Origin of the sequence: Mesorhizobium sp. M0522, from assembly GCF_040321085.1 — a bacterium.
Classification (GTDB): Bacteria; Pseudomonadota; Alphaproteobacteria; order Rhizobiales; family Rhizobiaceae; genus Mesorhizobium.
This window is the reverse complement of sequence record NZ_JAMYQW010000003.1, coordinates 1-57,671: the sequence shown is the minus strand read 5'-3', so window position 1 is coordinate 57,671 and position 57,671 is coordinate 1. Positions and strand designations below refer to the sequence as shown.

The 57,671-nt window shown below is 60.1% G+C and carries 45 protein-coding genes and 1 pseudogene (1 of these 46 running past the window's edge); 20 read left to right on the top strand and 26 right to left on the bottom strand.

What is annotated here, in order from left to right; genetic code table 11:
• Together arfA and NKI58_RS05165 are read right to left on the bottom strand one after the other, a co-directional pair.
• Positions 1-1,235 carry the 5' portion of an arabinosylfuranosidase ArfA gene (gene arfA / locus NKI58_RS05170; RefSeq protein ID WP_352784213.1) on the bottom strand. Its footprint begins 277 nt before the window's first position, so only the first 1,235 of its 1,512 coding nucleotides appear in the window; its start codon is at positions 1,233-1,235; its stop codon lies beyond the left edge, outside the window.
• 184 nt (positions 1,236-1,419) lie between these two features.
• Positions 1,420-2,346: an ArsR/SmtB family transcription factor gene (locus tag NKI58_RS05165; protein ID WP_352784211.1), complete on the bottom strand. Its 927-nt coding sequence runs from the start codon at positions 2,344-2,346 to the stop codon at positions 1,420-1,422.
• A gap of 249 nt (positions 2,347-2,595) precedes the next feature.
• On the opposite strand from NKI58_RS05165, the gene NKI58_RS05160 reads away from it, so the two are divergent.
• From NKI58_RS05160 to NKI58_RS05145, 4 genes are read left to right on the top strand one after another with little or no spacing between them, the layout of a single operon-like run.
• Positions 2,596-3,474: an ABC transporter permease gene (locus NKI58_RS05160; protein WP_023675645.1), complete on the top strand. Its 879-nt coding sequence runs from the start codon at positions 2,596-2,598 to the stop codon at positions 3,472-3,474.
• The gene (locus NKI58_RS05155) at positions 3,471-4,292 is read left to right on the top strand and encodes an ABC transporter permease (protein ID WP_352743553.1); all 822 of its coding nucleotides are present in this window, start codon (positions 3,471-3,473) and stop codon (positions 4,290-4,292) included. Before NKI58_RS05160 ends, NKI58_RS05155 begins: the two co-directional genes overlap by 4 nt.
• A 22-nt stretch (positions 4,293-4,314) precedes the next feature.
• Entirely contained in the window at positions 4,315-5,457 is a 1,143-nt protein-coding gene (locus tag NKI58_RS05150; RefSeq protein ID WP_352824216.1) for an extracellular solute-binding protein, read from the top strand.
• Positions 5,450-6,625 carry an ABC transporter ATP-binding protein gene (locus NKI58_RS05145; protein ID WP_352784206.1) on the top strand — a complete coding sequence of 392 codons (1,176 nt, stop codon included), beginning with the start codon at positions 5,450-5,452 and terminating at the stop codon, positions 6,623-6,625. Before NKI58_RS05150 ends, NKI58_RS05145 begins: the two co-directional genes overlap by 8 nt.
• 20 nt (positions 6,626-6,645) lie before the next feature.
• On the opposite strand, the gene NKI58_RS05140 is transcribed toward NKI58_RS05145, so the two are convergent.
• The 7 genes and pseudogenes from NKI58_RS05140 to NKI58_RS05110 all read right to left on the bottom strand — a co-directional run bounded on the left by NKI58_RS05140 (position 6,646) and on the right by NKI58_RS05110 (position 14,405).
• A complete protein-coding gene (locus NKI58_RS05140) occupies positions 6,646-7,623 on the bottom strand; it encodes a branched-chain amino acid ABC transporter permease (RefSeq protein WP_352784203.1) in 978 nt (325 codons plus the stop codon).
• A 1-nt stretch (position 7,624) separates the two neighbouring features.
• Positions 7,625-8,506: pseudogene (locus tag NKI58_RS05135) on the bottom strand (branched-chain amino acid ABC transporter permease).
• 111 nt (positions 8,507-8,617) lie between these two features.
• Positions 8,618-9,610: an ABC transporter ATP-binding protein gene (locus NKI58_RS05130; protein ID WP_352784201.1), complete on the bottom strand. Its 993-nt coding sequence runs from the start codon at positions 9,608-9,610 to the stop codon at positions 8,618-8,620.
• Positions 9,607-10,632: an ABC transporter ATP-binding protein gene (locus NKI58_RS05125; protein WP_352784198.1), complete on the bottom strand. Its 1,026-nt coding sequence runs from the start codon at positions 10,630-10,632 to the stop codon at positions 9,607-9,609. Before NKI58_RS05125 ends, NKI58_RS05130 begins: the two co-directional genes overlap by 4 nt.
• Positions 10,622-11,596 (bottom strand): ABC transporter permease, encoded by a 975-nt coding sequence (locus NKI58_RS05120; RefSeq protein WP_023675638.1) that lies wholly within the window; start codon positions 11,594-11,596, stop codon positions 10,622-10,624. Before NKI58_RS05120 ends, NKI58_RS05125 begins: the two co-directional genes overlap by 11 nt.
• Positions 11,596-12,624: an ABC transporter permease gene (locus tag NKI58_RS05115; protein WP_352576404.1), complete on the bottom strand. Its 1,029-nt coding sequence runs from the start codon at positions 12,622-12,624 to the stop codon at positions 11,596-11,598. Before NKI58_RS05115 ends, NKI58_RS05120 begins: the two co-directional genes overlap by 1 nt.
• 107 nt (positions 12,625-12,731) lie before the next feature.
• On the bottom strand, positions 12,732-14,405 hold the full coding sequence (locus tag NKI58_RS05110) for an ABC transporter substrate-binding protein (RefSeq protein WP_023675636.1): 1,674 nt from the start codon (positions 14,403-14,405) through the stop codon (positions 12,732-12,734).
• Positions 14,406-14,704: 299 nt separating this feature from the next.
• On the opposite strand from NKI58_RS05110, the gene NKI58_RS05105 reads away from it, so the two are divergent.
• The 8 genes from NKI58_RS05105 (at position 14,705) to NKI58_RS05070 (ending at position 25,111) form a co-directional block, all read left to right on the top strand.
• Positions 14,705-15,430, top strand: a complete 726-nt coding sequence (locus tag NKI58_RS05105) for a LuxR family transcriptional regulator (RefSeq protein ID WP_245274646.1) — start codon at positions 14,705-14,707, stop codon at positions 15,428-15,430.
• Between the two features lie 173 nt (positions 15,431-15,603).
• Positions 15,604-16,503: a proline iminopeptidase-family hydrolase gene (locus tag NKI58_RS05100; RefSeq protein ID WP_023675634.1), complete on the top strand. Its 900-nt coding sequence runs from the start codon at positions 15,604-15,606 to the stop codon at positions 16,501-16,503.
• 486 nt (positions 16,504-16,989) lie between these two features.
• Positions 16,990-17,238 (top strand): hypothetical protein, encoded by a 249-nt coding sequence (locus NKI58_RS05095; protein ID WP_156937305.1) that lies wholly within the window; start codon positions 16,990-16,992, stop codon positions 17,236-17,238.
• A 253-nt stretch (positions 17,239-17,491) separates the two neighbouring features.
• Complete coding sequence (locus tag NKI58_RS05090; protein WP_023675632.1) at positions 17,492-20,230, top strand: non-ribosomal peptide synthetase; 2,739 nt, start codon at positions 17,492-17,494, stop codon at positions 20,228-20,230.
• Positions 20,227-21,210, top strand: coding sequence for an NAD(+) synthase (gene nadE / locus NKI58_RS05085; protein WP_023675631.1), 984 nt, complete (start codon positions 20,227-20,229; stop codon positions 21,208-21,210). Before NKI58_RS05090 ends, nadE begins: the two co-directional genes overlap by 4 nt.
• Positions 21,211-21,213: 3 nt before the next feature.
• Positions 21,214-23,235, top strand: a complete 2,022-nt coding sequence (gene asnB / locus NKI58_RS05080; protein ID WP_023675630.1) for an asparagine synthase (glutamine-hydrolyzing) — start codon at positions 21,214-21,216, stop codon at positions 23,233-23,235.
• Positions 23,232-24,788, top strand: coding sequence for a class I adenylate-forming enzyme family protein (locus NKI58_RS05075; RefSeq protein WP_352569014.1), 1,557 nt, complete (start codon positions 23,232-23,234; stop codon positions 24,786-24,788). Before asnB (NKI58_RS05080) ends, NKI58_RS05075 begins: the two co-directional genes overlap by 4 nt.
• A 56-nt stretch (positions 24,789-24,844) precedes the next feature.
• Positions 24,845-25,111 (top strand): acyl carrier protein, encoded by a 267-nt coding sequence (locus NKI58_RS05070; protein WP_023675628.1) that lies wholly within the window; start codon positions 24,845-24,847, stop codon positions 25,109-25,111.
• Between the two features lie 99 nt (positions 25,112-25,210).
• On the opposite strand, the gene NKI58_RS05065 is transcribed toward NKI58_RS05070, so the two are convergent.
• A complete protein-coding gene (locus tag NKI58_RS05065; RefSeq protein WP_023675627.1) occupies positions 25,211-25,903 on the bottom strand; it encodes a N5-glutamine methyltransferase family protein in 693 nt (230 codons plus the stop codon).
• 404 nt (positions 25,904-26,307) lie between these two features.
• Here NKI58_RS05065 and NKI58_RS05060 point away from each other — a divergent pair, with 404 nt between their 5' ends.
• Complete coding sequence (locus NKI58_RS05060; RefSeq protein WP_352576401.1) at positions 26,308-28,059, top strand: type I secretion system permease/ATPase; 1,752 nt, start codon at positions 26,308-26,310, stop codon at positions 28,057-28,059.
• A gap of 242 nt (positions 28,060-28,301) precedes the next feature.
• Complete coding sequence (locus NKI58_RS05055) at positions 28,302-29,600, top strand: HlyD family type I secretion periplasmic adaptor subunit (protein ID WP_352455326.1); 1,299 nt, start codon at positions 28,302-28,304, stop codon at positions 29,598-29,600.
• A 24-nt stretch (positions 29,601-29,624) separates the two neighbouring features.
• Here the strand turns inward: NKI58_RS05055 and NKI58_RS05050 are convergent, their stop codons facing one another.
• The 5 genes from NKI58_RS05050 to NKI58_RS05030 all read right to left on the bottom strand — a co-directional run bounded on the left by NKI58_RS05050 (position 29,625) and on the right by NKI58_RS05030 (position 34,625).
• Positions 29,625-30,887 (bottom strand): polysaccharide biosynthesis/export family protein, encoded by a 1,263-nt coding sequence (locus NKI58_RS05050; RefSeq protein ID WP_023675623.1) that lies wholly within the window; start codon positions 30,885-30,887, stop codon positions 29,625-29,627.
• A gap of 81 nt (positions 30,888-30,968) precedes the next feature.
• Entirely contained in the window at positions 30,969-31,973 is a 1,005-nt protein-coding gene (locus NKI58_RS05045; RefSeq protein ID WP_023675622.1) for an SDR family NAD(P)-dependent oxidoreductase, read from the bottom strand.
• 74 nt (positions 31,974-32,047) lie between these two features.
• Positions 32,048-32,722 carry a sugar transferase gene (locus tag NKI58_RS05040; protein ID WP_023675621.1) on the bottom strand — a complete coding sequence of 225 codons (675 nt, stop codon included), beginning with the start codon at positions 32,720-32,722 and terminating at the stop codon, positions 32,048-32,050.
• The gene (locus NKI58_RS05035) at positions 32,719-33,855 is read right to left on the bottom strand and encodes a DegT/DnrJ/EryC1/StrS family aminotransferase (RefSeq protein ID WP_023675620.1); all 1,137 of its coding nucleotides are present in this window, start codon (positions 33,853-33,855) and stop codon (positions 32,719-32,721) included. Before NKI58_RS05035 ends, NKI58_RS05040 begins: the two co-directional genes overlap by 4 nt.
• A 47-nt stretch (positions 33,856-33,902) precedes the next feature.
• Entirely contained in the window at positions 33,903-34,625 is a 723-nt protein-coding gene (locus tag NKI58_RS05030; protein WP_023675619.1) for a nucleotidyltransferase family protein, read from the bottom strand.
• A 511-nt stretch (positions 34,626-35,136) separates the two neighbouring features.
• On the opposite strand from NKI58_RS05030, the gene NKI58_RS05025 reads away from it, so the two are divergent.
• Entirely contained in the window at positions 35,137-35,814 is a 678-nt protein-coding gene (locus tag NKI58_RS05025) for a LuxR C-terminal-related transcriptional regulator (protein ID WP_023675618.1), read from the top strand.
• Positions 35,815-35,997: 183 nt separating this feature from the next.
• Here NKI58_RS05025 and NKI58_RS05020 read toward each other — a convergent pair whose 3' ends face one another.
• On the bottom strand, positions 35,998-37,737 hold the full coding sequence (locus NKI58_RS05020; protein WP_023675617.1) for a PAS domain S-box protein: 1,740 nt from the start codon (positions 37,735-37,737) through the stop codon (positions 35,998-36,000).
• Positions 37,738-38,023: 286 nt separating this feature from the next.
• Between NKI58_RS05020 and NKI58_RS05015 the strand changes: the two genes are divergently transcribed.
• Positions 38,024-38,734 carry a helix-turn-helix transcriptional regulator gene (locus tag NKI58_RS05015; protein ID WP_023675616.1) on the top strand — a complete coding sequence of 237 codons (711 nt, stop codon included), beginning with the start codon at positions 38,024-38,026 and terminating at the stop codon, positions 38,732-38,734.
• A gap of 245 nt (positions 38,735-38,979) precedes the next feature.
• Positions 38,980-40,092, top strand: a complete 1,113-nt coding sequence (locus NKI58_RS05010; RefSeq protein ID WP_352576395.1) for an NAD-dependent epimerase — start codon at positions 38,980-38,982, stop codon at positions 40,090-40,092.
• Between the two features lie 149 nt (positions 40,093-40,241).
• Here NKI58_RS05010 and NKI58_RS05005 read toward each other — a convergent pair whose 3' ends face one another.
• The 8 genes from NKI58_RS05005 to NKI58_RS04970 all read right to left on the bottom strand — a co-directional run bounded on the left by NKI58_RS05005 (position 40,242) and on the right by NKI58_RS04970 (position 51,459).
• Positions 40,242-41,819, bottom strand: a complete 1,578-nt coding sequence (locus tag NKI58_RS05005) for a lipopolysaccharide biosynthesis protein (RefSeq protein WP_352576394.1) — start codon at positions 41,817-41,819, stop codon at positions 40,242-40,244.
• Positions 41,816-44,032 carry a GumC family protein gene (locus NKI58_RS05000; RefSeq protein WP_352576392.1) on the bottom strand — a complete coding sequence of 739 codons (2,217 nt, stop codon included), beginning with the start codon at positions 44,030-44,032 and terminating at the stop codon, positions 41,816-41,818. The genes NKI58_RS05005 and NKI58_RS05000 overlap by 4 nt, the downstream gene beginning before the upstream one ends.
• A gap of 1 nt (position 44,033) precedes the next feature.
• Complete coding sequence (asnB, locus tag NKI58_RS04995; protein WP_023675612.1) at positions 44,034-46,031, bottom strand: asparagine synthase (glutamine-hydrolyzing); 1,998 nt, start codon at positions 46,029-46,031, stop codon at positions 44,034-44,036.
• A 4-nt stretch (positions 46,032-46,035) separates the two neighbouring features.
• Positions 46,036-47,292, bottom strand: coding sequence for an O-antigen ligase family protein (locus NKI58_RS04990; RefSeq protein ID WP_352784187.1), 1,257 nt, complete (start codon positions 47,290-47,292; stop codon positions 46,036-46,038).
• Positions 47,289-48,512, bottom strand: a complete 1,224-nt coding sequence (locus NKI58_RS04985) for a glycosyltransferase family 4 protein (RefSeq protein WP_023675610.1) — start codon at positions 48,510-48,512, stop codon at positions 47,289-47,291. Before NKI58_RS04985 ends, NKI58_RS04990 begins: the two co-directional genes overlap by 4 nt.
• 337 nt (positions 48,513-48,849) lie before the next feature.
• Entirely contained in the window at positions 48,850-49,083 is a 234-nt protein-coding gene (locus tag NKI58_RS04980; protein WP_023675609.1) for a Trm112 family protein, read from the bottom strand.
• A 292-nt stretch (positions 49,084-49,375) separates the two neighbouring features.
• Entirely contained in the window at positions 49,376-50,659 is a 1,284-nt protein-coding gene (locus tag NKI58_RS04975) for a hypothetical protein (RefSeq protein ID WP_352587411.1), read from the bottom strand.
• 89 nt (positions 50,660-50,748) lie between these two features.
• Positions 50,749-51,459, bottom strand: coding sequence for an AAA family ATPase (locus tag NKI58_RS04970; RefSeq protein ID WP_023675607.1), 711 nt, complete (start codon positions 51,457-51,459; stop codon positions 50,749-50,751).
• Between the two features lie 425 nt (positions 51,460-51,884).
• Between NKI58_RS04970 and NKI58_RS04965 the strand changes: the two genes are divergently transcribed.
• The 3 genes from NKI58_RS04965 (at position 51,885) to NKI58_RS04955 (ending at position 56,486) form a co-directional block, all read left to right on the top strand.
• A complete protein-coding gene (locus NKI58_RS04965) occupies positions 51,885-52,736 on the top strand; it encodes a class I SAM-dependent methyltransferase (protein WP_352587413.1) in 852 nt (283 codons plus the stop codon).
• Positions 52,737-52,800: 64 nt separating this feature from the next.
• Entirely contained in the window at positions 52,801-53,910 is a 1,110-nt protein-coding gene (locus NKI58_RS04960; protein WP_352853075.1) for an acyltransferase family protein, read from the top strand.
• 665 nt (positions 53,911-54,575) lie between these two features.
• Complete coding sequence (locus NKI58_RS04955) at positions 54,576-56,486, top strand: calcium-binding protein (RefSeq protein ID WP_352853073.1); 1,911 nt, start codon at positions 54,576-54,578, stop codon at positions 56,484-56,486.
• 158 nt (positions 56,487-56,644) lie between these two features.
• On the opposite strand, the gene NKI58_RS04950 is transcribed toward NKI58_RS04955, so the two are convergent.
• Positions 56,645-57,529 (bottom strand): aldo/keto reductase, encoded by an 885-nt coding sequence (locus tag NKI58_RS04950; RefSeq protein ID WP_352827971.1) that lies wholly within the window; start codon positions 57,527-57,529, stop codon positions 56,645-56,647.
• Positions 57,415-57,671, bottom strand: a 257-nt coding sequence (locus NKI58_RS04945; RefSeq protein ID WP_352853072.1) for a hypothetical protein, incomplete at its 5' end; no start/stop codon positions are given. The genes NKI58_RS04950 and NKI58_RS04945, both read right to left, overlap by 115 nt.

Sequence of the window (57,671 nt, the reverse complement as noted above, 5' to 3'; positions counted from 1 at the left end):
GCAACATCGACATAGGCGACGTCGCCCGCAACGCTGGATTTGTAGGTCGGGCTTTCCACCTTGAGATCCAGCGCATTGCCGCGACCATAGTTAGAAGCAAACAGATAGGGATAAAAAATCGTCTGCCGCCATGCCGGGCCATTCGGAACGGTCATGATCGGCGCGATGACATTGACCAGTTGTGCCAGGCAGGCGATCTTGACGACATCGGAACGGCGGATGAAGGTGTTGAGGATCAGGCCGACCTGCAGCACATCCTCGAAATTATAGATGTCTTCGAGCAACGGCGGGGCGAACGGCCAGCCGTTGCTGCCGCCGAGTATCTTCCTGTCCTGCTCCTTGGAATGGTACCAGACGTTCCATTCGTCGAACGAGATGTAGACCTGCTTGTTGGAGCGCTTCTTGGCCTTGATATACTCGATGACGCCGGCGACCGAGACAATGTAGTCGTCGAGCTTTTCGCTCATGGCGAGATAGTTCGGAGCGTCGTTGGCTTCGTTGTCGAAATACATGTGCAGCGAGATGTAGTCGACCTCGTTGTAGGTATGGTCGAGAACCGTCGCTTCCCATTCAGGGTAGGTCGGCATCTTGGCATTCGAAGAGCCGCAGACCACCAGCTCGAGTGACTTGGAGAAGGCGCGCATGGCCTTGGCCGTCTCATGCGCCAGCCGGCCATACTCGTCCGCGGTCTTGTGGCCGATCTGCCAGGGGCCATCCATTTCATTGCCGAGACACCAGAGCTTGACGTCGAAGGGCTCCTTGCGGCCGTTGGCGATGCGCTTGTCGCTCCATTTGCTGCCGCCGGGATGGTTGGCGTACTCCAGCAGGTTGCGGGCTTCATCGAGGCCGCGCGAGCCGAGATTGACGGCAAGCATCATCTCGGTGTTGGCGGAGGTGCACCAATCAGCAAATTCATGCAGGCCGACTTCGTTGCTTTCCGACGTGTGCCAGGCGAGGTCGAGGCGCACTGGGCGCTGTTCCTTGGGGCCAATGCCGTCTTCCCAATTGTAGGCCGAGACGAAATTGCCGCCGGGATAGCGGACGATCGGAACATTGAGTTCCCTGACGAGATCGACGACGTCCTGACGCATGCCGTTGGCATCCGCTGTCGGATGGCCGGGCTCATAGATGCCGGTGTAAACTGCCCGCCCCAGATGCTCGATGAAGGATCCGTAGAGCCTCGGATCGATTTCCGAGACGACATAATGCGGATGAGCCGTAACGGCTGCCTTCATGCATTCCTCCCATCGATATCACAAACGATGATTTAAATCATCTTGCCCGATATCAAAGAGGAATTGGCAGCCCTTCGTCAAGCCAAAATACCCAAATGTAGGACAATTAGACGAACGCTTTGGCACAGCAGAAAGCCAGATGGTTGAAATTGCTGCGTTATCTTCAGAACCCGGTTTCATGATATCAACCAGTTTTGATCCTGAGCAGGATGTCCTGATCGTAATTTCCAAAGCCCTTGCCGAAAATATTGATCCCGCCGGGGCGCTTGGCGTCGTCCTTGACGCCGATACGGACGCGGATTGAATGATGGCTCTTCAGATCGAGTGCGGCGAGGCCGGTTTCGGAAATCCTGAGGCCGTCGACATAGGTGCCGTCATTGGCAATTCGCCAGTTCTTCAGCTTACCGTATTGCGAGCCCTTGAGCTTCCACCAGGAGGGCGTGAAGACGCCGCGCTTGTCGCCGAAATCCCCCGGCGACGTCCAGGTGCCGACATCGACGCCATTGATCGTCAGCGTGATGTCCGAGGGCCAATCGGCGCTGGTGCCCGGCACTTCCGAAGACAGCTCTATCGCAACTTCGAGTCCGGTGATCTCGGCATTGGCGAGCTTGGCATTGTTGGGGAACTGGTATTCGACAAAACCGCGCGTGAACCATAGCAGACCGGCTTTCATGCGGTCCGGATCGAGGAAAGTGTTCGGCACATCGAGCAGACCGATGATGCCGTCCGGCGAACAAAGGCCGCAGGGCGCGGTAACCTCGAAGCCGGTATAAAGCCCGATCGGCATCGACACTTCGATCGCGTCGTTCTTGACCGCATGATATTCGCTCTTGAACACGACGAGCACTTCTTCGGCCGTCGGATAACAGATTTTCTGACTGCCTTTCTTCGCTTTCAGGTTCTCGGTGCGGATCAGCCCCGCATCCTCCAGCACCTGGATGTTGGTCGAGACGGTCGACTGCGGAAGCGACAGCACGGCGGCGATTTCGTTGACATTCATCGGCCCCTTCTCATGCAGCAGTTTCAGCATCGAGATCCGCGCCGAGGAGGCAAGCCCCTTGAGCACGGCAATGCCTTCCTCAGGTTCAATCACCAGAAAATTGCGACTCATGAAATTGCCCGGCCCATGTAAAATCTATATCCGAAATTATCCTGTATATCGGGATATCTGATTTAATCAATGTGCAGGCGGAACGCCGGGCAATTTGTTGAATCCGGCAGGGCGAGGGTCGCGCGGTGGCCCTGCACAGAATTTGTGCAGGAGCCATATGCAGAGTGGACACCTGAACGCCGATCGCCCAATCTAGTCCGGAGCCGAGCCCGGTGATGGCGGCTTGCACATAAAGTGGTTGGACGGGTCGTGACCAAAGGGTGGAAATTATACGATCAGCGACTGGCCTGGGTCCTCGTCGCGCCTGTGCTTTTACTGCTTACCCTGCTTCTGCTGCTGCCGATCGCGATGATGACGGTCTACACGTTTTTCACCTTCGTCACCGCGGGGGTGGAGTCGGCGGTGCTGACCTTCGACAACTGGAAGGAATTCCTCACCGACAGCTACTATCACGGTTTTCTTTGGAAGACCGTTCGCGTCGGCGCCATCACCGCTGTGATCTGCGCGATCCTTGGCTATTTCCCCGCCTATTTCATCTGGGCCACGACCTTCAGGCACAAATGGCTGTTGTTGCTGCTGCTCATCGTGCCGTTCTGGATCAGCTTCACCATCCGGACATTCTCGTGGATCCATATTCTCGGCGAACAGGGGCTGATCAACGTCGTGCTCATCAGGCTGGGGGTTATCAACGAGCCGTTGCCGATGCTCTACACCGAGGGCGCCGTCATCATGGGGCTGCTGCATTTTCTGCTGCCCTATATGATCCTGAATGTCTATGTCAGCCTGGAAAGCATCGACCGCACGCTGATCGCCGCCGCCCGCTCCATGGGCTGTACCAGCGCGCAGGCGTTTCGCGAAGTGACCCTACCGCTATCGATGCCGGGGCTGGGCGCCGGGCTGCTGCTCTGCTTCGTGCTGGCGGCCGGCTCCTATGTGACGCCGCAGCTGCTCGGCGGCAGCCGCGATGCGCTGTTCGGCAACTTGATCTACGACACCATCATGGGGCAGCTCAATTGGCCGATGGGCGCCACGCTTTCCATCGTCCTGTTCGTCCTGCTCGGCGCGGCCGCGGCCGCCTACAGCCGCTATATGGGCCTATCGCAGATCATGAAGGGCCTCAGTGCATGAGAGCGGATCATCCCGATCGCGAAGGCAGATGGGCGTGGCGGCTGACCGGCGCGATCACGGTGTGCGTCTACGTCTTCATGTTTGCGCCGATCCTCGCCACGGTCGTGCTTTCCTTTAACGCCTCGATGTTCGGCGGCTTTCCCCTCACCGGCTTCAGCCTGCGATGGTACGAAAAGCTGCTCACCAACGAGCCGGTTCTCGACGCTTTCCGGACATCGATGTGGATTGCCCTGGTGACGGCAACGGTGACGACGCTGCTCGGCATCATGGCGGCATTGGCGCTGGTGCGCTTCGAGTTCCGTGGCAAGCAGGCGATCAACACGCTTGTCATTCTTCCCGCGCTGGTCCCCGAAACGATACTCGGCGTCGGCCTGCTGGTCATGATCAAAGCCGTCGACCAGCCGCGCAGCATGACGCTGCTGGTGCTCGGCCACATTCTGCTCACGCTCCCCTACGTGGTGCTGATCGTCCAGGCGCGCATGGTTGGCATAAAACGCTCCTATGAGGAGGCGGCGCTTTCGCTCGGGGCGCCGCGTGTGTCGACATTCCGCGAAATCACGCTGCCGCTGCTCATTCCCGCAGTGCTTGCCAGTGTTCTGCTCGCTTTCACCATTTCGTTCGACAACACCTCGGCCAGCCTGTTCTGGCGGCCGGCGGGCGTCGAGACCATGCCGACGCAAATCCTTTCGATGCTGAAGATCTCGATCAGCCCTGAGGTGAACGCGCTCGGAACCATCATGATCCTTTTGACGGTCGGCATTCCCTTGGCTGGCGGGCTCATCCTGCAAAGCCTCACCTGGTTCAAGGCAGGCAAGTGAAAATGAAAATGGGAGAATGGAAATGAAACTGACAACCACCAAACGACTGGAACGGCTCAACGAACGCTATGCCAATGGCGACATCAGCCGGCGATCATTCCTGACGCTGACGGCCGCCGCTGCCGCCGCCACCGGGCTTTCCGTGCCCTGGATGGGACGGGCGCTGGCCGCGGTTTCGGAAGTGCGCTTCGACGGATGGGGCGGCGTGGTGCAGGAGGCGATCGATAAGTACGCGTTCCAGCCTTACACCGCCAAGTCCAAGGTCAAGGTCGTCCAGGGCACCTTTGGCGACGAGAACGAGATCATCACCAAGATCAAGACGTCGAAACCAGGCGACTTCCAGATCGTCCATTCTTCCGGCGTCAACTACTACATCAAATACGTCAATGGTGGTTTCAATTCGGAGATCAACGAGGCGAACATTCCGAACATGGCGAATGTCCTGACCGCCATGATCGAGCCGTTCCGCAAGATCACGCCGAAGCTGTCGGCAGTGCCATATGACTACGGCACCACCGGCATCGCCTACAACAACAAGGTCATCTCGCCGGAGGAAGCCAAGGAAAAGGGCGCCAACCTGCTTACCGACAAGAAATATGCCGGCAAGATCGGCGGCTACGCCGATATGACGACGCGCGTCTGGTATGCGGCGCTGCAGACGAAACAGGACCCCAACAACATCCAGGACATGGACGTCGTCTGGGCCAAGGTTCGCGAGACCCGCGACCTGGCCAAGAAATTCTGGAGTTCCGGCGCGGAACTGATGGACCTCCTGTCGCGCAACGAGATCGTCGTCACCGACGCATGGTCAGGACGTGTCGCCGCCCTGCAGCAGCAGGGCCAGCCGATCGGCTATCTCGACCCTGCCGGCTCATACGCGTGGATGGAGGACATGCTGGTCCTCAAGGGTTCGCCGATGGCCGAATGCGAGGAACTGATCAACTTCATGCTGGATCCTGCCACCTCGATCGCCGTCGCCGAGGGCCAGAACTATCCGCCGTCGCTTGACCCGACCAAGGTGAAGCTGACCGACAAGATCGCGGCGCTTCCGGCCTTCGACCCGACTGGATCGATGAAATCGCTGACCTTCGCCGATCCGCTCTACTGGGCGAAGAACGAAGACGCCTGGACCAAGCAATGGGACAGGGTGTCGAAAGGTGCATGACGACAACAGCCACGACCAGCAGCCCCGGCCGGCTTCGGCCGGGGCTGATGGCGACCCGCTCGCCCAGAGCGAGCGGCAGCCGATAGGAAAGCCTGCGGTCGAGTTTCGCGACATCGATATTTTTTACGGCAAGTTCGCCGCTGTGCGCGATTTTTCACTGGCAATCCGCAAAGGTAGTTTCGTCACCTTGCTGGGGCCGTCCGGGTGCGGCAAAACGACTATCCTGCGCTCGATCGCGGGCCTGGTCGACATCTCCAGTGGCCAGATCTCGATCGGCGGAAAGCGGGTCGACGACATCCCGATCTACAAGCGCAACATTGGTCTGGTGTTCCAGAACTACGCGCTCTTTCCGCACAAGAACGTCTTCGACAACGTCGCATTCGGCCTGAAATACCGGAACGTGCCGAAACCGGAAATCGTGCGCCGGGTCAAGAAGGCGCTGGATATGGTGCGGCTGCCCGGCAGTGAGACAAAGCTGCCGTCGCAGCTCTCGGGCGGCCAGCAGCAACGCATCGCACTGGCCCGCGCCATCGTCTTCGAGCCGGAAGTGCTGCTGCTGGACGAGCCCTTGTCGGCGCTCGACGCCAATATGCGCGAGGACATGCGCGTCGAGATCAAGAAAATCCAGAGGGAGACGGGCATCACCGCTATCTTCGTGACGCACGACCAGGAAGAAGCCTTGTCGATGTCCGACCACATTGTCGTGATGAACGCCGGCCTGATCGAGCAGATCGGCTCCCCCGCGCAGGTCTATGACCAGCCGGCCACCGCATTCGTCGCCAATTTCCTTGGCAAGGCCAACATGCTGCCCGGCAGCGTGACAGTGATGGACGGCAAGATGGCGACGATCGCGCTGGCCAGCGGCCATGTCGTAAAGGCGGCCGCGCCGAAGGCGCTCGCGACCGGCAGCGCGGTCACCGTCGTCGTTCGCCCGCAGAAGCTTACCGTCGGTACCGCCGGTGGTGCCAACAGGCTGGCGGGACGGATAGTCTCGACCTCCTATCTCGGCGGCAATGCGGTCTACGAGATCGACATCGGCGCCGGCACGCTGGTGCGCGCCAACACGTTGATCGACGGCCAGCCGCTGCGTGAAGGCGAAGCGGTCGATGTCTGCTTCGACCCGCTGGGCTGCGTGCTTCTCGACGCGCAAGGCTTACGCATCGCCTAGCGAGGCGGAACTGAGCCGTTTCAATCTTTCGCGTCACCCTTTGGCCCGAGAAACCGCGCATAGACCTCACCGACAATACCGCGCCGGAAAACCAGCACGCAGACCATGAAGGTCAGGCCGGTGGCGATGGTCACCGGAAAACTCGAGGTAGCGAGCGTGTTTTCCAGGCCGACCACCAGACTGGCGCCGATGATCGGCCCGACCATGGTGCCGATGCCGCCGAGGAGCGTCATCAGGATCACCTCGCCCGACATCTGCCAGGTGACGTCGGTGAGCGTGGCAAACTGAAAAACGATCGCCTTGAGCGCGCCGGCCAGCCCGGCCAATGTTGCCGACATGACGAAAGCCGCCAGCTTGTAATTGGCGACGGAATAGCCGAGCGAAATGGCCCGGCTCTCGTTTTCCCGGATGGAACGCAGGATCACGCCGAAAGGCGAGTTGATGATGCGCCGGATGGCGAACACGCCGATCAGGAAGACTGCTAGTACGAAATAGTAGATGTTGATCGAGACGTTCAGGTCGAGCATTCCAAGCAGCCTGCCGCGCGGCACGCCCTGGATGCCGTCCTCACCTCCGGTGAACGGCGCCTGCACGCAAAAGAAGAAGAACATCTGCGACAGCGCCAGCGTGATCATGGCGAAATAGATGCCTTGCCGGCGGATGGCAAAGAAGCCCATCACAAGGCCGAGCAGCGCAGCTCCCAGGACACCGAGCAGGATGCCCGCTTCCGGCGGCCAGCCCCAGACCTTGACCGCGTATGCGGTGAAATAGGCCGTCCCGCCGAAGAATGTCGCATGGCCGAAGGACAACAGCCCGGTGTAGCCGAGCAGAAGGTTGAAGGCGCAGGCAAACAGCGCAAAGCACAGCATCTTCATCAGGAAGATCGGATAGACGAAGAAAGGCGCCACCAGCAGCGCCACGATGCCGAGCCCGACCAGCGCCCATTCAAGCCGTGCCGAATTCTTGGCACGCGTCTCGCGAAGTGTCAGTTCGGCCATCTCAGGCATCCCTTCCGAACAGGCCGGCTGGCCGGACCAGAAGCACGATTGCCATGATGACGAAGACCACCAGATTGGAGGCTTCGGGATAGAAGACCTTGGTCAGGCCTTCGGCGAGGCCAAGCATGTAACCGGTGACGATCGCCCCGAGGATCGATCCCATGCCGCCGACCACGACGACGGCGAAGACGACGATGATGAGGTCAGATCCCATCAGCGGGCTCACCCGATAGATCGGCGCGGCGAGAACCCCCGCAAGCCCGGCAAGAGCGGCGCCGAGGCCGTAGGTGAGGGTCAGCAGCAACGGCACGTTGACGCCGAAAGCCTGCACCAGCCCGGGGTTCTCCGTCGCCGCCCGCAGATAGGAGCCCAGCCTGGTCTTCTCGATCAGCGCCCAGGTGCCAAAACAGACGATCATCGAGGCGACCACCACCCAGCCGCGGTAATTAGGCAGGAACATGAAGCCGAGATTGGTTCCCCCCTAGAGCAGCGGCGGCACGGAATAAGGGCTTCCCGATACACCATAGTAATAACGGAACACTCCTTCGAGCACGAGCGCGAGGCCAAAGGTGAAAAGCAACCCGTAGAGCGGGTCGATGTCGTAAAGCCTCGACAGCGCCAGGCGCTCGACCCCGACGCCGAAGCCGCCGACGATCAGCGGCGACAGGATCAGAGCCGGCCAGTAGCCGATGCCAAACCGGGTGAGAAGCAGGTACCCGACGAAGGCGCCGAGCAGATAGAGCGCGCCGTGGGCAAAATTGATGACGCGCAACAGGCCGAATATGACAGCCAGGCCCAGGCTCAACATTGCGTAGAACGAGCCGTTGACGAGGCCGACCAGCAATTGGCCGAGGAATGCCTGAACGGGTATTCCGAAGATCATCGCAACATAGCGTCGGATCGTGCGGCGTCCAGATCGGCCTCTATTCTCGCCGAAGCGACGATTACGGCTGAACGGTCCTGATCCGATATCGCTGAACGAGAATTCCCGTCGTCAACCGCCGGCTGGATGATGGCAAGCAACCAGGCGGCCCTCGCCAATGCTTTGGAGAAGCGGACGGTCGCTGCGGCAGATCGGGGTGGCAGCTGGGCAACGGGTGTGGAACCGGCACCCTGAGGGTGGGCTCATCGGGCTGGGCAAGTCACCCTTGAGCACCAGCCGGCCGCGCCGCGCCCGGTCGATGCTGGGTATCGGCACGGCGGAACGCAGCGCCGCGGTGTAATGATGTCTGGGCGCCGCAAAGACCTCGTCGGTCGGCCCGCTCTCCACGATCGATCCCAGATACATCACCGCCACACGGCTCGAGATCTGACGCACCACGGAAAGGTCGTGAGCGATGAACACATAAGTCAGGTTGTACTCCTCGCGCAGGTCGGCGAACAGATTGATGATCTGCGCCTGGATCGACACGTCGAGCGCCGAGACCGGCTCGTCGGCCACGATCAGCCGTGGCCGCAGCGCCAGCGCGCGGGCGATGCCGATACGCTGGCGCTGGCCGCCGGAGAATTCGTGCGGGTAGCGCGACGCGTGCTGGGGCGACAAGTCGACCCGGCGCAGGAGCTCGGCCACGCGGTCCGCCATTTCCGATGCCGAGAGGCGTTCATGGATGCGGAACGGATCGGCCAGCAGATCGCCGACCCGCCGGCGCGGATTGAGCGAAGCGCTGGGATCCTGAAAGACCATCTGCATCTGCCGCCGCAACGGACGAAGCTGGCGCTGGGAGGCGTCGCTGATGTCGCGGCCCTCGAATTCCAGCGACCCCGAGCTGATTTCGGTCAGACGCACCAGACACCGGCCAAGCGTGGATTTGCCGCAACCGGACTCGCCGACGATGCCGAGGGTCTCCCCGGGCCAGATGTCGAGCGACACCGTATCAACCGCATGCACGGTCCGGCGCTGCGCCGGGAAGATCGAGCGGCCGACGCTATAGCGCTTCGACAGGTCGCCGGCACGAAGCAGCGGACGTTCGCGTGGCATGGCATTCATCGTTGCATCTCCACCACGCCGCCAGGCCTCTGGGCAGCGAATTGTCTGCGCGTAGTCTCCGGCAACAGGCACGCGGCGCGATGGCTCTCGCCTTGCATGATCGGCAGTTGAACCAGACAGGCGTCGTGGCGAAAGGCGCAGCGGGGGCTGAAGGCGCAGCCTTTCGGCAGGTTGGAGAGCGACGGCGGAATTCCCGGAATGGCAGCGAGCCGGGCTGGACGTGGTCCCTCCATCGGCGGGATCGAGCCGAACAAGCCCCATGTGTAGGGATGCAGCGGCGCCCGGAACACGCTGCTCTTGCCACCCTCCTCGACAAAGCGTCCGCCATACATCACCAGTACCCGGTCCGCGACTTCGGCGACGACGCCAAGATCGTGCGTGACCAGGATCACAGCGGAACCGAACTGGTCGCGCAATCGTCCGATCAGTTCGAGGATCTGCGCCTGCACGGTAACATCGAGGGCTGTAGTCGGTTCATCCGCGACGAGCAGCGCCGGGTTGCACGAGAGCGCCATGGCAATCACCGCGCGCTGGCGCATACCGCCGGAAAGCTGGTGCGGGTAGCTGTCGATGACCCGATCCGGATTTGCGATGCCGACCGCATCCAGCAATTGCACGGCCCTCGCCCGTGCCGCTTTCGCCGACACTTTTTCATGCGCGCGGACCTGCTCGCCGATCTGGTTGCCGATCGTATGCACCGGGGTGAGCGCAGACATCGGATCCTGGAAGATCATCGCGATCTGGCGGCCGCGAATGGCATCGAGCGCACGCCGCTTGAGCCCGATCAGCTCCTGTCCCATGAAACGGATGGAACCGGAGACGATAGCGTTGGGGCTGTCGATCAACCCCATAATGGCGAGCAAAGTCTGGCTTTTGCCCGAACCGGATTCGCCGACCACACCGACGATCTCGCGCTGCTCGACGGAGAACGAAACACCTCCCACCGCGCGCACCAGGCCCTCGTCGCTGCGGAAGGAGACGGTGAGGTCCTTGACCACCAGAAGAGGAGCATCAGCCGACATCGCGAGCCCTCGGGTCGATGAAGACGAAGACCACGTCGACGACGAAGTTTGCCATCACCACGAAGAAGGCGGCGTAGATCACCGTGGCAAGGATCATCGGCAGATCGAGCGTCTGCAGCGCCTCATAGGTCAGTTTTCCGACGCCCTGCAGTCCGAAGACCACTTCGGTCAGCAGCGCGCCGCCACCGACCAGGGCACCGAAGTCGAGGCCGAACATGGTAACAAATGCGACCAGCGAGGTCCTGAGGCCATGATGCAGCACCACCCGCCGCTCGCCGATCCCCTTGGCTCGGGCGGTGCGGATGAAATCCTCCTGCATCATCTCGATCAGGCTTGCCCGCAGAACCCGGCCGTAGAGGCCGACATAAAGGGTTGCCAGCGTGAACCACGGAATGACGAGCGCCTTGAACCAGCCCCAGGGATTCTCGGTCAGGGGGATGTAGCCGAGCGGAGGAACCCAGGAAAACAGCCAGCTGTCGTGCCAGCGGCTTTGCGTCAGCAGGTTGGCGACCTCGCCCAGCCAGAAGACCGGGATCGACACGCCTACCAGGCTCAGGATCATCAGCGCGCGATCAATGAATGTACCGCGCGTTGCGCCTGCGATCACACCGACGATCAATCCGCCGAGCACCCACAGCACTGCCGCGCCGCCGACCAGCGACAGCGTCACGGGAATGGCGCTTATCACGGTCGGAATGACGCGCTGCCCGCGATTGACGAAGGAGGTGAGATCGCGGCTGACGAAAAGCCGGTTCATCATCAGCCCATATTGCACCGGCAATGGCCGGTCGAGACCGAAATCGTGGCGCACCTGGATCAGCGTCTCTTGCGAAGCATTGCGGCCGGCAATGCGCGCCGATGGATCAGCGCCAGGCGTCGCAAAGAAGATCAGGAAAGCGACGACGCTGATACCGAACATAACCAGCACCATCTGGCCAAGCCGGAAGCCGAGCGCGGCAACCACTAGACGCCCCTCGGCGAGGATTTCGGATCGAGCGCGTCGCGCACGCCGTCGCCCAGAATGTTTAGGGCCAGCACCGTGATCACAATGGCTAGCCCCGGCGCCAGTGCCACGACCGGCCGCGAATAGAGCAGGCCCTGGCCGTCCTGGATGATCGTGCCCCAGCTGGCATCCGGCGGCTGCACGCCGATCGACAGGAACGACAGCGAGGATTCCGTCATCATGTTGAGCGCCAGGATCAACGGCACGAAAACGATGATGCGGGTCACCACATTGGGCATGATGTCGCGCAAAAGGATGCGCCAGGGCGATGCGCCAAGGCCGATCGCAGCGGTGACGAATTCGGCATGCATTAAGGTCAGGACATGGCCGCGGATCGGCCGCGCCACATAGGGCACATAGACGATGCCGATGATGAAGACCGGTAGCCACAGGCTGCCGGAGCGGATTTCGAACGGACCGATCTGGATACTCTGCGCAATCAGCACGATCGACAACGAAATCGCCAACAGGAAAATCGGAAAAGCCCAGAGCACGTCGAGAATGCGCGACAGGCCGATGTCGACGATGCCGCCGAAGAAGCCGGAAACGACCCCCAGGAATGTCGCGAGGACAAGGCACAGCACGGCTGCAGCACCCGAGATCAACAGCGAATCCCGTCCGCCGTAAAGCAGCCGCGCCGCGACGTCACGGCCCTGGTTGTCGGCACCGAGCATATAGGGGCCGATGCGCCAGGTCGGCCCGACCGGCGTCATGCCGAGGCCAAGGCCTTCGGTGGAGGGCTGCAGCACCGGCTGGGTCACCCCATCGACGACGATCTCGCCATTGAGATTGGTCGCAAATGGATCGGTGCCGGAGACGTATCGCGCATAAAGCGGCGCCGCGAGCGAGGCGATCACAATGACGACGAGCACGGCGAAGGCAGATATTGCCGAACGATCGCCTTTCAGCTTGCGCCAAGCGGTGCGCCACGGGCCATCGGTGGCCCGGCGAACCGGGATGGCAGGCTGGTCCGCAATGACATTGACCATGAACAGGATTGCCTGGGAAAAATCGCGGCCTGGAAGATGCGCTGATCCGCCGGAAAAGGAAATGCGACGGAGAGCCAGCGGCACTCCGTCGCATTGGCTCCGGTCGGCTATTCCACCCAGGACTGGCTGACAATCCAGTAGAATTGCGGGCTGAAGGTGAAGTTCTTCAGCCTGGAAGAGATCACATCGACGCGCTTTGGCGTGAACAGGACAGCGACCGGAGCCTTGTCCGTCACAGCCTTGTCGATGGCGGTCCAGAGTGTCGCGCCCTTGGCCGGATCGGCGATGGTGGCTGCCTCTGCCTCGTCCATCGATGCGTCGATCGACTTGTCGCAGAACCCCGAAATATTGACCGAGGCGTCGGAGCCCGGCGTAAACGAGGCACAGCTGAACAAGACCTGCAGGAAATTCGATGGCGCCGGGTAATCCTGGAACCATTGCGAGATCGAAATCTGCACCTTGTTATTGGTGTTCTGGATGTAGGTGAACTGTATGTTCTGCGAGATCGGCTTGACCGACGTCTTGTAGCCAAGCTGGTTGAGCACATCCTGCAGGTAGACGCCGATCGCCTTGGAGACCGTGGTGTCCTCGGTGATGATCGTCACCTCCTGACCTGCGGTTCCCGATTCCGCGACCAATTGCTTGGCCTTGTCCATATCCGGCGCCGACCACTTCTCACCTGGATTGGCGGTGAACGAGCAATAGGCTGCGAATGACGGGAAGCCCGGCGGCAGGATCTGACAGGCCGGCTGCGCCAGATTGCTGCCGCCGAACAGCTTGACGATCGCGGCGCGGTCGATCGCGAAGTTCACGGCTTGGCGAACGCGGATGTCGTTGAACGGCGCCAGATTGGTGTTCATCGGCGCATACCACATTGCCGTCAGCGGGTGAACCGTGACCTGCGCGGCATATTTGGTGCCGAGTTCGGCGAGACGGTCGGACGGCGGTGGGTCGAACATCCAGTCCGCCTGGCCATTCTCGACCGCCGTCACCGCCGCCTCGTCGGTAAGGCCGAATTCATAGTCGATCTCGTCCGGATATCCGGCCGGCTGCGCTTCCTTGCTCCATTCCTTGAAGTGAGGATTGCGCACAATCTTCATTAGCTTGTTGGGGTCGTAGCTGGCGATCATGTACGGTCCGGTACCCGGGATCGGATCGGTGCCGGCGTCCTTCAGCGGCGCGCTCGCCGGCAGGATCGACGCGTGTGGAACGGCCAGCTTCTGCAGGAACTCGGCATCCGGCTGGACCAGGTTGAAGGTAATGCTTCCGGCCGCATCGTCGACCGACAGGCCACCTTCGAGGGTGCATGCAGCGGGGGCCTTCAAGCACGCATCCGCGCCGACGATGCCTTTGTAGAAGGTCCCGGCCGTCGGCCCGCTGATCTTGAAGATGCGTTGGAACGAAGCCACCACGTCCTTCGTGGTGACATCCGAGCCATCCGCGAATTTGATGCCCTTGCGCAGCTTGAAGACGTAGGTCTTGCCGCCGTTCTCGACCTGCGGGAGGCTTTCCGCCAGGTCCGCGACGACTTCGAAGCCAGTCTTGTCCCCGGCCTTCTTGTAGGTCACCAGGCCATCGTAGAGGACATAATTGATCTGGAAATACTGCAGCGTGTAGTTGATGTGCGGATCGGCGGTGCCTGCCGCGGCATTGGCCAGCAGTCGGAGTGTGCCGCCTGGCTTGCCCTCGGTGGCCAAGGCACTGCTTGCCGGCGACATCATGATCACGCCGAGCAGAGCCAGGCAGGGTATCAACGCTGCAAATGCTTTTTGGGGTCGCATATTTATTCCCTCATGGAGGCGTGTCGGCTTTTGCCGCGCTGAACCCGATCGATCGACCATTGCGCGGCTGAAACAGTCTGGGTTTGCGAACGGTGTCCGCTACTTGGCCCAATCACAAAAGACTACGGCGAGCGAAGCCGGACGGGATAGCTATTAAGATAGATAGGGTCGGACAGGCTTATCCCCGCCTATTTGTTGAGCAGCCGGCCGACATGGCTATTTGACAAGCAATCATCAGCGGGTAAGCTTGCCCGATGCAAAGCCTTCCAGGCGATCTAGAGAGCCGGTTCCAAACCGGAATGAGCATCGACGCTGCCATGGCGGTGGCAACGGAGGTGCTGGAGCCCATCGGTTTCACCGCGTTCATCTACGACTATACGCCCGTGCCGGTCAGTCACAAGGGCGAGCTTATCACGCCCTCGTTGATGGCTCTGCGCAACGTGCCGCGCGACATGCAGGATCTCTGGTGCAAGGGCGGATATTATCAGCTTGACCCGGTGCAGGAGGCCGCGCTCACCGTATCGAGACCGTTTCTCTGGTCGCACAGCGGCGTTCAGAGCACCGTCATGCAGCGCGTGCTCCAGTCCAAGCACGATCCTGTGGTCAGCTATTTGCTTGACACCAGGATGACCTGCGGCGTCACCGTACCCATTCGCCTTGCCGGCGGCGATCTCGCCACCTTCACCGCGATCCGTGCCGATCCGGAGGCCGGGTTCGAGCTCGAAGCCAGACCCTTGATCGCCGAGATCGGAGATCTGGGTCATCTGCTGCATGACTCCGCCTACGCCGGTTTCGACGCCGGAATCCGCACCTGCCAACATGTCCATCTGACGTCGCGCGAACGTCAGTGCCTGCGCCTGGCCGCTGCCGGACTGACGGCCAAGCAGGTCGCGCGTGAGATTGGCCGCGCGGTGCCTACCGCAACGCTGCACCTCAACGCGGCGACGCGAAAGCTTGGCGCGCGCAACCGCTTCCATGCCATCGCGCTCGCCGCCCATTACCGGCTGCTCGAACCGGAGCATTGAGGCTCGCGACCTGCGGGGGATCGGCCTTGCCTCGGGCAAACCCATAACCGGCGAACCTATAAAAAGTGCTAGCTGTAAATGCGCTGGGCCGCTTAGTACCGTCGGCCGCAAACAAGGCTTGGGAGGGGTGCACCAAAGTGGCTCCTGCCGCGCCATGATGCGGAGCTTGGACTGTGACGGCACATGCGATCACCGAAGGATTTAGCGACTACAAGGGCTATCGCACCTGGTACCGTGTGACCGGGGACCTCGGGTCGGGCAAGCTGCCCCTGGTCGTCGCTCATGGTGGACCGGGCTGCACCCACGACTATGTGGACTCATTCAAGGAGCTTGCCGGAACCGGGCGAGCCGTCATCCACTACGATCAGATCGGCAACGGCAAATCGACCCATCTGCCGGACAAGGGCGGCGACTTCTGGACCGTCGATTTCTTCCTGGGCGAACTCGATGCGTTGCTCGCCCATCTCAGCATTGCCGGCCATTATGCCCTGCTCGGCCAGTCCTGGGGCGGCATACTCTCGGCCGAGCACGCCGTGCGCCGCCCTGAGGGGCTCAAGGCATTGATCCTGGCCAATTCGCTGGCCTCGATGGCGCTGTGGGTGGAAGGAGCCCGGCAATTGCGCACCGAGTTGCCAGCCGATGTGCAAAGTGCGCTCGACCGGCACGAAGCGGCGGGAACCACCGATCACCCCGAATATGTTGCGGCGACGAAGGCTTTCTACGACCGTCATGTCTGTCGCGTCGTTCCGATGCCGCCAGAGGTCGCCCGGACATTTGCGGCAATCGAGGAAGATCCGACCGTCTATCACACCATGAACGGTCCCAATGAGTTCCACGTCATCGGCACGATGCGGAATTGGACCATCGTCGACCGCCTGCATCGGATCGAGGCGCCGACCCTGGTTTTCCGCGGCTTCTACGACGAAGCGACCGAGGCCTGCGTCCAGCCCTTTCTGGATCTTATCCCGTACGTTGAAGGCCTGGTCTTCCCGAATTCCAGCCACATGCCGCATGTGGAGGAAAAGTACGACTGCCTCAGCGCCGTCGGGCGCTTCCTGGCCAAATACGATTGACGTTCCAGCGCCAGGTCTTCTGTTCCAACGGATCGTCGACACGACGCAGTCGTCGTGAGGCAGGTTCAGAAAACCTCGAACCGTCCCATTTGTCTGCCGACGCACATTGCTATGCCTCGGTGATGGCGACGCCACGCTATGTGGATGTCCCGCAAAGGCCTGCAGGGTCGTCCGATGAGGCCAAATCACGGGCAGAATGCCAGATCACGGACAGCATAAAGGAGCCCATTCGAGCGCCTTTTCCATTGCCCGCGGAGGCAGGGGCCTAACGTTGCGGCGCAGATTGGCATGTCGCCGGCATGGCCGCAATCAGCCTGCCCTCCCCTGAACTGGCATCCCGTCGCTGAAAAACCTGACGGATACGGAGGACCAAGTTGCCGGTGGGTACGGAAAGTATCGGACCCAAAGTTTCGCCAAGCAGTTGCAACCGAATTCATTAGCCGGCGTTAAAGTGCGGGTGATCTAGCGGGGCATGGGGAGGCTTTCATGCAGACGTATCTCGTCGAGCGTATGGACGGCGACGATGTTATCTCGGTGCGCGTTGTCAACGCGCCGAGTCCGTTCAGAGCCGCAGCTATGATGACGGGCGGGCGTATTACCTTCCGAACGTGGGAAAAGGATTGGATCCGCGTGACCGACGAAAATCGGGGACAGATCTATGCCTATTGTTTCGTCCCCGGCAGCTATTCCGACACCGAAGCATCGCCGGTGTCGTCCGGAAGAACCACCGAATAGGCAATATGCCTGAATAGCGGCAATTCCATCTTCGACCCCACCTTGGTCTTCGAGCCCGCCTTGGCATGTGTCCGTGTCATGCGCACCACAACAGCCAGCGAGCCCGGCATGATTGGCTCGGCCGGCGGCTTGCGAAACAGGCGAAGTGACTAACCAAGCGCCCTTGAGGGAAGATCAGGGCATCATCAGAATGATCGATGAAAAGATTGGGGCGGGGGGCGATAAGTGACCCTAATCTTAGCGTAGGCAACTCATGTCTTCGGCATATTTGGGATCAGAAGTCGCGGATCAGGATCTAGCGGTGGATTGTCAGACAACGACCTCCGATAATTGGTCCAGTGTCCCACAATACGCACTGGATCAGGGTGGTCCCGTACTGCGCCCATTTCAAAGATTGGGCGTCGATTTTACCAACATTGCGGCCTTCGATCACCTGAGAAATGTCGTCCGCCAGTACCCCGACAAGCTTGCAATCAGCGACGGCGCCAATCGTCTGACCTATTCCCAGCTCCTCCGGTCAGTCGAGACGCTGTCCCACCAGATCGCGGCGACCGTCCCAGACGGACAGGCGATAGGGATTCTTCAGGCCAACTCGGCCTGGTATCCCATTGCCATGCTGGCAAGCATGACGGCTGGGCGGCCTTCGGTGCCACTCAACGCGCGAGATCCTAGCTCGCGTATCCTTGAAATCGTGGCCGGGGCGCGGCTCTCAGCTGTCCTGGGCGAGGGCAATGTCCGACCCGATGGATTGCCCCACCTGGTCAGTTGGATCGATGTGTCGACCAGTGCGGCCTCGCAGGCTGGGCAAGTGCCTCGTTCTTATTCCGTCTCGGTCGATGCGCCCGCCATCGTGCTTTATACGTCAGGGAGTACGGGCCGGCCCAAAGGCATCGTTAACAGCCAGCGCAGCTTGCTGTGCCGGGTCCAGCAATATGTCGATGCGTGCCACATCAACTCGGATGATGTTTTCCTGCCATTGACCGGACCCGCCACAATCGCCGGGTGCCGGGAGATTCTTGCTGCTCTTCTCACCGGCGCCACCTTGCATCTGGTCGAAGTCGAAGCGGTCGGCCTGCGCGCCGTTCAACGCCTGGTGCGATCCGAAGACGTGACAATCACCTATCTGGTGCCGGCACTGCTTCGCGCGCTTATGGCAGACGGACCTGCAGAAGCGTTCCATTCACTCAGAGTCGCCCGGATCGGTGGCGAGAAGGTGCCCTGGACCGACATCGCCCTGCTGCGCAAGGCCGTCTCCGATACGTGCCTTATCCAGATCGGTTACTCGTCAACCGAGACCACCGGCTCGCAATGGTTCCTGCCGCGAGACTGGCCAGAGCATGGAGATTCGGTTCCAGTTGGCTGGCTGCTGCCTGGAATCACCTTCGCAATTGTCGACGAAGCGGGCCGCCGCGTTCAACCGGGCCGCAGCGGAGAGCTTCTGATCAGGAGCCCGTATGTCTTGCTTGGCCATTGGGAGGACGGGGCGGTTGTGCCGGCAACATCAGACCCGCACGATCCAGGCCTTCGGATTTTCGCGACAGGTGACCTCGTTCGACTTGATGATCAAGGCCTACTGCACATCGTCGGTCGCAAGGGGCGCCAGGTAAAAATCAACGGTCGACGCGTCGAGCCAGCCGAACTCGAACGGGTGCTGCGTTGTGCACCCTCTGTCGCGGATGCCGTGGCAATCGTGACGGCCGCGAATGAGCTTGTCGCCTTTGCTGTTCCTCGGCGCTCGGCCGAAGCGACCTTTTCGGACGAGCTTCGCCAGCTTGTCAGGACCAATCTGCCGCCGCCGCTGCGTCCCTTGCGGTTGCACACGATCGCCGAGATTCCGCGTCTGCCGAGCGGCAAAGTCGACATCACGACACTTGCAGAGATGGATCTTTCAGCCAGAGAGACAGCGGCGACCGCGCGTCCGCTCGAGCCGCGAGGCAAGCTGACCGCGCAGCAGGTTGTCCAGCGGGCATGGACCAGCATTCTCAATACGCGCGTGGCGGCAGGACGCTGGGATGACGCCGGAGGAGATTCGCTGAAGCTGCTGCACTGCGTCATGGAAATCGAAAGCGCCATCGGGCAGGAACTCGGCCTTGAGGCCTTCACCGTCGGGATGAGCCTGGAGCAAATGGTCAAGGCGGTCGTGTCCGCCCAGGCAGGCGATCAAAGCGCGCGCGCCCAGAAGCACGACCCTCCCATTCTTTTTCTGTTCCCGGGGTCCGTCGGCTATGGCCCGAGCCTTGCAGCCTTTGCAGCAGCGATGGGCAAGGTGACCCGCGTTGCCCCGATCAGGTATCCGGCCCTGGCTATGATACTGCGCGGACAAGACAGCCTCGCCGATATGGCCGACGCCGCCGTCGACCAGATCCGCCGCGCCCAACCCTCGGGCCATGTACGACTTCTCGGCCATTCGCTCGGCGGCGCTGTTGCCTTCGAAGTTGCGGCGCGGCTGCTGGCAGCGGGGCGAACCGTAAAGTTCCTCGGCATCCTCGACACCAGCCTCGTCGGGGAGCGAAGCGCCCGCTGGGAGACGTTTACGCGCACATTCAATCGAATCCGAACCAACCGCGTGTCCGCTTACCGGATGGCATGCCGCGCCCTCGCGAAAGTCGCCGTGGCAATGAAGCGCGAGGCACAACTGGTCCAGTTTCTCGACCGCTTCGCTCAAGGACAGTTCAACGCGACGAGCTTTAGAACCAAACTGGAACTGCAAGAGGTTTTGCGCGCGCAAGCCTTCTTCCAGTGGGTGGCCGAGCCAAAGCCGGCTCTGCCGATCACAGGCACCCTGTTCCGCTGTGCTCGACCCGGAATGCCTCTGGCAATCGGCTGGGATAGCGTCTTCGCCCATCTGGACGTGATTCCGATCGTCGGCAGCCACATTGATCTGGTTGTAGAGCCTCACCTTACCACCAATCGTCCCCTTATCGAGAAAGCGGTGGCGAAAACCTATTCGCCAATCGAGTCTCGCAAACTGGAGTACAAGCCATCGACCTGATCTCAACATTCGGCAAAGACGCCCTGGTGCTCGACGCTGGCGCGGAAGTCGATCGCATCGTCCAGATCTTGCGCCAGCAGGTCCTCGGCACGCTGCGACGTCGAGGGGTGGTTGTCGGCCTCTCAGGCGGCATCGACAGCTCCGTCGTTGCGGCGTTGTGTGTTCGCGCCTTTGGGAAAGGCAAGGTCCTCGGGATATTCATGCCGGAGCGCCATTCCTCCGGCGACTCACTGAGGCTCGGCCGCATTGTCGCCGCACACCTTGGTATCGAAACGATCCTGGAGGATATAACGCCGGCCCTGGAAGCGATCGGCGCCTATAGACGGCAGACCGAAGCAATCCAGACCGTCGTTCCCGAATATGGGGACGGCTGGAAATGCAAGCTGGTGCTCGCCTCGGTTCTCGAGAGCAACGGTCTCAACATCACGCGCCTCACGGTTCAGGACCCCGAGGGCAGGACCGACACGGTGCGCCTGCCGTCGGCAGCCTATCTGCAGATCGTCGCTGCAACCAACTACAAGCAGCGCCTGCGCAAGATGACCGAATACTACCATGCCGACCGCCTCAACTACGCGGTAGCGGGCACGCCGAACCGCCTGGAGTACGACCAGGGCTTCTTCGTCAAGCAGGGCGACGGAATTGCCGACCTGATGCCAATCGTCCACCTCTACAAGACCCAGGTCTACCAGTTGGCCGAATATCTTGGGGTGGAGGAAGAGGTCCGGCGCAGACCGCCCACCACAGACACCTTCTCGATGGCGCAGAGTCAGGAGGAGTTCTACTTCGCGCTTCCTTATTATCTGATGGATCTGTGCCTCTACGGCTTGAACCATGGGATCGCCGACGAAGACGTCGCCGAGGCAACCGGCCTCACCGTGATGCAGGTCCAGAAGGTTTTCAAGGATATCGACAGCAAGCGGCGCGCCGCACGTTATCTTCACGCGCGGCCGTTGGTGTCCTCTTCAATGGGCGAGGGCTAGGCGATGTGCGGCATCGCCGGAATTGTGTCGCTGAGCGCCGCAGCGGCGCCCCCTTCCCGCGATGCGCTGATACGCATGGCGGGCGCGCTGGCGCATCGCGGCCCGGACGAACGCGGCCTTTACCGGGACAGACGTGCGGGATTGGCGCATGCCCGCCTGTCCGTCATCGATCTCGCAAGCGGCCAGCAGCCACTCGCCGGCGCGGGCGACACAATGTGGATCGTCTTCAACGGCGAAATCTTCAATTACGTCGAGCTGCGACAAGACCTGGTCGCGCTCGGTTATCGCTTTCGCACACGCAGCGACACCGAGGTCATCGTCCATGCCTATCATGCCTGGGGCGAGGCCGCCTTCGAGCGAATGAATGGGCAGTGGGCAGTCGCCATCTGGGACTCCGTGGCAGGTCGTCTCGTCTTGTCGCGGGATCGGTTCGGCATCTGCCCGCTGCACTTTTGCGAGCATGGCGGACGGCTTTACTTCGCCAGCGAGGTGAAGGCCATTTTCGCGGCCGATGCGGATATACCCCGCGCCTTCGATCCAGCCGGCATCGATCAGACTTTCACACTCTGGACTGTCGCGCCGCCACAAGGCGTGTTTGGAGGAGTAAGCGAACTCACGCCGGGGCATGTCCGCATTTATGACAGCGGCGTCGTCCGGGAGCGGGCTTTTTGGAAGCCTGACTATCCAGAGGTTGACGGACCCGGCGATGATGAATTCACCGGCTCGCTTGATGACGCGGTGGAGGAAGTGCGCAGCGCCCTGGAAGCCGCGACGGCGCTCAGGATAGTACGCGCCGACGTGCCGGTCGGCTGCTATTTGTCCGGCGGGCTCGACAGCTCGCTGGTCGCCACGCTGGGGAGACGCTTCGCGGGCGAGCGCTTCCAGACTTTCTCGCTGCGTTTTGCCGACGCCGAGTATGATGAGACACATTTCCAGCGCCTGGTTGCCGGCGTGGCCGGCAGTGACCATCATGAGGTGGTTGTTTCGCGCAGCGATATCGCTGGCATCTTCCCTGAGGTGATCTACCACACCGAGCGGCCAATCCTCAGGACCGCGCCGGCGCCGCTGTTCCTGCTCTCGAGACTGGTGCGCCAGCACGGCATCAAGGTCGTGCTGACCGGCGAAGGGGCCGACGAAATGTTCGCCGGCTACGATTTGTTCCGCGAGGGCAAGGTCCGCCGCTTCTGGGGACGCCAGCCCGCCTCGACGCGACGCTCGCGGCTGCTGGAGCGCCTCTATCCCTATCTCAGCCGCTCGCCGGTGCAGCAGCAGGCGATGGCACGCCAGTTCTTCGGGCGCGACATCCACGCCTGTGACGCGCCTGGTTTTGCGCATGGCACGCGCTGGCGTACCACAAGCGCCATCAAGCGGCTGTTTTCGGCAGACATGCGCGCCCAAACGGAGCGCCGCAACGCCGTGTCCGAGCTGCTTGCCCGCCTGCCGCCGGAGTTTTCGCGATGGGGCTCTCTTGCGCAGGACCAGTACATAGAGATTCAGACGCTGATGTCGGGATACCTGCTTTCCTCACAAGGGGACAGAATGCTGATGGCTCATTCCGTCGAGGGGCGCTTCCCGTTCCTCGATCATGAACTCGTGAGACTCGCGAATTCGCTTCCTGCCGCCTACAAGCTGCGCGTGCTCGATGAAAAGCATGTGCTGAAGCGCGTAGCGCAACCGATCGTGCCGTCGGAAATCGTCACCCGCAAGAAGCAGCCTTACCGGGCCCCCAACGCGCTCTGCTTTGTCGCAGATGGCGCTCCGGCCTACATTCGCGAAGCACTTTCGGAGGCGGCGCTGCGCGAAGCGAACGTCTTCGATCCCAAGTCGGTTACCCGGCTCCTGAACAAGTGCCAGGCCAGCGCCGGCGACGGCGACCTGTCCAACTCCGACAATATGGCGCTTGTCGGGGTGCTGTCGACGCAGCTTCTTCATCGGCAATTTATCGCGAGCCTTCCAAGTGGGGCTCGCACGCTCAAGCTCAGCATCGATATCGACCGCGAACACCGCGAAGAGGTGCTCGCATGATGCATGGCGCCGTACCGCTCCTGCATGACTATCTCACCCACTCTGCCAGCCGGCTCGGCGAGAAGGTGGCCCTGGTGTGCGGCAATCAACGTGTCACTTATGGCGATCTCGATATGCGTTCGAACGCCATAGCGCACCATTTGACCGATGCCGGAATTGCGCGTGGCGATCGCGTGGTGGTCTTCGCCGACAACACTGTCGAGGCCGTCATTGCGTTCTGGGCGGTGCTCAAGGCCAACGCCGTGGTGTGCATCGTCAATCCGCTCACCAAAAGCGACAAGCTTGATTATCTGCTCAACGATTGCCGCCCGACGGCACTGATCACCGACAAACACCTGCACTCGATTTTCAGGGAGCCGGCGCGGAATTGCCCATCGTTGCGCCGCATGATCGTCTCCGGGCCGATCGAACACAGCGACCTGCAAGAATTGCCGCATGCTGTGCGCTGGGACGCCGCGGTCGCGGCAGCCCGCAGCACGCCGCCCTCGCGCCGCTGCATCGACATCGATCTCGCTGCGATCATTTATACATCCGGCTCGACGGGCGAGCCCAAGGGGGTGATGCTGACGCATCGAAACATGATCGCCGCGTGCGCCTCGATTTCCTCATACCTGGCGCTTGCCGAAGACGAGGTGATCCTCAATGTCCTGCCGCTCGCCTTCGACTACGGTCTTTACCAGATGATCATGGCATTCGGCGCGGGCGCCCGGCTGGTGCTTGAGCGCTCGTTCGCCTTCCCGGCGCAGATCCTTGGGCTGATCAAGCAAGAAAGGGTGACGGGTTTTCCCGGCGTACCGACCATCTTCGCCGCACTCGGGGAGCTCAGGTCTCTCAGGGATCAGGATTTTTCGAGTATTCGCTACGTCACGAACACTGCGGCCGCCCTGCCGCTCAAGCACATTCTCCTGCTGCAGGAGCTGTTTTCTGGCGCCCGCATCTATTCGATGTACGGCCTTACCGAATGCAAGCGCTGCACCTACCTGCCGCCGGAGGATCTGGAGCGAAAGCCGTCGAGCGTCGGGATCGCCATCCCCAATACGGAAATGTGGATTGTCGACGAGCATGACAGGCGGGTCGGCCCCGGCATCGTTGGTCAGCTCGTCATCCGCGGAGCGACGGTGATGAAGGGCTATTGGGGCAAGCCGGAGGCGACAGCCAGGAAGCTCAAGCCTGGCCCGCTGCCGGGTGAGCAGGTCCTATACACCGGCGACTACTGCCGGATGGACGCCGAGGGCTATCTCTACTTCGTCGGTCGCGGCGACGAGATCATAAAATCGCGCGGAGAGAAGATAGCGCCGAAGGAGGTGGAAAACGTGTTGATGAACATTGCGGGCGTACGGGAAGCCGCGGTCATCGGCGTTCCGGACGAGCTGCTCGGGCAAGCAGTGAAGGCATTTGTCGTGATGGAGCAGGGAAGCATGATCGGTGAAAAGCAGTTGCAGAAAGAGTGCCAGAGACGGCTGGAAAACTTCATGGTTCCGAAGTCCATCGTCATCGTACCCAGTCTGCCGATGACCGACACGGGTAAGCTCAAAAAAACGGCCCTGTCATGAGTCGGTACCAGGGCGAAGTTGATCAGCATTCATCTTTTGTACCGGAGGCGAAATCAATGTTATCTACCAAGGATAGAACCGATACCTGCAGCGAACAAATTCGCGCTTTCCTGGCTTCGAATTTCTATATAGCCGATCCCGAGAGCCTGGAGAGCGACACCTCGCTACTCGACCAGGGCATCGTGGACTCGACGGGTGTGCTCGAGGTTATCGGCTTCATCGAGGAGACCTTCGGCATCACGGTCGAAGACAGCGAGCTGCTGCCGGAGAATCTCGATTCCATCGAGGGAATTGCGCAATACGTCATGCGCAAGAGAAACTGACGCAAGAGAAACTGATCGCCGAAATCTCGCGCAACTCTGTTTCAACTTCCCGGCCGTTTCTAGCCGCGACAGCGCGTCTACCTGCCGCGGCTGCGATGCTTACGCCTGCGCCCTCGTATGTCCCACAACCACCCTGCCCTCACCGGCCTGGTTGGTGACTGCCCGGATACTCGAATAGGCCTTGGAACGCTCGAGCAAACTCATGACCTGCCGGTCCTGGCCAAGCCCCACCTCGAAAAGCAGGATGCCTCCGCGCCGCAAATAGCGCGGCGCCTCCTTGAGCACCCGCATGTGGATGCTCAGGCCGTAGGGGCCGGCTGCGAATGCTTCACGCGGCTCGAGCTCGACCAGATGCGAACGGTCGCCCTCGAGCCGTTTTTCCGAAATGTAGGGCGGGTTGCAAACGATCACGTCGATCGTGCCATCGAGCTCCAAGCCTGAGAAGGCGCTGAACAAGTCGCCCTGAAGCACCGTTACCCGGTCCTCGATTTCAAGATGAGTGACGTTGCGGCGCGCGACCTCCACGCATCCGTCGGTAAGATCGCTTGCCCACACGCGCGCGGTGGGAGCGTGGTGCGCGATGGCGCACGCCAGATTGCCCGCCCCACAGCACATGTCGACAACGCGAGGCACCGGCAGGTTCAGTTGGCTCAGGACATCGAGAGCGGCCTTGCCGAGCAGTTCCGTTTCCGGCCGAGGAACAAGCGCACCGGGCGAGACCAGCAACTGCAATCCCATGAAGGTGCTGCGCCCCCTGCCGTAGGCATCGGCAACGTTGATCTCTTCGCTCACGACACTCACCTCCCGATTTAGCCGGCGTTGGTGGCCGACAATTGCGTACCGATGAAGTGTATCTCAAAACCGTTTAACTCTCGATCGACAAAATCAAAACCGATCCCTCCCCAGACGCTTTGAAGCCTTGATGCTACAAAGATGACCATAAGCTTCTGCGCCGTGTCATGATTAGGAATATCTCCTTACTCGACCCGGTTATCCCCAGCCTGGCGAGCCAGTTGCCGAATTCTCAGCCTGGCGTCACGATTTTGCTACATTTTAATCAAAGAAGGCACGTATGTAAGCAATTCGTAATGTTCAGCAGCGGGGCGGGGCTGCTGCTTCCCGGAAGGTTAAAGTTTGTCCCTCATCGAAAGAATCGACGAGATTGCGCGGCAATTTCGCGTCAACGAGCGCACATCATGAAGTCGACCAAAGGGCGCTCGCTCGATCTCCGCTCCGCAATGTTCGGCTGTGTGCACGGCCTCGTCGGCGTAGGCATTTTCTCGGCATTGATAAATATCCTCGCCTTGACCGGCTCCGTCTACATGCTCCAGGTCTATGACCGCGTGCTGCCTTCGCAGAGCGTGCCGACTCTTGTCGGATTTACAGTCGGGATGCTGGGACTTTACGCGGCCTATGGGCTACTCGATTTCGTGAGGCTTCGCCTGTTGGTCCGCATCGGCAGCCGCTTGCATAGAAATCTGCAGCAAAAAGCGTTCGCAGCCTCGCTTTCCCTGCCCCTCGTCGCCGGGCCGGATGCGAACCGGGTACACCCGCTTCGTGATCTGGACCAGCTACGTGGCTTTCTTTCCGGGCTCGGGCCGACAGTCTTATTCGACGCTCCCTGGATACCATTTTATATGGTGGTCATCTATCTGCTGCATCCCGCGCTTGGCGTGCTGGCAACGCTCGGCGCATGTGCCGTTGTGTTTTTGACGGTGGTTGCCGAGATCATCGGCCGCAAACCTGCGGCTCGTGCATCTGAGACACTCGTAGCGCAGCGGCTTCTGGCCGACTCCGGCCGCCGCAACGCAGAGGTTGTTCAGGCGATGGGCCTTTCCGCCCCGCTTAGCCGGCGCTGGAACGAGGTCAGTCATCTTTATCTGAAGAACCAGGAACGGCTCTCCGACGTCGTCGGCGCAGCAAGCTCACTGTCGAAGACGCTCCGAATGGCCCTGCAATCATGTGTGCTAGGGCTTGGTGCCTACCTTGTGATCGGCGGCGAGGCCTCGCCTGGCGTGATCATTGCATCGTCAATATTGCTGGGCCGCTCGCTGGCGCCGGTCGATGTGGCGATCGCAAACTGGAGAGGGTTTCTGGCAACCCGCAAAAGCTATACCGAGCTGTCGGCAGCCCTGGATGCTTTTGATAGCCAGCAAGAGCCAATGGAACTGCCCGGCCCGAAGGCTGAGCTTGCGGTCGAGGAATTGACCGTCGCGCCACCAAGCCTGCAGAAGCCCACCATCTTCAATGTAAGCTTCCGCTTGGCGAGAGGCGCAGGGTTGGCGGTCGTCGGCCCGAGCGGCTCCGGCAAGACCACGCTCGTGCGCGCTTTGGTCGGGGCATGGAAGCCGCTTCGTGGCACGGTAAGATTGGACGGCGCCTCGCTCGATCAGTGGAATTCAGAACTGCTCGGCATTCATATTGGCTACCTTCCGCAGGACGTTGAGCTGTTCGACGGGACGATCGCCGACAACATTTCGAGGTTCGGCGGCAAGCGCGACGCAAAAGGCGTGCTGGCAGCTGCCAAGGCTGCGGGCGTGGACAAGATGATCATGCGTCTTCCGCAGGGTTTTCAAACACGCATCGGAGAAGGCGGCGCGGCCCTTTCGGCTGGGCAGAGGCAGCTCGTCGGGCTTGCCAGGGCACTTTACGGCGATCCATTCCTCGTCGTTCTTGACGAACCAAATTCCAATCTGGATGCAGACGGTGATGCTGCTTTGGCCGGCGCAATCCTGGCAGTGCGTCAGCGCGGCGGTATCGTGATCGTCGTTGCGCATCGCCCCTCCGCTCTCGTCAACATCGATCAGGTACTCGTCCTGTCGAACGGGATGCTCCATTCGTTCGGCTCGCGCGAAGACGTTCTGGCAAATGTGATCCGGCCCTTCCCGCGCCCGGACAAGCCAAACATTGTCGTTCCGCTGCAGCACGGTGCAAGCGGGCATGCGTGAGGTATTGCTTAGTGTCTAACGTGACCATGTCGTCATATGCTGCGGTTGGCGGCGAAGGCCAGCCGACCGGGGAGAAGCCGGAGCCGGATGGGATTCGAGCCAATCTACCCTGGGGTACTCTGGTCCGGAGCCTAGCAGCACATTGTCGTTCCGCCGCACAAAGGTGCAGCCGGGCATATGCGAGGTATCGCTCTGCTGTTGCCGTGTCGTCATACGTCGCAGCCGGTGGCGAAAGCCGTTCGTTGGAGACGAAGCCAGAGCCGGATGGCATCCGGGCCAATCTGCTCTTGGGCCTGGCAACCAGCTTGCTGTTGATCTTTGGCGGAGGGCTCTGGTTGGGATTGACCAAGATTGCCGGCGCGGTGATTGCGCCCGCAACCGTGGTGGTCGAAAGTAACATTAAAAAAGTCCAGCATCAAACCGGCGGCACCATCGGCGGAATCTTCGCGCAGGACGGCGATCATGTGAAGGCCGGCGATGTGTTGGTCAGGCTGGACAACACATTGACCCGAGCAAACCTGCAGATAATCACCGAGGACCTCAATCGCGCCACCATTCGTCTGGCCCGACTGGAGGCCGAGCGCCAGGGTCTGCCGGAAATGCAGATCCCGCCCGACCTTCGCGCTCAAATGGGCGACCCGCAAGTGGTGGCACTTGTCAGTGGCGAGCGTGCCTTGTTTGAAAGCCGTGCTGCGGCGCTGGCTGGCCAGAAGGCACAATTACAAAGCCGCGCGAAGCAGCTGGAACGTCAGATCGATGGCCTCAAATCGCAGCAGTCTGCAACGGACGAGTCTCTGGATCTGCTGACCAAGAACCTTGCCGATGTCGCATCTCTCTACGCAAAGAAGTTGGTGTCCAAGGAGAGGTTGAGCAATGTCAGCCTGGACAAGACCCGGGCTCGCGGCGAATCGGGGCGCCTTGTCGCAGCGATAGCAGAGGTACAAGCTCACATCAGTGAAACGGACCTGCAGGTGCTTCAGCTCGACGAACAAATGCGGAGCGACGTGACCAACGAACTTCGCGAAACGGAAGCCAAGCAGACCGAACTCAGTGAGCGCAAGGTGGTGGCCGAAGACGAACTCAGCAGGACAGACATTCGTGCCCCGCAATCGGGCACAGTACAAGAATCCTCGGTCCATACCGTAGGAGGCGTGATTGGCGCAGGAGAGGTGCTCATGATGATTGTGCCCGATTCCGACAACCTTGTCGTCGACGCTTCCATTCCTCCGTCGCGTATCGATGAGATTCATCCCGGACAGCAGGTGTCGATCCGCTTTCCAGCGTTCGACGCCGGCACCACACCTGCTTGCGAAGGCTCGGTCAAGCGCGTCTCAGCGGATCTGATCAAGGATCAGCAACGCCAGCTTTCCTTTTTTTCGGCGCGCATCGACGTCGAGAATGAAGCGACGTGCCTGACAGGAGAGAAAATACTCAAACCGGGCATGCCCGCCGAAGTCCACATAAGAACCGACGAGCGCAGTGTCTGGTCCTACTTGATGAAGCCCCTTACCGACCAGTTTTCCAGGGCCTTCAGGCAGTAAAGCGGTTGCGAAACGCGGCCCGATCTATCGGGTCGCCGCATTTTCGAGAGCGCTGCTGAATCTGACCTCGATCGTGTCTCCCGGCATGACCTCGGTGTCTTCTTGGGCAAGCTGTTTTCGCCATTCTTCGCCGACCTTGCGAATGATCGTGACCTCGGCCTGAACCTTCTCGCCGGCAACCGGCAACGGCAGTGCGGCAGCTCCCGTGGGCTGCAACTTTTGGCTGGCGGCGCGAAGCCTTGCGCTGACGTCGGCAAGGCGCACGTTGGTATCCTTCAACTCGATCAGCAGACCCATCCTTCTTTGGTTGTCATTGCGTTCGTGCTGTCTGGCAAAATCGTCCTGCTGACGTCGTGCTCTCATAAGCTCAACCGACGTTTCGAGTGCCCGGCTGGAAGAGAGAACCAAAGCGCGCCGGACGTCGGCGAGCCGGTTGTTGGTGAGATTTCCGGACTCAAACGCTTTCCTTACGCGCGCCAGATCGTCTTCGTCCGCCTTCACCCCATCCGCTTCGGCCTGCTCGCGTTTGAGCAAGGTCTCGGTTTGTGCGGCGGCATCCTTGCCGCTTTTATCCAGAAAGCCCTGCTCTTGCTGGAAGTTGTCCAACGAGAGCTTCAGCCCTTCCGCTTCAGCCTGCGCGATCGCCGACGCAAAACTTGCCGGCAAGGGAGATCCTTGTGGTGGCTGCATGTCGAAAGTCGGTTTGTCCTGAAGTTCGGCGCGGATGCGGGCGCTATGAAAATAATCTCTGGTATATTCCCCCCAAAGCGACTCGTAATCGCGCCGCAGATCCACCGGATCTGGGCCAACCTGGTTTGCCCGGGACCGCAAAAGGCTGAAACCGCCTGACACGGCAATCGCCTGCCGCACGGTCATCAGCGGGCGGTAGGCCTGCTGTCCGGGAGTGAGCACGTCGCCGGTCACATAGATCGGCCTGTACTCCGCAACCACGGCGGTCACGTCTGTCGGCTTGATGACGATCATTTGCTCCCGCCCATCAGGCAGACGCTGGTGGAATATCTTGGTCGGCAAGATCGTCTGCATGCGCGTTTGCAGTTCAGCCGGAGTTAAGCCGCCCACCGAAACCATACCGACTTCGGGAAGCGCGATCGTGCCGTCCATCTGGACCACCGCACGTTGCGTTCGCTCCGGGATGGAGGCAATTCCAATCTCGACGGTGTCGCCGGCAGAAAGTCGATAGGCGACCCGCGGTTCCGCTGCAGCAGCCGTATCCATGGCAGCCAGCATGCCGAGCACGACAATAAGGATTCGATCAGCGAGGACCATGGGCGACAATCTCCTTCTGGCTCGAATCCGGCGATACCGCGGCCGCAATCAACAGCGGAGCCAATCCTCCCGGGCGAAAGCTCATGTCATGTAACCCATTTCGTGTCGCACCCGGCCTTCGCTGAGGCGCCCTTGCCACCATCCGATGGTCCGCTCCAAGCCTTCGCGCAGGCTGGTCTGGGCACGCCATCCAGTCTTGCTTTCGAGGAGCGAAGAATCGGCCAGCAAGGCACGCACCTCGGAATTCTGCGGCCGCAGGCGGCGCTCGTCCCGGTGGATTGGTTTCTTGCAGCCACTCAACTCGATCACCAGATCCAATATGTCCGAGATCGTCACAGCGCGCTGGCTTCCGGCATTGTAGGCATGGCCAAATTCGAGCTCGGCGGAACCTGCGGTCAAAAACGCCGCCGCGGTGTCTTCCACGAAAGTAAGATCGCGGATCGGGCTTGTGTCTCCCACCATGATCGCCGGGCATTTTTTGTCGAGAGCCTGGCGTATAATGGTCGGTACGATGGCCCGCTCACTCTGGCGCGGGCCGTACGTATTGAAGGGCCGCATGATGACCACGGGGATGTCGAACGATCTGGCGTAGGACTCCGCCATCATGTCCGCGCCGATCTTGGATGCCGAATATGGTGACTGTCCCTGCAACGGGTGGGATTCGCTGATAGGCATTGTCAGCGCGGTGCCGTAGACCTCGCTTGTCGAAGTGTGCACTACACGCTCCGTCTCCCATTGGCGCGCCGCTTCGAGAACGTTGACCGTGCCCAGGATGTTGGTCTCCACATAGGACTGGGCAGCGGCATACGAATACGGGATAGCTATCAGTGCGGCGAGATGAAACACGACCGCCTGGCCACGCACGATCCGGTTAAGGAACGCGCTGTCGCGAACATCGCCGCGGACGAGATTCAACTGGCGTCGTATGGTGTCGGGCAAATCGTCCAGCCAGCCGTGGCTGTCGAAGGAATTGTAGAGTGCCAGCGCGGTGACGTCGGCGCCGCTGCGGACGAGTGCTTCGGTGAGATGAGAACCGATGAACCCGTCGGCACCCGTAACCAGAACTTTCCTGCCCTTGTATGCCATGACCCAAGCGTTCCCCCTATGACGTGAGGCACTGACGTTGCAAATCCACGAGAGCGCGGATGTCCCACCTGCTCTCAAGGTCCAATCGGCGGCGGCGAAACCACGCCAAGCACCGCCAGCAAGCCGCGCACCATCCACACAACATCGGAGCCGATCGTGCGCTGCGGATAATAGGAAAGGTCGAGCCTGGCTTTGGCAGGAAACAGAACCTGGCGATAGAACAGTAGCGGGTCCACCGATCGCGGATAGAAACGGGCTTCATGCCGGAAGAGAACCTGGGCTGGACCCAGCAAGCCTGGCTTGTATTGTAAAACGTCTTCGAAGCCCCCGCGAAAACAATCGGCGAAGGCAAGGCTCTCCGGGCGTGGCCCGATGATTGCCATCTCGCCTCTGAAGACGTTCCAAAGCTGTGGCAGTTCGTCGAACTTGGTGACGGCGAGGAACCGTCCTATCGGCGTCATGCGGCTGTCATCGGCCATGGTCAGAGCCAAGCCACCGGGGTCGCATTGCACGCTGAACTTGCGGAACTTGTACATGCGGAATGGGCGAGCACCGGCCCCGACGCGGGTCTGTGTGAAGAAGATGGGCCGACCGCCTTCCAGCAGCAGCGCCACGGCAATCAGCAGCATCAGCGGGGCGAAGACGATCGCCGCGGCTGCCGCAATGACGAGATCGATTGCTCGTCTCGCAGACCCATGGGCGGCGCTCGAGACGTTAGACCGGTGAATGGCTAGGTCCAGGGCATTCATGCGGCTGTTCCTGTCTGAGCGCAATTATTGACCGCCGCGGCAAGAGCGACGACTACCGATTCGACCAATGGCGCGGTGATCTGCGGATGCAGCGGTACAGTCAGTTCGCGCTGCGCGAAATCTTCAGTGCGCGGTAAGTGAGTACCGGGAATGAGCTCACGATAGAGCGTCATCTGGTGCACCGGCGGGTAGTGGATAGTGGTTTGTATCCCTTGCCCGCGCAGTGCGTCGATGACGTCTTGCCTGTCGGCGTAACGTGGCAAAAGGATAGGCATGATGTGGTAGGCCGACGTCCGCGGCTCGTGGAACGGGATGGTCACGGCCGGGCAATGCTTCGCTATGAGACGGCGATACAGCATGACCAGGATACGCCTGATCTCATTCCACTCCTGCAGATTTTGCAGCTGGACCAGTCCGATCGCAGCCCGCAATTCATCCATGCGATAGTTGAATCCGAGCATGGTGACATCATACTGAGGGGTGCGGCTGTTCAGCCTTTGACGCGTCCCGGTGGTCATCCCATGTCCACGCGCCTGGCGGATTGTCTCGAGCAGACCGGCATCCCTGGCGATCACAGCCCCGCCTTCCGCCGTGGTCATGTTCTTGTTGCCGTAGAAGCTGAAGGCGGCTGCGGCACCAAATGTCCCCACCTCCTTCAAGCCCGGCGCATGCGCCGCGTCCTCGACGATGTGCAGCCCCCGGGCACGGGCGAGCCTCTGCCATTGTTCCCGATCGGCGAGGTAGCCGGCGAAATGAACGAGAATGATTGCCTTGGTGCGGGCCGTGCATTTCGCTTCGGCTTCTACGATCGACATCAGCGGCACGTCGGCTGACTCGATGTCGACGAAAACCGGCGTCGCACCGACATAGAGGACCGCATTTGCGGTCGCCACGAACGTCAAGGATGGCACCAGCACCTCGTCGCCCGGTCCGATGCCAAGTGCGTGCAAAATGAGATGAAGCGCTGCGGTGCAAGAACTGACCGCGACGCAATCCTCCGCATCATGAACGTCGGCAAAAGCTTGTTCGAAGGCTCGTACCTGCTCCCCCATGGTCAGCCAGCCGCTGTCGATGACCTTGGTCAAAGCAGTCTTCTCCGGCACACCCAAGATCGGGGCACTGACCAAGAGCATCACAACCTCCTAGACTGATAACTGTGGGAACCGGGCTCGTGACTTCATCATGCAGCCGTCGCAGTGACCTCGATCGAGGCCGACTGGTCTTCCCAGGAAATGGTCTGTGCGTTCTGAAAATCGTCGACGCGCCCGATATCGAGCCAGAGACCCTCATGTTTGTACACGTGCACGGTTGTGCCGTTCTGCATCATCTGCAGCATCAGGTCGTCGAACCCAAAGGGTATGCCGGATGGGATAAACTGCAGAACATCCGGGTTCATGCAGTAAATTCCCATGCTGACCAGATGCGAAAGCGTCGGCTTCTCGCGAAAGACCTGCACGGTATTGTCGACTTCGTCGATGACGCCGAAATCCATCTTGATCAGGCGACAGGCTGTTGCGATCGTCACTGGATCGGTGTGCTTACGGTGCGCTGCTACAAATCGACTGAGGCTTAGATCCGTGAGGACATCGCCATTGAGAACGATGAATGGCTCCGTCAGTTCATCCCTGATCAAAGACAGTGGCCCGATGGTGCCAAGCGGCTCCATCTCCTGCGTATATCGAATTTTCAGGTTCCACTGCGAGCCATCTCCACACACGGTGCGGATCAAGTGGCCGAGATACCCGGTTGTAATATAAACTTCCTGAATGCCGTTGCGTCGCAACCATTTCAGAAGCATCTCGAGAACCGGCCGTGCCCCGATCGGCATGAGCGGCTTCGGCAAGACCGAAGTGAAGGGGCGGAGGCGTGTTCCCATTCCTCCACATTGAATAACCGCTTTCATCCTGGTCCTCCCTTGTTCATTCGGCCTGAACGCTATCGTCACGGGCCGGCTATCCTGCCCTGGTCAGCACCCGGGAAACGCGTTCTTGTCCCCTCAGAAGAACCGGTGAGATTTCCCGTAGAAGACCGGTGAGATTTCTCCACTGTCCCCTGATCCGGACATTGCATCTGGATGGTATGTGGCCGTCAGGGTGGATGTCGTCGTGCATTCGAATGGTAACAATTCAGCCGTTTTGCTGTTCTATATCTTTAGACCTATAGCACTGCTGAACGACCGGCCGGTCTGTCAGCTGTCCAAAAGGTCAGAACGTATGTTCGACGACGTTCGGCGGGTTTCGCTCACAAGGGGCAAAAAAAGAGGAGCGTTTCCCGTCATTTAAGATTATATTAGAAATCTGGCGTTTGCGGTGTTGGGGGTGCCGCAGCGTCGGCTGGATGAATCGACGAGATGATGGCCACGACTTTCAGGCCATTACCGTTCAATCCATTCAGATAGGCGTTGGGGTAGTTCAATGTATCGAATCGTCATCGCCGACGATCACGGCTTGTATCGTCGCGGCTTGCGATTGGCACTGACCGCAGGCATTCCAGGTGTGGAGATCTTTGAAGCGTCCTGTTTCGACGCGGTGCTCAGTTTGCTGGCAGAGCAGTCGTTCGTGGATCTTGCGATCCTGGATCTGAATATGCCGGGCCTGTTCAATCAAGAAGTGCTCGGCGGGATCCTGTCTGCCTATCCGGACACGCGATTTGCGATCGTTTCCGGAAACGATTCACGCTCGGAAATACTCACGGCTCTGTCGATCGGGCTTCACGGCTACATCGTAAAATCGCAGACGGACGAAGAGGTTGTTTTGGCCGTCAATGAAATCCTCTCCGGCCGCATCTATGTTCCTGCACTTCTGTCACGCCCGGGAGCGACGCAAACAACCCACGCGCATACCCATTCCGACGACAAAGGCCCACAGAGGCGTACCGCTGGCGTCAACCTTGGCAGGCTGACTTCGAGGCAAAAGGAAGTCCTCAAGCTGATGGCGGAAGGCTATTCAAACAAGGAAATTGCGCGCGATCTGGAAATCGCAGAGGCGACCACGAAAATCCACGCTGCTGCCGTTCTGCGTGAATTGGGGGTACGCAATCGGACCGAGGCTGCCGTTATGCTGAAGACTTGGCTTTCGAGACATGCCAGCTAGAGCGCCGCGCGTCCTTTTGGACGTGCAAACGGCGTCCCAAGACTCCTCATGCATTTTACTGCATATCCCAAAGCCGCGGCGCAGCTTTGGGCCGACGACATTCTTGGAAGGAACCCTGCGCATCTCAAAGGCCGCTCAGCGCGACCCGCCTTTAGATATCTGCTTTCCGATTGGAGCACTGCACTACAATCCGATTTCCTTGCGTGACAGCCGCAGCGAATACCGCAACCCTTGGTCCGATATTTCCAGCCTGGGAGAGTGACCGACAAGCGGCGCTCCATCCACTCCGATTATCATGGAACCGAAGCCATGACGGACTACGCTTGAGGTCCTACGCCGCCCCGATTCCACCCACTCGAACACGATATCGCTGCCTGTTTCTTCAGGTGCGAACGTCCAGCTTACGTCGATCCGGCCTTTTGGATCGGCAAGCGCTCCATATTTCATGGAATTGGTGGCAAGCTCGTGAACGATCATTGCAAAACTCTCGGCGGCGCCTCCCGACATCGCCACGGAAGGACCGCTGACCGATATCGCACGTGTTCCAATATATGGGTGCAATTCTTGCGCAACGAGATCGTTTATCGCCCCCGATACGCTGCCGTTGCGTGAAAGAAGCAGATGGGTTGCCTCGAGCGCGCGTATCCGGTCGATCAGCATTTCCTTGTATTTGGCGACGTTGTTTCCGGGAACATCGACCATTTTCACGAGCGCCGTGATCACCGCGAAAACGTTGCCGAATCTGTGACGCTGTTCGAGCATGATGCGCTCCCGCTTCTTTGCCGCGGCGCGCAGCAGCGTGGTTTGTCGTCTCTCGCTCAGGTCGGCAGCCACTCCAAGCCGCTGTCCACCATCATCATGTCTTTCCTCCCTTCCGCGCAGCGCAACCCAGCGGATATGTCCGTCCGGTCGGCGGACGCGTATCTCAACATCGTAATTCGTGACCGATGGTGCGGCCTTTCTCGATGCCGCCAGCTTTGGCCAGTCCGCCGGATGAACGACAGCTGACAGCTCCTCCAAACTGCGGCTATTGGCCTGGGCCAGGCCGAGAATGTCCCAGAACGTGTCCGAGCCCGTGACTATCCCGCCTTTAAGGTCTATGCGCCACGTGGCCAAGCGTCCAGCAGACAGAGCGAGGTCCAGCCATTCCTTCTGGGCCCGAAGCGCTTCGTGAACAGCGCGTCGTTCCGAAATATCGTCGACCACCACGAAGATGCTCTCCGAGAGGCCACCCTCGGGCACGGACGAAGAAAGCGTTAGCCTGGCCCAGAATGCCGTACCGTCCTTTCGTGACAGACGCACCTCCGAAACGAACGAAGAAATGTCATTGCCCAGCCTCGCCAGCAATTGCGCCAAGGTATCCCGGTCGTTCGGATGGGCGAGCGTATCGAGCTGCAGTTGGGCAAGCTCCTCCTCCTTGTACCCGGTCATCTCACAAAGGCGTCTGTTGGACTGCAGCAACTCACCTTTCTTGTTGGTGTTCGCGAATCCCATGGCAGCACGTTCGAAGGCCCAACGATAGCGGCTTTCGGTCGCCTCGACGGCAGCGAGCCTGGCCTCCGCGACTTCCAGCAACTCACGCAAGTCCTGCCGCAGACGATGGAAGGTCATGGCAATCACGCCACCCGAAACCAGAAGCAGGATTGCGCGTGCCCAATCTCCACTTGAAATCTGATCGTGTCCTCGTGCCCACAGCCCGACAGCCACCATCAGAATGGTCGCAGCGAGCGCCGGTACGCGGTCTTCGAGATAGGCGATAATAATAATAGCCGGAATAAATTCCAGAAAACTGGCGCCTTGCCCAATATAGGCTGACGATTTTATTTCAAATATCAGTGTGGCAGCTAACACCGATGCAGAGGCAATATGAGTTAGCAATCTGCCCGACGGGTTCGAATTCGACCTGCGCGACTGCGAGCTCATGGACACAGACTACAACCTTCTGACTAGCCCGTCGAGACTAGAGCAAAAAACGTACAGCTTAGTACCACTGCCGGATTGCCATACCGCTATCATAGCGCGCATTTTATCGGACGCAGCGGGGCCTAAGAGCTGCCTTAGAACTGTCGGATCATATTAAGTTTTCAAGGTGGTGATGAACGTATTATCCGTCAGCGCATAGAAGACTAGAATCCAGCTACACATAGAAGACTACATGAATCCCGAATACTTATTTCGGGCGTGTGAAACTTTGGGTTAGGGGTAGAAAATGAATCTGATCGATAGACAGGTCGATGCTTCTTCGAGCAATCGGTACATTGTTACGAGGACCAAGTATGATTTTGAAGCGCGGAATACGCGGCCCTCTTCTGGTCACCTTCCCGATCGCGCATCGGATCCATTGGACGCAAGGTTCGCCGAACCAAAAGGCCGCAGTCTGGAATCCATAACCGGCGTGCTTGATCGCATTGGCTGTGGCTATCTCGTGCTGAATCGCGAAAGAAAAGTAGTCGAGTGGAACGCAGCCGCCCAAACCACGCTTGAGCGCCAGGGCGAAGCGGCCGACACGGCGAGCGGACTTACGGCCGCCCTAAGGCGGCTGATCGCGAATGTTCCGGGCCAATTCCTGCCGGGCTCGTTGTCTTGGGTGGTGATCCGCAGCAGGGGCGACCGACCGGTGATACTGAACGAGAACGGCGTTATCGCTCCCGACGGAACGAGCATTGTGGCGCTGCTGGATCGCGACAACAGGTCGGGGCCAAATCCTCGGACGCTGCAAAGAATGTTTGGCTTGACGAGCGCAGAAACGCACCTCGCCTTGCGCTTGGCCCAGGGCGACGCACCTTTGGAGATCGCTCGCAGCTGGCGTCTCAGCCGCACCACGATCCGTTCCCAGCTTGCCTCGCTGTTCGCCAAGACCGAAACAAAACGCCAGGCGGAACTGGTGGCCCTTCTTGGGCGTATTTCGGTCCTGCCGTAAGGCCGGCCACTTAGATCCAATCGCCGGACGTCGGCATCCGCCCGGGATTCAAACTACGCAAGTTGGCGTGTCATGACTTGGCAGGTCGTGCACCGCATTGCGCACTCCACTAGGTTCGATGCGCCAGCGTAAATATCGGAAGCCGCAATCCCGGACCGGCTATTCGGTACTGTCGAACGGATTTCGAAAGGCGACAAGTGGACAACGATCTATGCAGCGATTCTGTCCTTGCCGCAGCGGAGAAGATGGAAATCGCTCGATCCCGTTCGGACCGCGCGGTGAAGAAACTTGCACGGACAGGACCGATCGTCGTCACCGGCGCCGCAGGCTTCATTGGTTTTCACGTGGCCTCACGGCTTTTGCGTCTTGGTGTCAAAGTCGTGGGCGTCGACAATTTCACGCCCTATTACGATCTGCGGCTCAAGGAAGCGCGGTTTGCACGCCTCTGTAGCGAGGCGAAGTTCACGCCGGTACGAATGGATCTGGCGGATGCCGCGCGCGTTCAGTTGCTGTTTTCAAACGTTCGCCCCTCACACCTCGTCCATCTCGCGGCTCAGGCCGGCGTGCGTCATTCACTTGTTGACCCGCACGCCTATGTGCAATCGAATATAGTGGCGTTTCTCAACGTCCTTGAGGGCTGCCGGCATCATGGCGTCGGTCATCTCGTCTACGCCTCTTCGAGCTCCGTCTACGGCTTGAATCGAACCATACCGTTTTCCGAAAATCACGGCGCCGATCATCCCGTCAGCTTCTACGCCGCCACCAAGCGTTCGAATGAATTCATGGCGCATTCATACAGCCATTTGTTCGGCCTGCCCGTGACCGGACTGCGCTTCTTCACCGTTTATGGCCCTTGGGGCAGGCCCGACATGGCCGTCTACTTGTTCACGCGCGCGATCGTCGAGAGCAAACCAATTGAAGTAGCCAATGCCGGCCGCGTGTGGCGAGATTTCACCTATATCGACGATATCGCTGAGGGCGTGGTTCGAGCACTTGCTACACCGCCGCAGCCGGATCCGAATTGGGACCCTTGCACCGCCGACCCTGCCACAAGTTCCGCGCCGTATCGCGTCTACAATATCGGCAACGACCGGCCCGAGGAGATCAACCGGCTGATTTCGATCATCGAGACCGCTCTTGGCAGCCGGGCAGTTCGCGTGGATGTGCCGTTGCCGCCTGGCGACGTTCTGGAGACGCGCGCCGACGTCAGCGATCTTCGCCAGGCCGTCGGCTTCGCCCCGGCAACACCGCTAGAGGACGGAGTGCGACGCTTTGTCGAATGGTACCGGGACTTTCATGGAACGGATGCCGCGGCCAGCGTACGGCAACAGACGTTGGTGAATGAGGCCACCGTGTAGGCCGCGGGCCCTGTCGGGCGATGATCTGCCACTCGGCGTGTAACGCGTCGGCCACAAAGCCGCACTCGCCAGCCTCTATCCGACACAACCCTGGACTCGAAATTCCTGAACGCTGATGCCGTCGCGTATCGGGGCGCGACGGTCTCAAATCAGCGCAGGAACCAATGTCGCCGCTGGCCTTCGACTGCGTGCGTTCTGAACGATGTTAGCGCAAAGATCAGCCCAGGGATAATTTTCAGCCGTTTGCTGATGTAGATCGACATCGCCACATTCCAAATCGCCAACGCAAGCGCGAGGCCCACTGCGGCGCCCGGCGCGCCGTAGAGCGCAATTCCTGTGGCACAGCCTATGATACTGGCCGCAGCGCCGACGATCATGGTTGCGGCTGCCGCCCATTCGTTTCCGGTCATCATCAAGAGGAGCATCTGGGGTCCGCACAGCGCGACAAAGACATATCCGAGAATGAGTATCCGCGCGACGGGTGCCGCGGTACTGAAATCCCCGCCGAACCAGCTCAACAGAGGTTCAATAATCGCAAGCATCGGGATGGCCATCGTTAGAGCCCCACCAGAGGAAAGTAGGGCGGCCCGTGAAAACAGCTGCTGCAGAGCCATCCGATCGCCTCGGGCATGAAGGGCAGCCGCTGTCGGCGCAAACATCGTAGAGACGGCAACCAGGGAAAGGCTCACAAGCAAGGCGACGTTCAATCCCAATGCGAAAATGCCTGCTTCGCGAATGTGATGCGTCCAGCCCAGCACCATGACTCCGGCCCGGCTGATGAAAACATCGAGCCCAGCCATGAGCATCATTGGCGGAACCGCGGACCACCATTCCCGCGACTCGTCGCCTGGCTGAACCTGCCGCAAGCCAGGCGGCTGAAATTTTGTCGCCATGACGAACACCAGGCCGACCGTGATGGCTGAACTTGCCAGCACCGCCTGCATCACCAAGGGTGCGTTGGGGGTCCATGATCCGGATAAGCCCGCCATTCCCAGCAACGTCAACAAGAGGCCGTCGCGCACTATGCGTTCCGGCAGGAGGGCCGAGACACCGCCGCCGAAAGCACGAACAAGTGTTGCGCCCAAAGCGTAGGCGGTGACCAAAGGCACTGCTGCCATGCCTAGCAGCTGGCTGATTTGAAGCTCCTTGTGAGAAGGATCTGAAAAGAAAAAGATCAAGGCGGCGCCAACGATGCCGAATAGTGTCGCCGCCGCCAGCGACCTCTGCAGAGCAAACCTGATTACGCCGTGTACCAGGTCAAGCCGCCCTTTGGCACTGTAGGCGGAGACGAAACGCAACAAGGATACATGGAAACCAAGCGTTGCAAGATAGGCAAGCACCGAGGTCCAGGCCAGAACATAGGAGTAAATGCCATAGCTGGTGGAGCCAACGATGCGCGCAATCAATAACTGCGCCAAGCTGGTCAAGCCCGCACCCCCGATATAGACCAAAAGAGCGAAGATGCTGGCATAGCCGAGACCCCGGCCCGTGTCCTCCTTGTGCGGCAAAACCATATTCGTTGGAGCAACGGAGGCCGCAGGGAAGCGGGCGAGCTTCGGATCGCTGAAATCGTCGATGTCTTTTGCGCCGGCGTCGCGCATTTCTTCGCCTTGATCGCCTTTGGCCGCGGACCCTGCTCCGGACTGCGAGATCGTCGATATTATCTTCCGCTCGACAGGTCGAATGCCGTGGCGGTCGTTACGCGGAATCCCGCATGTGACATTCATGATGTTCTCTCGAGCAAGAGATCCGCGCTGTCCCCAAACCGGTAGCCGGCGTGTTTCCTAAGATTGACCTGCGTGAGAACGCTGCCTACGGGGACCTGAGCCGTCTCGTCCTCCGTCAGCAACTGCAGAACACCACGCGCGATGCTGCGACGCGTCCTGGCCCAGCGAACAGCGAAAAGAACTGCGTCAGCCCAGCCCGTCAGTAGCCTGGCCTCAGGTCCTCCAAGTCCCAGCGGTCCATTTATGATGACGATGCTGTACATCGAGCGCAGCTCATCTGTGACCAGGGACCCGTCGATCATGGACAGTTGCGGCAGCAGATCCTCTGATGGTGCGAGTGCCATGAAGTCGATTCCAATTTCAGGCATTCCCGTGACCGCGTCGTGCAGCGGACAACGGTCGCTCATATAGTCTCCAAAGGATTTATGCGGCTTGAACGCACCGAATTCGTTCAGAAACTCGTTCGTGAGGCGGGCGCCCGTGCCATCAAGATCGAGAAAAAGCACTCGTCCCCCAAGTCGGGTAGCTGCCAAGGCGAGGCTCCATGCGAGCTCGGTCTTGCCATCATGCCGGACGCTGGACGTGACGAGGATGACGTGCGACGCACGGCCTCTCGCTTTGTTGAGAGCCACGGTGACAAGGAGAGAAGTGACGGCTCGGCTGTAGCTGCAGTTTTGCTGGCCGAGAACCAGCTGCTGTAGTCGTTTCGCGTGTATTGTGGGCGCTTCCGGTATCAGCCCCAGGCACGGAACCCTGAGCGCGGCTTCAGCTTCGGCCCCGCCGCGCAAGGTCTGATTGAGACGGCTGCGGACCAAGACGAAGACCCCGCCAATGAGGCCAAACACGATCATGCCGGGCGGAATAAGAAAGATGGGCGGCAGGGTTTTTGGATTCGTTGGCGGCCATGCCGCTGAAAGGATCGAGACCCCGGGCAAGGGAGTTGCGATGCGCTGCACCAGATCCTGTTGTTGGGTGAGAAGCTGGTTGTAGCGCTGCGTCAGGATGCTGACCTGCGGCTCGAGCGCACGCAAGCCGGAAAGCCGGCCGGCTGTGTCGGCCACCACCGCATCGAGCACATTCTTACGGCCCTCCAGAGCAGCGATCTGGGCACGGTAGATGTTCCCCTCCGCCGCAATGCGAGCAGTGCCTTGTTCGATCTCGCCGTTGATCGCAGTGCTAAGGCCCGCATCCGCATTGTCGTTGGCTTGGCGGGCCGCCATGTCGGCCAATACCGGAGACCCGATCGCTTCGGCGAGCGCCGCGACCGATGCTCCTTCCTCTCGCAAAGCCTCGATGTGCTGAAGGTGAGATTCCGTCGCTGAGAGATCCGCTTTCGACAAGGATATCTGCTGACTAAGTTCGGCTGTCTCCTTGGCAGCGTTATCCGCCGCACCTTGATCGACCGCGCCATGGCTCAGTCGATACTTTTCCAGGCGGTCGGTCGCTTTCGCCAGGTCGCTTTGTACGACCGGCAGGCTGGCGACGATCGAGGCGAGTTCCAGCCTGTCTGACGCCCTGCGCTTCTGTGCGAGATCGTCGATGTATACTTGGACGAACGTATTGGCCACCAGGGCGGCTCGCGCCGGATCGTCGTCGGTGAAGCCGACGGTGATCACCCTTGATCTCAGTTCCTGTCCAACCCTCATGCCCTTCCGCAATGCCTTGAGTTCGGCTGCATCGGCCGCCTCCGGCCTGCCCTGCGGCCAAATCCTTTCTAGCAGACCAGCTGCGAAGGTGCGTATGTTCTGCAGGTTGCCGCCTACCGGGGCGGCGCGGGAATTTCCGACATCACCTTGCTCAGCAATGTTGCCGATCTTTGTCTCGCGTAGGGCTGCCACCAGGCGACGCAGATGCCCCTGCGAAGAGAGCATGGTTAAGTGGTCATCAATGCTCGCATCCAGCATCTCCTGAGCAGAATCCGCACCTCCGGGAGCCGCGTTCCTGCCAGGAGCATCGACAATCACCTGTGCGGTCGCCTCGAACAGGACAGGACGCACAAAACCCGCAAGCCCAGCCAACACTCCGCCCAAAATCACCATTGCAAGCAGGAACCATTTTCTCCTCGCGATGGTAATGAGGAGTTGATGGAAGGGGGTCTGCGCGTCGACCTGTTCGCGCAGGAATGGCCTCATGCGCGGATTGATCTCGCGCGTCGGCACGTGCATTTCAGTGGCGCGCGGAAGGTGAATTCGGCTGACTATGGAACCTTCCATCTCATACTCCTGTCAGTTCGAGCGCTGTGGACATGCCCGTTGCCGGCCCGGCGGACCGCCCGGCCTCGTTGCGCCAGGCCTGGAACATCAACGCGGGCCACAAATCGCGAGAATGATCCTGTCTTCCGTCAAGATGGTCGCGCCAGCAGGTTTCGACCTTCGCAAAGTCGAAGATCCCATCTCCGGAGAGGCGTATATCGGCGACTAGATCGCTGGCCCAGATGCGCAACGGGCCGCTCAGCCAGACTGCTATGGGAACATCGAAACCCTGCTTCGGCCGGTCGATCAGCCGTTGCGGAACATAGCGGCTAAGCAGCTGACGAAGAAGCCACTTGCCTTTGCCATTGCGGACCTTCGCATGTGCCGGCAGCCGCCAGGCGAATTCGACAACCCGATGGTCGAGAAGCGGGCACCGGCCTTCGAGGCTATTGGCCATGCTGGCGCGGTCCAACTTCACCAATATATCGTCGGGCAGGTAACCGGCCATGTCGTCGTACAAGAGACGGGACAGCAGGCCATCAAGCCGGGGGGACCCTTGAATTGATGTGGGCGGCGTGTGGAGTGCGAGGCTCCCGGTCGATGCTCCGGTCAGCCGTCGATGCAATTCGTCCTCATCTGGCGCAGCGAGCAGCCGAGCGAGGCGATGCAGCCGGTCGCTCCGCAGCGCGTGCCGTCCACTCGCCGAAAGCGGCAGCTTGCCGACGAAATCGTGACGCGCTGCACGGGCCAGCAATCCGACCCCTGCAGCAAGCGCGTGACGCAGCGGCGACGGCAGCGCATGCTGTCGTTTCAACCGCGCAGCCATGAAATGACGAGCGTAACCGGCGAAGCATTCATCGCCACCGTCGCCTGATAGCGCCACCGTAACGTGCTGGCGAGCGAGCCGCGCCACGAGCAAAGTCGGTATCTGCGATTCATCGGCGAACGGCTCATCCCAGATCCGCGGCAGTTCCGGAATGACTTCACGCGCAGCGGCTGCTGAAAGGTGGAGTTCAGTATGATCGGTGCCCAGGTGCCGCGCGACCTCCGCCGCGTGGGGAGCCTCATCAAACCCGCCTTCTCCGAAAGCGATCGTGAATGTGCGCACCGGTTTTGGCGATTGGGCCTGCATCAGCGCCACAACCGTGGAGCTGTCGAGGCCACCAGACAGAAAGGCACCCAGCGGCACATCGGCTATCATGCGTTCCCGGACGGCAAGTCGAAGCAGATCGTCGAGTCCATCGGTCAGTTCTTCGTCGGTACCGGCGATTGGATTCTGTCGACCGTTCGCGGCGATTTCAGACAGCGACCACCAGTGTCGGGCGCGTTGCGAAAGGGATGCGGCGCTGCGCGCCTCGGCAAAATCCGCCGCCGTCACAGACAGGACCGAGCCCGGAGGTAGCTTGAACACGCCTCGCCAGATGCAACAGTTTCCCGGTACCCATCCTTTCGAAAGCATTGTCGCGGCCGCGTCGAGATCGAGCTCCTGACAGAAACCTGGAAAACGATGGATTGCCTTCAACTCGGAGGCAAAAACGAGCGCATCGCGCGTTGCAGCAACATAGAGCGGCTTCTTGCCCATTCGGTCGCGGGCGAGATGGAGGGTCCTGGTCTTTAGATCCCACAATCCAAATGCGAACATGCCAGCGAAGCGCGTGAGTGCGGTGTCGAGACCCCAGCTCTCGATTGCGCACAGCATCACTTCGGTATCGCTGGCGCCACGGAACCGATGGCCAGCGTCTTCAAGCTCGCGGCGCAGATCGCGGAAATTGTAGATCTCGCCGTTGAAGGTAATGGCATATCGGCCACTTGCCGAATGCATCGGCTGGCGTCCTGCTTCCGATAGGTCGACTATAGCCAAACGTCGGTGGCCGAAGGCAATGCCGGCTTCGCGATTGATCCAGAAGCCTTCGCCATCAGGCCCACGATGACGAAGGGCCGTCGTCATCTGGCCAATTGCCCTGAGCGGTTTGATGTTGGCGGCATCGGGTGCAAGGAGAATTCCGGTAATCCCACACATGCCATCACCTCAGGTCGCTAGAGGTTGCCGAAATCGTTCGCGGCGTTCCGGCAACAAGGCAAATGGTAAGCGCAAACCACACGATTGGATGGCGGATGATCAGATGTGGCATTCCGAAGATGACGATCGACACCACCAGCACGAACAGGGCATCGAGCTTCGCACGCCATGCGCATAAAGCCGCCGCGCCGACAATCCAGGCCAGGGCCAGGACCGCAACCAAACCACCTTGAGTGTACAGATCGAGAATCGTGTTGTGAGCCTCGAAAGGCCGGGGCAGAAATTGGCTGTAGGAAATGGGCGGGCGCTCCAGATGCGGGCCAGGACCAAGGCCCAGGGATCCTGACGTTAGGCCCTTGCCCAATGCATCTCCCCAGAGATGGATTCGAAGTGCAGCGGTTTCGGCGGTCGCTTCGCCGCCCTTGTCCTTGGTAAGACTCAAGGCGAACTGTTCGACGCTGCCCACCTCCGTGACGATGTAAGGCGTCATCGACATGGCCAACGGAAGGAAGCCAATCATCAGCAGGAGGGTAACTTGCCGGGACAGGCTGACCTTGCCGTCACCGGCTGCGAGCCATGTCCGAACCCGCAGCCCAAGAAATATCAGGCCGACCAGGACCGTCGTGTAAAGATAGGTATCACTCTTCGTCAGCCTTCCGACATAGATGATCAGGATAAGGCTGCTGAGCCCGGCCAACCTCGCCCACGGCTTGCTTGTAGTCGTCGCAAGATGCAAGGCGAGCGGACCAAGGAGTGCGCAATAGAGCGCGAGCTGGTTGGGGTTCTCGGACCAGCCTCGGAAGCGATCCCAGTACCAGGGATCGACGCCGGATTGGTGAATCCAACCCCATCCAAGTGCCAGCTGAACAATAAAGCATGCATTCGCAATCGCGACCACCCACCAGGCAGCACTGCGCAGACGGCGATCCGCGTCGGGCTCCGCGGCGGCCAGGCAGGTGACGCAGATCAGCAGCAGGTAGGCTACCCCATCGTGCATCACCACCGACAGATACAGTACCGTGGTCAGGTAGCCAACGATGGTGCCAATACCCAGAGCGAGCGTGATGATCAGCCAGAAGCCCGCAACACGGATCAGGGCGGGCCTGACTACCAAGTGACCGCCGGCGAGCACCCGCCCGATCGACAGCATGATCCAAAGCGCGAGAAACAATTCGCCATAGCCGTAGGGCAAGCCCGGAACTGAGAGCTGCGCCGCATACGACATGGCCACGCCGCAGGCCAGGATCGCGTCCCGGATCATCGGCGCGCTCCACCCGATCCGCGGTTTGCAGCAGGCTCTTCAAGCAACACCGGCGATGCCGGTCGAGCGAAGCCGCCCTGGGATTTGGCACTAAGGACATTGTCGTAGAGATCGCAATATTGCTCGACCACCCAGGGCAGCGAGAACTGCGTCCGGACGAGCTCGACAGAGCGAGCGCCCATGGTCCGTCCTTTCCGGCGGTCGGACAGGACCTCTATAATTCGAGAGGCAAGGCCGTTCGCATCGTGCGGGGGGACGAGATGGCCGTTCCATCCGTCCTCGACCACCTCATTGCAACCAGGCATCATCGAGGCGACGATAGGCAATCCCGCGAGCCCTGCCTCCAGCAGGACGCGCGGAATCCCTTCTCGGTATTGTGTTGGAAAGGCGAACAGATCGGCCATGCCAAGAAGGGCAGGAACGTCGCGTCGTGGACCCAAGGCGATGACATGCGGCACATGTCGATCGATCTCAGCCTTGTCCACTGCAAATGGGCCCTCGGATTCCAATGGGCCGACAAGCACGAAACGGGCATTGGGCCTTTCCGACAGGATGCGAGGGACTGCCTTGAGGAGTGTCGGGATGCCTTTCTGGCGCGTTAGCCGGCCGACAAAAATTACGATCTCGGCGGATTGGAGCCCAAGCTCTTCGCGCATTTTCATCGCCGACGGGGCAAGATGCCTTGCCATGGCGAACGCATCGACGTCGATTCCAGAACTGCGGATCACTCGTCCGCTGCCGCGTCCGATCAGTCGGTAGCGTTCAAAGAATGCCTGATCGTCCCGATTCTGGAACACCGTAGCCGCCGTCCATAACGACGAAAGCCATTGCAGTCCGCAAAAGATTGGGCGCAGGGCAAGGGCGCGCGGTTCCAGGGACGAGAACGTCCAGCCCAGACCGTTAATAGTGCGCACGACTGGAACGCTTCCGCGCACCGCAAGTGGCGTCACCAGGTTGGGCTTGGTGTCGAAGCTTTGGATAATGTCCGGCCGGAGTTCCGCCATCAGCTTTCGAATGGTTCTGATGGCGGCCCATTCTCCGCTGCTGCTGGAAAATCGGTCGAAACCGTAGCTGCGATGCGGAATGCCATGCCGCAGGAATGCGGCTTCACCGCCGCTCGACACCGCAGTAACACGGAATCCCTTCTCTCGCAGCGACATCAAGAACGGAATTCGCAGGGCATGATCCTCGCCTCCGACACACACCAGATGCGGATTCATCCTGCGTCTCCTGACCGTTCGCTGTAGCCCGATCGCGCGAAGTGGCCGGCCCTTGAATTTGCTTTCATGGTGTTGGTTTCGCTACCCATCTCGCCCAGGTCACGGTAGGGGCAGGTCTTGCCACTGTCCTCGTCTGTTTAAATGACGCAAACCCTGTCCCGGCAGCGGGCCGCCGTACCCAGCCGGTTCAGGTCGCCGCGCGTTGCATCAAAGAGGTCGGCACTGCCCGGGTGCCGAGCGCAGAGTGGTCCGCAGACAAACGGCTCGCGCTCCGCGGCACACTTTCCTGTCATTGCTGGCTGTCGTCGGAAAGCCGCCTACTTTAGCGCGGCTCCCATCATCGTCTGGATGCGCGAAGTTTGACCACGCGGGAGGTGATCGTCCGTGCCTCCGAGGCTAGCAGGATTGGAATGCCGTCGCGAACCGGATAGGCAAGTCCCGCGCTCTTCGAAACGAGTTCATCGCGATCCGAATCCCAGGCAAGTGAGCCCTTGGTCATTGGGCATACCAACCATTCTAACAACTCAGGGTTGAAAGAGGCATTCTCTTCGGCTCGCTTATCCGTATCCATCTGCTATTCCTTTCTCGGCCGTGACATCAACAGTGAGCTCCGGCGCGAGCGCCCTTGGCGATACAAGCCGTCACCCGACGTCATCGCTGTAATTCGTAGGATTCCGGCAAGTGTCATAAGCCTTGCAAACTGCACAATCACGCTAGGTGCAGGCTTGGCCACTGTCGTCGTCCGTTTGAATGAATCGACATCGAACGGAGCCGTATGGCGGCGAAGTTGAACGTGAGGCGTTAAAAGCGTGAATGGAGCAAGCACGATCGGCCATATCGCCATAGGCGACCGGAAGGTTTTGTTATTGAAGACCGCTCGCGGCTAATGCTCTCGAGCCAGTGTCTGATCCTTCCGGCCAGTCAATACGGGCGACGAAATCGTAAACCGGGCCGCCGGGTACTCCCCAATTGCTTGACCAGATCACCTGTGAACCGTCCGGGGACGGCGAGGCGTGGGTCTCACTCCAGTAGTCGAATGGAACGTTCTTCGTCTGCACAATGCGCCGGACCTCTCCGCTGCCGTCGATGCGCAACGCGATGACTTCCCGCGCATACGGCGCCCAAGCCGGATATTTCGATACTTCGTCCGGATTGCCCGAATAGGTAAGGAACACCCAACCGGGCCTGTCCAGCGACCTGAGCGAGGCATGCTGTGCTTCACCATATCTCATGAGCGAGGTGACTTTCCCATCTGACAGCCTTCGCTTGATCACCTGGTATATGTCTGGATCGGACTTACTGATCCCCACATAGATTTCGCTGCCGTCGGCATCGACGGTCATGTCGCCATGGCCAGGCCGATGATGCTCAGTCCATTTCTGGCGCAGAACGCCGTCAACAGAAAAGATGAGCGTCTGTTCAGTGTCGTCTTTCAGGTTCTGAATGCATAAGATGTTGACGCCCAGCGGCGAGATTGAGCAGGCGCCGTTGGCTCCGACAAGCTGTGCGAGATCGATTTCCGGAAATTTCCGCCGCTGTCTGAGATCGTAGGCAAAGACGACCGCTTTGCCGTCCCGGCGAACCGCGCGTACGGCAATACGGCTGCCATCACGGCTTGGATTACCTTTGTATGGCCCGAACTGGAGATTGCTACTGTCAGCCGAAACAAACAGGACCTCCTCATGATTGGTGCGTGGCGCCCAGGTCGAGATTTTCCGACCACCGACGCAGATCATCAGGTCGGGATCGTGAGGATGCCATTCGCATTCGGTCGATCGATCACGGCGAAAAAGCGGGGCGTAGGTGCGCCCATCCAGGAAGCATAAGCCGCCGCAGCCGTTGCTGATGACAAGAAGGCTCTGATCCGAATTCCAGGCCTGGGCGCTCGAATAGCGGTGGCTGCAATATTTGCTCCCGCATGCGATGCCGGCGCCGAGGATTCCGGGTTTGGTTATTCGGGTGAAAGTTGTGCCAAATGCCGCATCCTTCGCGGCGTGCAGGTAATCCGGCAGGTCCATGGCTACCGGCGCGACGAACTTTGTCGATGCGACGTCCTCTCCACTCACCGCCCCGTGGATAACTATGGATATCGCGCTGACAGCAGCTAACGTCAACGCCAAGGCAGTCTGGTAGCGAGAAAAGCGCATGTCATGTCAACTCGCGCGGTTTCTTTTCAATAATTCGATTTTCCATATTATTGGATATCTTCTTGTCGACGCTTCAAAACCGCATCTCTCTAAGCTTCAACTCTTTTAAATTTCGCCCGCGCCGCGCCGAACTTGTCGATTACTCCACGCGCTATCATTTCTGTGGCAGCTGTGAGCCCGTTCGAATCTAAACTTTCGACGCAAGTTGTTGGCACGGGAAACGATCCAAGTTGTTCCCCAATGAGATTAACGTGGTCAATATGATCAAGACTGCTCTGCAGATCGACTTCGAGGAACTTCTGAATGATACCGAGGTTACGCCGGCGTTCCTTCAGACGGACCTCTAGAATTTCCCTTGGCGCCTGCAATCGGACAAGCAGATCCGGTTTGGGTAGAAGCTCGAGCGCGCGCGACACCCTTTCACGATCCGTTACGCCGCTGAACAAAACCAGTGAACATACGAATTGCACCATACCCTGGTCAAAAATTGAGATCGTGTCATTGGACGCTATTGCCGCGCGCCAAGCTTGAAGAAGAGCTTCAAGATGCCAGTTCAGGCGAGCCGCCCACAGCTCATTCTTGGGTGGAAGAATCTTAAGCACTTCTGCACCGAGAGAACGCTGTCCGATCCACTTTGAATGCAAGCCGGAGACCAGTTTGAAGGCGGCCCTTCTAACCGGATGTCGGCGGTCACCGGTCTGCAAAACAACACAGTAGCCCTGAGCTCGCAAAACGTGCACCAGCTCGGACGCTAACGTCGTCTTACCAGCACCGGACGGCCCAAATAGCTCCAAGATCATCTTTCAATCCAGACTGAGGGAAGCCTACTGGCAGTGACGTCATGTCCATTTGCTGAAGCGAACGCCCATCTCTTCCTGGGATGTCTAGCCGACGAGCCAGGAATCCGCGCCATCCGTATGAATGACGGTGTGGTCACGTTAGGATATCGACGGACGCCAAAATCGTGAACGGAAGGAGTGCGTTTCGGTGACTATCCTTCCGGATTGCCTACCGTCCGTTTACCGTTCCGTCTCCGAAAGGGGTGTGCAGTAGCCCTATTCCCCAGCACACTTCCGCGAGGGCGCGGCAGTCATGAGTTCGGCATGTCTCATCCGTTCGAGGGATGCGAGACACCCAGCCTTCTGGAAACCTTCTCTGTGATGGACGCAGCCAACTGGCCGTTTATCCCCTCTATCGCCAATAGGGCAGCTTGGTCGGCTATCCAATGAACGTGTCGGACAAAAATCTTCGATCTCATCTGCAGGAGAAATCGTATGAAAGCAGGCATATGAGCGAGAACCTCGAGCCACATCAGACGGCAGCGGCAAATACGGCTATACCTGCCAATTACAACGCCAAGGTCGCGGCAGTCGCGGCCTATGAGCTCCCGACAAAACAGAGATATCAAGATCCGAGTTTTGCGAGCTGGTACCTGAACGGCTATGCAGGCCGGTTGAAGCTGTCCACCGTTGCGTCATACGTCATTGCGCGACGGGAGCAACGCTGCATCGCCAAGGCGCTGGAGAGGTGCAGCCCGCCTCCATCTCAGGTGCTCGATATCCCATGCGGAACCGGGAAGCTGGCCGGCGTGCTGGGCCAGCATAATTGTCGGGTGCTGGCTGCAGACATTTCAATGGAAATGATGGCCTTGGCTAAATCAGCATATGAAGGTCAATCAGGATTTCGGGGATTCATCCGATGTGACGTGACGCAGCTGCCGTTCGCCGACGAAAGCTTTGATACGGTGGTCTGCCTTCGCCTCATTCACCTTATCCCGCCACATCTCAGGCGCGACATTATCATTGAGCTCGCGCGCGTTGCCAGCCGTCGCCTGATCGTATCCTACGGCCTTGGCACCCGCCTCCAGAGAATACGGCTAAGGCTGCGGAAGATGATCACCGGAAGGATGTCGGCGCCTCATCCCGTCAATCTCACCGTTGCACGACAGGATTTCGCGGCGGCGGGGCTCAAGCTGGTACGCTCTTTTAGCGTCCTGCGGTTCCTGTCCTGCGAGCAGCTGTTCGTACTTGAGAAGGTAAAGGCTTGGCCTGCCGCCGGTTTGCAGTCTTCGCGTTAGCACTGGTATTGCGGATCAGGCCGCTGATGGTTGTCAAAAGCTGAAACGGCTGCGGGAGGTAGCTGTGGAACCGGCAGGCAAGGCCATTCCGGCGCGCATGGCATCACTCGACCTGCTGCGCCTGGCTGCAGCCCTCGCGGTCGTGCTCTTTCACTATCTTTTTGGCGGCGCGATCGCGGGCAATCTCGACGTGGAATATCCTGCCGCAGCACCTTACGCCATCTATGGCTATCTCGGCGTCAATCTGTTTTTCCTGATCAGCGGTTTCGTCATCGCGTGGTCGGCCGAAGGTCGAACCTGGCAGGAATTCGCGGTCGCCCGCTTCGCCCGGCTTTATCCCGGATTCCTCGTCTGCATGACCGCGACGTTTGTTGTTCTCGTCGTCGCCAAAGAGCAGCGTTTTCCGACCGATGTTCCAACCTATGTAGCCAATCTTTCCATGTTCGCCCGCCTCTTCGGCAGGCCGTCCATGGATGGCGTCTACTGGTCGATCGTGCTCGAGATCCTGTTCTACGGCTGGGTTGCAGTGCTGATCTTTGCCGGCGCCTTTCAGCGCTGGAAAATACCCATCGCGGCCATCTGGCTCGCAATTTCGGCAACCAACGAGTTCTTCTTTGGGAACCCGGTGATACGCATTCTCTTCATTACAAACTATGCGCCTTTGTTTGCCGCAGGCATCCTCGCGGAAGACATCGTTGCAAGGGGCCGTTCACCGGCTGCGTTCCTGTTTCTTGCCGTCGCGTTCCTGGTGTCTTGCCAGACCGCAATGTTCTCTCATAACTGGATGCAGGAGCACTTTGGCGCAGCCATTTCGTATCCTGCTCTCTTCACCGCCAACATGGTGGTCTACGGAGTCTTCGCTGGCGCGATATTGCTCCGCTCCGTGATTGCTCCATCCAAGGCTATCATGATGCTCGGAGGGTTGACTTATCCGCTGTATCTTTTGCACCAGTATATCGGCTACATTTCGCTTAACGCGCTGGCGCCGCATGTCGGCAAGAACGCCGCATTCTTCGTCGTGTTGGCCGGGGTCCTCCTTGCCTCTTTTATCGTCTGGCGCTTCATCGAGACGCCGGTACGCAAGCCGCTCGTCCGCGCCCTGGTGTCCGGGATATATCGCCTTGCACCAGCCTCGCGGCCAATCCGGCCAACCTCTTCCGCGCGAACATCTTGATCAGGAGCTTTCGGCGGATGCCGCAGAAGATGTTTGAGTCCAACCGTCGCCTCGCGGAAAAGGCAACTGGGTAGCCCCACGACGCCTGCGCAAGCGAATACATGATCTGTGGGTCAATCCGCAGGCGAGCAGCAGGCCGGCGATCAGGCGAGACAGCACCGGGGTTCCTTCCAAGCCGCCGATGTTGCACGGCACCGCTGTTGCGGCAATGCCGGCTGCGAGGCGCATTCGCATTTCGGAGAAGCGCCGTCTAGATCGGCAGCTTCGTCGATTGCGTCACATTTTGTTCTTGCTTTGTGCCGGCAGCTATGCTAGTAATTTGGCTATGGTGCAGATTCGCACTGACGACCCGCCGCTAGGCGGGTTTTGTTTTTGGTCTGGTTTTCAGATTTCCCGGCCATCCCGCGTCGGACGGCTTCTCGGTCGCGACATTCGAGCCAAGCTCCACACGGTCGGATCAAGTCAGCCGAGTCTTATCCCGAATAGAACGATCCTTGCCTGGTCGTCGATACCGTTGCGGAAACGAGTTCGAAGGGAGCGCTCCTCCAAGGCTCAATCCTACTTCAAACCCTCAATCTTTCTGTCAAAGGGTGTCGGTATGTGATTTGGCGCTAATATACGTCGTCTGTAAGTAGGCGCGGTCGAAACAGAAAAAGGAATATTGGATGACAACTCTGCATTACACGTCAGGTGGATCGGGCACGGAAATTGCGCAAGCCGGATTCAATCTGGCCGACGTTTCATCTGTTGACCAACTCAACGCGCTGCCGGACGGTATGAAGGGCTTGGTCTACCTCAACGAAACCGACGGAGCGACGTCGTCCTTTATCGACAAGATCACGCCTTTCATCGGCAATCCGAAGCTGTTCGGATTCTTCCTGGTCGACGAGCCGGATCCCACCGGCCAATGGGGCACCTACGCCTCCGCCGCGAATCTGAAGGCAGAATCCGACTGGATTCACGCCAATGTGCCGGACGCCAAGACCTACATCACGATGATGAGCTTGGGGACGTCCGCGAATCCGGATTTTTCGAACACGTACAATCCCGCCAATACCGGTATCGATTACTACGGCGTGGATGTCTATCCTGTCCGCACGGATGGCGCGGTCGACTATAACATGATCGACAAATTCGTCGCTGCCGCTCAGGCATCGGGCATCCCGACGAGCAAGATCATTCCAGGCTACCAGACGTTTGGCGGTGGCGACTATAACACCGACATGGGTGGCAAATATGTCGTGCCCACCGCCGCCCAGATGGAAACCATGATGGACCACTGGGCCAAGCTGGTTCCGTCACCCGCCTTCGAGTACGCGTACGCCTGGGGTTCACAGCGAGGCGACACCGCGCTTGAGAGCTCCCCGGAACTGCAGGCCGTTTTCCGGCAACACAATCTCAGCACCGCCGGGACTGCTCCTTCCGAAGCTGCGGCCACCGATCCCATTTCTACGGCGACGGTCCCTTCCGAGGCCACCACCGGCGATAGCACCTCGACTGTCACCGCTCCTTCCGAAGCCACCACCGGCGGCAGCACCTCGACCGCCACCGCCCCTTCCGAAGCCACCTCCAGCGGCGGCACCTCGATCGCCACCGCCCCTTCCGAAGCCACCTCCAGCGGCAGCACCTCAACCGCCACCGCCCCTTCCGAAGCCACCTCCAGCGGCGGCACCTCGACCGCCACAGCCCCGGCCGAGACCATCACCGGCGGCAGCACCTCGACTGCCACCGCCCCTTCCGAAGCCACCACCGGCGATAGCAATCATGGCAAGACCACGCTTTCGCATCTCCTCGCCGGCAACGGCGGTTCGATTACTACCGCCGCCTCCGGCGCTACCGCCAGCGATGGCAGTCATGGCAAGACCGCGCTGTCGCCCCTCCTCGCCAGCGACGGCAGTTCGACTGATACCGCCGCCTCCGGCGCTATCACCAGCGATGGCAGTCATGGCAAGACCGCGCTTTCTCACCTCCTCGCTAGCGACGGCAGTTCGACTGCTACCGCCGCCTCCGGTGCCACCACCAGCGATGGCAGTCATGACAAGACCGCGCTTTCTCACCTCCTCGCCAGCGATGGCAGTTCGACTGACACCACCCACGATAATGCCGGCGACAAGGTAAGCGAGGGCAGCAACGTTGACCGCATATTGGCCTCGTTGAGCCATTCTCTTTCGGCCGGCTCGGAACTTCTCCCGACCAACGATCCATCCGACAAGACGGCAACCAGCCTGATCCGCCACGGGTTCGCGCAAACCGTCCAGCCCGATGAAAGTGTCGGCGCCCAGGCAAAAAACGGCGCCGCCGCCGAGATCATGTCTGGCCACGGAGGCAACGATGCCTTCGACTTCAGCAAGCTTCAGGACAAGCTCCACCTCGATCAAGCCGCTCTTACCGAGCTTAAGTCGGGCGGGCTTTCATTGCATACTTCCCCTGCTGGTACGGCCACGGATGATGGTTCCCACCACATCATCTTTGACAGCTCAACCGGGTCGCTCTCTCTCGACAGCGACGCGGTCGGCGGCGCAGCTCAAGCGCAGCTCGCTACCCATCTCCCGTTGCAGCATCACTCTTTGATCTGAAAACCGGAGCGGCGGACCTTCAACTCGAGCGTGTCCGCCGCTCCGTCCGTGTTCAATTGCGCCACGGAAGCTTGACTAAGAAAAATGCGATATCGGCAGACATCAGAGATCGAAGTTGGTCGCATTATCGCCAATGCGAATTCCGGATTCACCACACCCTACGCAGTCTCGGCAATTTTCAGCACTGCGTCGATCTCGGCCATCACCGTTGCCGGCAGCGGCCCTTTCTCCAGCGCACCGAGATTGTCCTCGACCTGCTCGGGCCGCGTGAAGCCGGGAACCGGCAGGGCGATTGCCGACTTGGCGAGTATCCAGCCGAGCGCGCCTTGCGCAAGCGTGCGTCCGCCCGAGGTGAGCAGGTCGCGGATTGCCGAGAGCCTTGACAGATAGTGCGGGTTGGCGGCGCCATCCCTGAAAAACACCATCCATTCGGCATTCCCGCCGCGCACATCGTTGGTGGGCAGCCGCATGGCCGGCGTGTATTTGCCGGTGAGCAGCCCCATTGCCAGCGGCAGCCGGCTGAACGAGACGAGGTTCTCGCGCGCCGCAACGGCCATCAGCTCGTTCGCCGGGGTAAACACATTGAAGTCGTTCTCTACGGCGACGAACCCTTCGCGCGGCGCGTAGGCGGCAAGCCGTCCGCGGTGATCGGTGCTCCAGCCGAAGCCGCCGATCTTGCCCTCCTGGCGCAACAGGCCGAGCGTATCGAACACCTCGCCGGCGCGCTCGATCGGATACTCGTTGATATGTAGCAGCACGACGTCGATACAATCCCGCTGCAGGCGCTGCCGCGAATTGTCGATCGATGTCCGGATTGCCGCAGCAGAGGCATCCTCGGGTGCGATCTTACGCGTTTCGGGATCGCCGAAATAGCCGACCTTGGTGACGATGACGGCTTCGTCCTTACCCCTCAACGCCCGCCCGAGGATCAGTTCGGCATTGCCGGCGCCGTAGGCGGCAGCCGTGTCGAACACCCGCGCGCCGATCTCATAAGCCATCGCCAGCGCGGCTTGCGACCTGATATCGTCGACCTCGCCACAGATCGTCGCCGTGTCACGCCAACGCGCGGGGCCACCCGCCGCCCAAGTGCCATTGCCGCGGCAGAGGCATCCTCGGGTGCGATCTTACGCGTTTCGGGATCGCCGAAATAGCCGACCTTGGTGACGATGACGGCTTCGTCCTTAC

Excerpts from the sequence above, each read along its gene's own strand:
- NKI58_RS05110 (WP_023675636.1), bottom strand. The coding sequence starts at position 14,405 with ATGCGACCCCAAAAAGCATTTGCAGCGTTGATACCCTGCCTGGCTCTG.
- NKI58_RS04965 (WP_352587413.1), top strand. The coding sequence starts at position 51,885 with ATGAACGTGTCGGACAAAAATCTTCGATCTCATCTGCAGGAGAAATCG.
- NKI58_RS05020 (WP_023675617.1), bottom strand. The coding sequence starts at position 37,737 with ATGAGCTCGCAGTCGCGCAGGTCGAATTCGAACCCGTCGGGCAGATTG.
- NKI58_RS04955 (WP_352853073.1), top strand. The coding sequence starts at position 54,576 with ATGACAACTCTGCATTACACGTCAGGTGGATCGGGCACGGAAATTGCG.
- NKI58_RS05000 (WP_352576392.1), bottom strand. The coding sequence starts at position 44,032 with ATGGAAGGTTCCATAGTCAGCCGAATTCACCTTCCGCGCGCCACTGAA.
- NKI58_RS05115 (WP_352576404.1), bottom strand. The coding sequence starts at position 12,624 with ATGGTCAATGTCATTGCGGACCAGCCTGCCATCCCGGTTCGCCGGGCC.
- NKI58_RS05030 (WP_023675619.1), bottom strand. The coding sequence starts at position 34,625 with ATGAAAGCGGTTATTCAATGTGGAGGAATGGGAACACGCCTCCGCCCC.
- NKI58_RS05070 (WP_023675628.1), top strand. The coding sequence starts at position 24,845 with ATGTTATCTACCAAGGATAGAACCGATACCTGCAGCGAACAAATTCGC.
- NKI58_RS05075 (WP_352569014.1), top strand. The coding sequence starts at position 23,232 with ATGATGCATGGCGCCGTACCGCTCCTGCATGACTATCTCACCCACTCT.
- NKI58_RS05165 (WP_352784211.1), bottom strand. The coding sequence starts at position 2,346 with ATGAGTCGCAATTTTCTGGTGATTGAACCTGAGGAAGGCATTGCCGTG.
- NKI58_RS05140 (WP_352784203.1), bottom strand. The coding sequence starts at position 7,623 with ATGGCCGAACTGACACTTCGCGAGACGCGTGCCAAGAATTCGGCACGG.
- NKI58_RS05015 (WP_023675616.1), top strand. The coding sequence starts at position 38,024 with ATGAATCTGATCGATAGACAGGTCGATGCTTCTTCGAGCAATCGGTAC.
- NKI58_RS05010 (WP_352576395.1), top strand. The coding sequence starts at position 38,980 with ATGGAAATCGCTCGATCCCGTTCGGACCGCGCGGTGAAGAAACTTGCA.
- NKI58_RS05025 (WP_023675618.1), top strand. The coding sequence starts at position 35,137 with ATGTATCGAATCGTCATCGCCGACGATCACGGCTTGTATCGTCGCGGC.
- NKI58_RS05105 (WP_245274646.1), top strand. The coding sequence starts at position 14,705 with ATGAGCATCGACGCTGCCATGGCGGTGGCAACGGAGGTGCTGGAGCCC.
- NKI58_RS05035 (WP_023675620.1), bottom strand. The coding sequence starts at position 33,855 with ATGCTCTTGGTCAGTGCCCCGATCTTGGGTGTGCCGGAGAAGACTGCT.
- NKI58_RS05155 (WP_352743553.1), top strand. The coding sequence starts at position 3,471 with ATGAGAGCGGATCATCCCGATCGCGAAGGCAGATGGGCGTGGCGGCTG.
- NKI58_RS05045 (WP_023675622.1), bottom strand. The coding sequence starts at position 31,973 with ATGGCATACAAGGGCAGGAAAGTTCTGGTTACGGGTGCCGACGGGTTC.
- NKI58_RS05005 (WP_352576394.1), bottom strand. The coding sequence starts at position 41,819 with ATGAATGTCACATGCGGGATTCCGCGTAACGACCGCCACGGCATTCGA.
- NKI58_RS05130 (WP_352784201.1), bottom strand. The coding sequence starts at position 9,610 with ATGAATGCCATGCCACGCGAACGTCCGCTGCTTCGTGCCGGCGACCTG.
- asnB (WP_023675612.1), bottom strand. The coding sequence starts at position 46,031 with ATGTGTGGGATTACCGGAATTCTCCTTGCACCCGATGCCGCCAACATC.
- NKI58_RS05050 (WP_023675623.1), bottom strand. The coding sequence starts at position 30,887 with ATGGTCCTCGCTGATCGAATCCTTATTGTCGTGCTCGGCATGCTGGCT.
- asnB (WP_023675630.1), top strand. The coding sequence starts at position 21,214 with ATGTGCGGCATCGCCGGAATTGTGTCGCTGAGCGCCGCAGCGGCGCCC.
- NKI58_RS05125 (WP_352784198.1), bottom strand. The coding sequence starts at position 10,632 with ATGTCGGCTGATGCTCCTCTTCTGGTGGTCAAGGACCTCACCGTCTCC.
- NKI58_RS04985 (WP_023675610.1), bottom strand. The coding sequence starts at position 48,512 with ATGAATCCGCATCTGGTGTGTGTCGGAGGCGAGGATCATGCCCTGCGA.
- NKI58_RS05060 (WP_352576401.1), top strand. The coding sequence starts at position 26,308 with ATGAAGTCGACCAAAGGGCGCTCGCTCGATCTCCGCTCCGCAATGTTC.
- NKI58_RS04970 (WP_023675607.1), bottom strand. The coding sequence starts at position 51,459 with ATGATCTTGGAGCTATTTGGGCCGTCCGGTGCTGGTAAGACGACGTTA.
- NKI58_RS05090 (WP_023675632.1), top strand. The coding sequence starts at position 17,492 with ATGTCTTCGGCATATTTGGGATCAGAAGTCGCGGATCAGGATCTAGCG.
- NKI58_RS05150 (WP_352824216.1), top strand. The coding sequence starts at position 4,315 with ATGAAACTGACAACCACCAAACGACTGGAACGGCTCAACGAACGCTAT.
- NKI58_RS04990 (WP_352784187.1), bottom strand. The coding sequence starts at position 47,292 with ATGATCCGGGACGCGATCCTGGCCTGCGGCGTGGCCATGTCGTATGCG.
- NKI58_RS05040 (WP_023675621.1), bottom strand. The coding sequence starts at position 32,722 with ATGAATGCCCTGGACCTAGCCATTCACCGGTCTAACGTCTCGAGCGCC.
- NKI58_RS04975 (WP_352587411.1), bottom strand. The coding sequence starts at position 50,659 with ATGCGCTTTTCTCGCTACCAGACTGCCTTGGCGTTGACGTTAGCTGCT.
- NKI58_RS04980 (WP_023675609.1), bottom strand. The coding sequence starts at position 49,083 with ATGGATACGGATAAGCGAGCCGAAGAGAATGCCTCTTTCAACCCTGAG.
- NKI58_RS05095 (WP_156937305.1), top strand. The coding sequence starts at position 16,990 with ATGCAGACGTATCTCGTCGAGCGTATGGACGGCGACGATGTTATCTCG.